45 protein-coding genes and 1 riboswitch are annotated in these 53,350 nt (G+C 43.7%); of the genes, 25 read left to right on the top strand and 20 right to left on the bottom strand.

Features of this window, described 5'->3' with window-relative positions; all coding sequences use genetic code 11:
- Window positions 1-71 precede the first annotated feature (71 nt).
- The 5 genes from NI469_RS07385 to NI469_RS07365 form a co-directional block, all read right to left on the bottom strand.
- Window positions 72-719: a hypothetical protein gene (locus NI469_RS07385; RefSeq protein ID WP_253174751.1), complete on the bottom strand. Its 648-nt coding sequence runs from the start codon at window positions 717-719 to the stop codon at window positions 72-74.
- Between the two features lie 87 nt (window positions 720-806).
- On the bottom strand, window positions 807-4,412 hold the full coding sequence (uca, locus tag NI469_RS07380) for an urea carboxylase (RefSeq protein ID WP_253174750.1): 3,606 nt from the start codon (window positions 4,410-4,412) through the stop codon (window positions 807-809).
- Between the two features lie 2 nt (window positions 4,413-4,414).
- Window positions 4,415-5,068 carry an urea amidolyase associated protein UAAP2 gene (locus NI469_RS07375; RefSeq protein ID WP_253174749.1) on the bottom strand — a complete coding sequence of 218 codons (654 nt, stop codon included), beginning with the start codon at window positions 5,066-5,068 and terminating at the stop codon, window positions 4,415-4,417.
- An 11-nt stretch (window positions 5,069-5,079) separates the two neighbouring features.
- Entirely contained in the window at window positions 5,080-5,817 is a 738-nt protein-coding gene (locus NI469_RS07370; protein ID WP_253174748.1) for an urea amidolyase associated protein UAAP1, read from the bottom strand.
- 29 nt (window positions 5,818-5,846) lie between these two features.
- Window positions 5,847-5,960, bottom strand: a riboswitch (guanidine-I (ykkC/yxkD leader).
- A 207-nt stretch (window positions 5,961-6,167) separates the two neighbouring features.
- A complete protein-coding gene (locus NI469_RS07365) occupies window positions 6,168-7,061 on the bottom strand; it encodes a LysR family transcriptional regulator (RefSeq protein WP_004647024.1) in 894 nt (297 codons plus the stop codon).
- A 292-nt stretch (window positions 7,062-7,353) separates the two neighbouring features.
- Here NI469_RS07365 and NI469_RS07360 point away from each other — a divergent pair, with 292 nt between their 5' ends.
- Complete coding sequence (locus tag NI469_RS07360) at window positions 7,354-8,064, top strand: HAD family hydrolase (RefSeq protein ID WP_253174747.1); 711 nt, start codon at window positions 7,354-7,356, stop codon at window positions 8,062-8,064.
- A gap of 82 nt (window positions 8,065-8,146) precedes the next feature.
- On the opposite strand, the gene NI469_RS07355 is transcribed toward NI469_RS07360, so the two are convergent.
- The 4 genes from NI469_RS07355 to NI469_RS07340 all read right to left on the bottom strand — a co-directional run bounded on the left by NI469_RS07355 (window position 8,147) and on the right by NI469_RS07340 (window position 12,919).
- Window positions 8,147-8,497, bottom strand: coding sequence for a hypothetical protein (locus NI469_RS07355; RefSeq protein ID WP_004280391.1), 351 nt, complete (start codon window positions 8,495-8,497; stop codon window positions 8,147-8,149).
- 254 nt (window positions 8,498-8,751) lie between these two features.
- Window positions 8,752-9,918, bottom strand: a complete 1,167-nt coding sequence (locus tag NI469_RS07350; RefSeq protein ID WP_004647028.1) for a fatty acid desaturase family protein — start codon at window positions 9,916-9,918, stop codon at window positions 8,752-8,754.
- 42 nt (window positions 9,919-9,960) lie between these two features.
- Entirely contained in the window at window positions 9,961-10,983 is a 1,023-nt protein-coding gene (locus NI469_RS07345) for a flavin reductase family protein (RefSeq protein WP_034439364.1), read from the bottom strand.
- Between the two features lie 298 nt (window positions 10,984-11,281).
- Window positions 11,282-12,919: a long-chain-fatty-acid--CoA ligase gene (locus tag NI469_RS07340; RefSeq protein WP_253174746.1), complete on the bottom strand. Its 1,638-nt coding sequence runs from the start codon at window positions 12,917-12,919 to the stop codon at window positions 11,282-11,284.
- 378 nt (window positions 12,920-13,297) lie between these two features.
- Between NI469_RS07340 and NI469_RS07335 the strand changes: the two genes are divergently transcribed.
- On the top strand, window positions 13,298-14,719 hold the full coding sequence (locus tag NI469_RS07335) for an aminotransferase-like domain-containing protein (protein WP_253174745.1): 1,422 nt from the start codon (window positions 13,298-13,300) through the stop codon (window positions 14,717-14,719).
- A gap of 48 nt (window positions 14,720-14,767) precedes the next feature.
- On the opposite strand, the gene NI469_RS07330 is transcribed toward NI469_RS07335, so the two are convergent.
- The 3 genes from NI469_RS07330 to NI469_RS07320 form a co-directional block, all read right to left on the bottom strand.
- Window positions 14,768-16,117, bottom strand: a complete 1,350-nt coding sequence (locus NI469_RS07330) for a DcaP family trimeric outer membrane transporter (RefSeq protein ID WP_184412974.1) — start codon at window positions 16,115-16,117, stop codon at window positions 14,768-14,770.
- A 108-nt stretch (window positions 16,118-16,225) separates the two neighbouring features.
- Entirely contained in the window at window positions 16,226-17,599 is a 1,374-nt protein-coding gene (locus NI469_RS07325; protein ID WP_253174744.1) for an MFS transporter, read from the bottom strand.
- A gap of 229 nt (window positions 17,600-17,828) precedes the next feature.
- Complete coding sequence (locus NI469_RS07320) at window positions 17,829-18,740, bottom strand: LysR family transcriptional regulator (protein ID WP_005100217.1); 912 nt, start codon at window positions 18,738-18,740, stop codon at window positions 17,829-17,831.
- Between the two features lie 115 nt (window positions 18,741-18,855).
- On the opposite strand from NI469_RS07320, the gene NI469_RS07315 reads away from it, so the two are divergent.
- The 12 genes from NI469_RS07315 to pcaD all read left to right on the top strand — a co-directional run bounded on the left by NI469_RS07315 (window position 18,856) and on the right by pcaD (window position 30,057).
- Window positions 18,856-19,965 carry a muconate/chloromuconate family cycloisomerase gene (locus tag NI469_RS07315; RefSeq protein ID WP_004647035.1) on the top strand — a complete coding sequence of 370 codons (1,110 nt, stop codon included), beginning with the start codon at window positions 18,856-18,858 and terminating at the stop codon, window positions 19,963-19,965.
- Between the two features lie 13 nt (window positions 19,966-19,978).
- Window positions 19,979-20,269: a muconolactone Delta-isomerase gene (catC, locus tag NI469_RS07310; protein WP_004647036.1), complete on the top strand. Its 291-nt coding sequence runs from the start codon at window positions 19,979-19,981 to the stop codon at window positions 20,267-20,269.
- A 154-nt stretch (window positions 20,270-20,423) separates the two neighbouring features.
- Window positions 20,424-21,344, top strand: a complete 921-nt coding sequence (gene catA / locus NI469_RS07305; RefSeq protein WP_253174743.1) for a catechol 1,2-dioxygenase — start codon at window positions 20,424-20,426, stop codon at window positions 21,342-21,344.
- A 74-nt stretch (window positions 21,345-21,418) separates the two neighbouring features.
- The gene (gene benA, locus NI469_RS07300; protein WP_253174742.1) at window positions 21,419-22,807 is read left to right on the top strand and encodes a benzoate 1,2-dioxygenase large subunit; all 1,389 of its coding nucleotides are present in this window, start codon (window positions 21,419-21,421) and stop codon (window positions 22,805-22,807) included.
- Entirely contained in the window at window positions 22,804-23,295 is a 492-nt protein-coding gene (benB, locus tag NI469_RS07295) for a benzoate 1,2-dioxygenase small subunit (RefSeq protein WP_004647040.1), read from the top strand. Before benA ends, benB begins: the two co-directional genes overlap by 4 nt.
- Before the next feature lie 90 nt (window positions 23,296-23,385).
- Entirely contained in the window at window positions 23,386-24,402 is a 1,017-nt protein-coding gene (benC, locus tag NI469_RS07290) for a benzoate 1,2-dioxygenase electron transfer component BenC (protein ID WP_086044945.1), read from the top strand.
- Window positions 24,403-24,419: 17 nt separating this feature from the next.
- Window positions 24,420-25,205 carry a benzoate diol dehydrogenase BenD gene (gene benD / locus NI469_RS07285; protein ID WP_004731107.1) on the top strand — a complete coding sequence of 262 codons (786 nt, stop codon included), beginning with the start codon at window positions 24,420-24,422 and terminating at the stop codon, window positions 25,203-25,205.
- Window positions 25,206-25,261: 56 nt separating this feature from the next.
- Window positions 25,262-26,482 (top strand): benzoate/H(+) symporter BenE, encoded by a 1,221-nt coding sequence (benE, locus tag NI469_RS07280; RefSeq protein ID WP_004894958.1) that lies wholly within the window; start codon window positions 25,262-25,264, stop codon window positions 26,480-26,482.
- Between the two features lie 37 nt (window positions 26,483-26,519).
- Window positions 26,520-27,191, top strand: a complete 672-nt coding sequence (locus NI469_RS07275) for a 3-oxoacid CoA-transferase subunit A (protein ID WP_253174741.1) — start codon at window positions 26,520-26,522, stop codon at window positions 27,189-27,191.
- 19 nt (window positions 27,192-27,210) lie between these two features.
- Window positions 27,211-27,867 (top strand): 3-oxoacid CoA-transferase subunit B, encoded by a 657-nt coding sequence (locus NI469_RS07270; RefSeq protein WP_253174740.1) that lies wholly within the window; start codon window positions 27,211-27,213, stop codon window positions 27,865-27,867.
- A 136-nt stretch (window positions 27,868-28,003) separates the two neighbouring features.
- Complete coding sequence (pcaF, locus tag NI469_RS07265; protein ID WP_004731114.1) at window positions 28,004-29,209, top strand: 3-oxoadipyl-CoA thiolase; 1,206 nt, start codon at window positions 28,004-28,006, stop codon at window positions 29,207-29,209.
- A gap of 68 nt (window positions 29,210-29,277) precedes the next feature.
- Window positions 29,278-30,057 carry a 3-oxoadipate enol-lactonase gene (gene pcaD / locus NI469_RS07260; RefSeq protein ID WP_247143752.1) on the top strand — a complete coding sequence of 260 codons (780 nt, stop codon included), beginning with the start codon at window positions 29,278-29,280 and terminating at the stop codon, window positions 30,055-30,057.
- Window positions 30,058-30,121: 64 nt separating this feature from the next.
- Here the strand turns inward: pcaD and NI469_RS07255 are convergent, their stop codons facing one another.
- Together NI469_RS07255 and NI469_RS07250 are read right to left on the bottom strand one after the other, a co-directional pair.
- The gene (locus NI469_RS07255; protein WP_253174739.1) at window positions 30,122-31,009 is read right to left on the bottom strand and encodes a DMT family transporter; all 888 of its coding nucleotides are present in this window, start codon (window positions 31,007-31,009) and stop codon (window positions 30,122-30,124) included.
- A gap of 477 nt (window positions 31,010-31,486) precedes the next feature.
- On the bottom strand, window positions 31,487-31,933 hold the full coding sequence (locus tag NI469_RS07250; RefSeq protein ID WP_004731121.1) for a GNAT family N-acetyltransferase: 447 nt from the start codon (window positions 31,931-31,933) through the stop codon (window positions 31,487-31,489).
- Window positions 31,934-32,339: 406 nt separating this feature from the next.
- Here NI469_RS07250 and NI469_RS07245 point away from each other — a divergent pair, with 406 nt between their 5' ends.
- Window positions 32,340-33,407, top strand: coding sequence for a zinc-binding metallopeptidase family protein (locus NI469_RS07245; RefSeq protein WP_004731123.1), 1,068 nt, complete (start codon window positions 32,340-32,342; stop codon window positions 33,405-33,407).
- Window positions 33,408-33,597: 190 nt separating this feature from the next.
- Here NI469_RS07245 and NI469_RS07240 read toward each other — a convergent pair whose 3' ends face one another.
- Window positions 33,598-34,767, bottom strand: coding sequence for a thiolase family protein (locus NI469_RS07240; RefSeq protein ID WP_253174738.1), 1,170 nt, complete (start codon window positions 34,765-34,767; stop codon window positions 33,598-33,600).
- A gap of 83 nt (window positions 34,768-34,850) precedes the next feature.
- Window positions 34,851-36,632, bottom strand: a complete 1,782-nt coding sequence (locus tag NI469_RS07235; RefSeq protein ID WP_253174737.1) for an acyl-CoA dehydrogenase C-terminal domain-containing protein — start codon at window positions 36,630-36,632, stop codon at window positions 34,851-34,853.
- 499 nt (window positions 36,633-37,131) lie between these two features.
- Here NI469_RS07235 and NI469_RS07230 point away from each other — a divergent pair, with 499 nt between their 5' ends.
- Complete coding sequence (locus tag NI469_RS07230; protein ID WP_004280405.1) at window positions 37,132-37,737, top strand: TetR/AcrR family transcriptional regulator; 606 nt, start codon at window positions 37,132-37,134, stop codon at window positions 37,735-37,737.
- Window positions 37,738-37,831: 94 nt separating this feature from the next.
- Here NI469_RS07230 and NI469_RS07225 read toward each other — a convergent pair whose 3' ends face one another.
- From NI469_RS07225 to cysK, 4 genes are all read right to left on the bottom strand, one after another.
- A complete protein-coding gene (locus NI469_RS07225) occupies window positions 37,832-38,026 on the bottom strand; it encodes a heavy-metal-associated domain-containing protein (protein WP_253174736.1) in 195 nt (64 codons plus the stop codon).
- 78 nt (window positions 38,027-38,104) lie between these two features.
- Window positions 38,105-38,512 carry a Cu(I)-responsive transcriptional regulator gene (gene cueR / locus NI469_RS07220; RefSeq protein ID WP_253174735.1) on the bottom strand — a complete coding sequence of 136 codons (408 nt, stop codon included), beginning with the start codon at window positions 38,510-38,512 and terminating at the stop codon, window positions 38,105-38,107.
- The gene (locus NI469_RS07215; RefSeq protein ID WP_253174734.1) at window positions 38,509-41,211 is read right to left on the bottom strand and encodes a heavy metal translocating P-type ATPase; all 2,703 of its coding nucleotides are present in this window, start codon (window positions 41,209-41,211) and stop codon (window positions 38,509-38,511) included. The genes cueR and NI469_RS07215 overlap by 4 nt, the downstream gene beginning before the upstream one ends.
- Window positions 41,212-41,396: 185 nt before the next feature.
- Window positions 41,397-42,395 carry a cysteine synthase A gene (gene cysK / locus NI469_RS07210; RefSeq protein WP_253174733.1) on the bottom strand — a complete coding sequence of 333 codons (999 nt, stop codon included), beginning with the start codon at window positions 42,393-42,395 and terminating at the stop codon, window positions 41,397-41,399.
- A gap of 281 nt (window positions 42,396-42,676) precedes the next feature.
- On the opposite strand from cysK, the gene NI469_RS07205 reads away from it, so the two are divergent.
- The 9 genes from NI469_RS07205 (at window position 42,677) to gcvH (ending at window position 53,207) form a co-directional block, all read left to right on the top strand.
- The gene (locus NI469_RS07205; protein WP_004280410.1) at window positions 42,677-42,994 is read left to right on the top strand and encodes an ArsR/SmtB family transcription factor; all 318 of its coding nucleotides are present in this window, start codon (window positions 42,677-42,679) and stop codon (window positions 42,992-42,994) included.
- A gap of 216 nt (window positions 42,995-43,210) precedes the next feature.
- Window positions 43,211-44,959, top strand: a complete 1,749-nt coding sequence (locus tag NI469_RS07200; RefSeq protein WP_216986062.1) for a SulP family inorganic anion transporter — start codon at window positions 43,211-43,213, stop codon at window positions 44,957-44,959.
- A 327-nt stretch (window positions 44,960-45,286) separates the two neighbouring features.
- Window positions 45,287-46,483, top strand: coding sequence for a serine/threonine transporter SstT (gene sstT / locus NI469_RS07195; RefSeq protein WP_253174732.1), 1,197 nt, complete (start codon window positions 45,287-45,289; stop codon window positions 46,481-46,483).
- 42 nt (window positions 46,484-46,525) lie between these two features.
- Entirely contained in the window at window positions 46,526-47,191 is a 666-nt protein-coding gene (locus NI469_RS07190; protein ID WP_216986064.1) for a YoaK family protein, read from the top strand.
- A gap of 24 nt (window positions 47,192-47,215) precedes the next feature.
- A complete protein-coding gene (locus tag NI469_RS07185) occupies window positions 47,216-47,752 on the top strand; it encodes a DUF2058 domain-containing protein (RefSeq protein ID WP_216986065.1) in 537 nt (178 codons plus the stop codon).
- Between the two features lie 186 nt (window positions 47,753-47,938).
- Window positions 47,939-49,192 (top strand): mechanosensitive ion channel family protein, encoded by a 1,254-nt coding sequence (locus tag NI469_RS07180; RefSeq protein WP_034619144.1) that lies wholly within the window; start codon window positions 47,939-47,941, stop codon window positions 49,190-49,192.
- Between the two features lie 226 nt (window positions 49,193-49,418).
- Window positions 49,419-51,272 carry an ABC transporter ATP-binding protein gene (locus tag NI469_RS07175; RefSeq protein ID WP_216986066.1) on the top strand — a complete coding sequence of 618 codons (1,854 nt, stop codon included), beginning with the start codon at window positions 49,419-49,421 and terminating at the stop codon, window positions 51,270-51,272.
- 449 nt (window positions 51,273-51,721) lie between these two features.
- Window positions 51,722-52,750: an AraC family transcriptional regulator gene (locus NI469_RS07170; protein WP_005246182.1), complete on the top strand. Its 1,029-nt coding sequence runs from the start codon at window positions 51,722-51,724 to the stop codon at window positions 52,748-52,750.
- Between the two features lie 82 nt (window positions 52,751-52,832).
- Window positions 52,833-53,207, top strand: a complete 375-nt coding sequence (gene gcvH, locus NI469_RS07165) for a glycine cleavage system protein GcvH (protein ID WP_044110812.1) — start codon at window positions 52,833-52,835, stop codon at window positions 53,205-53,207.
- Window positions 53,208-53,350: the final 143 nt, after the last annotated feature.

Genomic DNA, 53,350 nt, shown 5'->3' with positions numbered 1-53,350 from the left:
AGTACGTGCCATTGAAAATATAGAAATAAAAATAACTCAAAGGAGGATTTTAAGTATTTAAAACCAATTCTTCAAATGAGGACACGCCCTAATAACTGTTTTATCTCCTCTGTTTCTTCGATATAGCTTTCATAAAAGAAAACTCTAAAAGCATAACAATTTCTCATCCATAGAAAATTTCTTAAGTAGTCATTCCGCATAGTCCATTTTATATTTTTAGACTGGGTGAACTCATACTCACAACAGACATCTCCACTTGCAATATTTAACAATGGAGATGCCAAGTCATCATAAATAATCTGTTGATCCGTATTGCCAATTAAGCGAGGAGTTAAACCTAATGTCATCCATACTTTTTCAGCTAAGTTATAACTATATCTAGCTCCATCTCCCCATGATGCTATTATATAATCATGACCAGAGACATCTAATGCTATATAACCTAACCCACCTTTATTATTTACATGAGGTCTGCCTTCCCTAACCAGTCCATGTGCAGTTTCAGCAAAGACAGAAATATTTGATAAATCACTTTCTGGAATGCAAGCCATTAACATGTGAACATATTCATAACCTTCCTCATACTGATTTTTTACGAACCTTGTCGCAACTTCAACATCTGAGGCTGGATTATCAATAGTCTCTAGTTGTAATAATTTTTGAAGGCGTTCAGGTAACGAACTAATAAGTAAAGGAAAATCTTTTTGGTAATCAATCATATACTTATAATTACATCTAAATAAAATAATCATATATTTATAAATAAAAAAGAGAGTAGTTACTACTCCCTTTTTTAAAAAATCACTTTAAGCCACTGGCGCCAACGTAAACAACACTTGCCCCGTTTTAACCGTCTGACCTTTTTCAATGGTAATCGCATCTACACGCATACGCTCAGGCGCAATAATTGGAATCTCAATCTTCATCGCTTCAATCACGGCAAGCGTTGCGCCTTCTTCCACAATATCACCCGACTGACATTCAATTTTCCAAATTGAACCCGGCATGTGCGATTCCACTGCACAACCACCTTCAGGCACTTCAACGCCTTCACCATCATCCACCGTATCTAGGCTTTCAGAGACATATTCTGCAAGTCCTGCTTCATGCCAACGACGGCGCTCTGCATCAAAGTTAGCTTGTTGCACCGCTTTAAATGCCGAAATAGATTCTTGGTTTTCAGTTAAGAAGTCGTTGTATTCTTTTAGATTCAATACACCATCTTCAATGCGTAATTTTAAACGCCCTGCTTTAAAGTCCTCACGCATTTGCATGAGTTCCGCTTCAGACACTTCATAAAACTTAATTTGGTCAAAGAAGCGCAGTAACCACGGCATACCTTGCTCAAAATCAGGGTTTTTACGGTAGCGTGACCACATTTGCGAAGTACGACCGACAAACTGATAGCCACCCGGACCTTCCATACCGTAGACACACATATACGCACCGCCAATACCCACAGCATTTTCAGGTGTCCATGTCCGTGCAGGGTTATATTTGGTGGTGACCAAACGCTGGCGCGGATCAAGTGGCGTTGCCACAGGCGCACCCAAGTACACATCGCCCAAGCCCATGACCAAATAACTGGCGTTATAGACCACATCTTTCACAGCTTGTTTGTCTTTTAAGCCATTAATACGACGGATAAATTCGATATTGTCCGGACACCACGGCGCATCAGGGCGCACGGTTTGCATATAACGTTCGGTTGCGAGTTGGGTTTGTGAATCTTCCCAAGCTAGTGGTAAATACACGGTACGTGATGGCACTTGCATCTCGGTCACATCAGGCAGTTGCTCTTCCGCCACTTGTAGCATACGCAATAAATCAATCTGATCGAGCTGAGTCGAATCAAAATGAATTTGCAGTGAACGAATGCCCGGTGTCAGGTCGATAATACCTTGAATGTTTTGATCTTTGACCCATTGCATCAGCGCATGAATACGGAAACGCAGGTTTAAATCTAAAACCAACTCGCCATATTCAACGAGCATATAGTTATTGCCGGCAGGACGATACACCACATCAGGCGTACCATTTTGACCTTTTAAGGTGTCTAAAATGGCAGATTTTAAGGTGCTGATTTCAGAATAGAACGATTTATCAAAAGTAACCGCTTGTGTATCTTGGGCAGTTAATTGAACATGATATTTTTCATTCAGCAATTTCGCTTGATGGTAGCTCACAGGCACAAACTTCACTTTATCGCCTGCTTTCAGTTGACCGAGTTTCCACAGTTCAGAATTAATCACTACCGCAGGACACACGAAACCACCAAGGCTTGGACCATCTGGCCCCAAGATAATTGGCATATCCCCAGTAAAGTCGATGGCACCAATCGCATAAGCATTGTCGTGAATATTGGATGGATGCAGACCCGCTTCGCCACCGTCCTGACGAGCCCATTCTGGTTTTGGACCAATCAAACGAATTCCGGTACGGCTGGAGTTGAAGTGAATTTCAAACTCGTTGGCAAAGAAGGTATCAATGTCGTTTTTGGTAAAGAAATCAGGCGCACCATGTGGACCGTACATCACCGCAATTTCCCAAGAATTGGAAAATGTTGGGATTTGATCTTCTATTAAGGCTTTCACGTCATCAGATGTAAATGCCGTGATTGGAAGCATATCGCCAATCAGTAAATTACGCCCCGCATGACCGCCAAACTGACCCAAGGTAAAAGTCGCTTGTGAGCCTAAATATTCAGGCACATTCAGACCACCTTTAATCCCGATATAAGTACGGCAACCTGTGGCGATCTTGCCACATTTCAGCGTCTGACCTTTACGCACATTCACAGTTTGCCACATTGGGACAGCAACACCATCCAACGTCGATGGCATATCGCCACCTGCCAAGACAATTTGGCTATCGCAATGGAATTTTAAACTTGGTCCTTGGAGTGTACATTCTAGCCCTGCGGTATTCGGTGCATTGCCCAACAATTGGTTTGCGACATTCAAAGACAGCGGATCAATCGCACCTGATGGCGGAACACCAACATCCCAGTAACCTAAACGTCCTGTCACATCTTGCACGGCGGTTTGAATGCCCGCTTGTAGCACTTCAATTTTTTGAGTTTTCCACTCAAAGGTATTTAAAAAACGTGTGGTTTGCGTACCGGCTTTAAAGACATTGCAGTCGATAATGTTTTGTAGATATTCAAGGTTGGTTTCAATGCCCGCCACTTGGGTTTTAGCGAGCGTAACTGTCATGGCTTGAATTGCAGAATCACGATCATCCGCAGTCACAATAATTTTGGCAATCATCGGGTCATAGAAAGATGAGACGTTTGAACCTGTTTCTACCCAAGTTTCATTACGCGCGTTGGCATCGAACTCAACATGCGTCAAAAGTCCTGCACTTGGTTGGAAGTTTTTGATTGGATCTTCGGCATAAAGACGCACTTGAATTGAATGTCCTTGTGACTCAAGTTTTGATGTTGGTGCAACCCAATCGCCACTGCCTAAAGTCACCATCCATTCCACAAGATCGACACCAAAGACTTGTTCAGTAACGCCATGTTCCACTTGTAGACGGGTATTCACTTCCAAAAAGTAGAATTCTTGTGTGTCAGTATCCATCACAAATTCAACGGTACCTGCCGAACGGTAATTCACCGATTGCATCAATTGAATCGCGACATTTTGAATATAGGCACGTTGCGTATCGTTTAAATGTGGTGCAGGCGTTTCCTCAATCACTTTTTGGTTACGACGTTGCACCGAACAATCACGCTCGCCCAGTGCTAGAACTAAACCGTTGCCATCACCAAAGATTTGCACTTCGATATGACGAGCATTTTGTACGAATTTCTCGAGATATAAACCTGCATCTTTAAAGTTGGCTTGTGCTAAATAGGACACGGTTGTGTAAGCATCTTTCAGCTCTTCCGCATTCCACACCAAACGCATGCCGATACCACCACCGCCTGCAGTACTTTTCAGCATTACAGGATAGCCAATACGTTCCGCTTCAAGCAGTGCTTCGGCTTCGTCTGCCAACAACTGACTGCCCGGAAGTAATGGTACATTGGCTTGAATTGCTAATTCACGTGCAGTATGTTTGAGACCAAAAGCTTTCATTTGCTCGGCATTTGGCCCTAAGAACACAATGCCTTGCGCTTCACACAGATTACAGAATTCGGCATTTTCAGACAGGAAACCATAGCCCGGATGAATGGCTTCTGCCCCAGTTTGTTTTGCCACTTCTAAGATTTTATCGACATTCAAATAGCTTTGGCTCGCAGGTGCATCGCCAATAAAGACCGCTTCATCGGCTAAAGTCACATGTAAAGAATCACGATCCGCTTCTGAATACACCGCAACCGATTGAATGCCTAATTTTTTAAGGGTACGAATGACACGACACGCAATTGCACCACGGTTGGCGATGAGAACTTTATTAAACATGATTACGCTTCCTCGCCTTCACGGACAATCAGTTGAATTTTAGTTGGGTTATAAGCATTGCATGGGTTATTCAGTTGTGGGCAGTTTGAGATCAGTACAATCAAATCCATCTCGGCTTTGATTTCGACATATTTCCCCGGTGCAGAAATACCATCATCAAATTTTAAGTGACCCTCTGAAGTGACGGGAACATTCATAAAGAAGTTAATGTTTGGTCCAATGTGGCGCACGTTTAAACCATGCTTTTTGGCAATGGGATGTTGTGACAACGCAATCATGAAATTGTTACGGCAACTGTGCATTGGGTATTTGTCATGGGCATAACGGACCGTATTACTTTCACATGAACATGCACCGCCTAAAGTGTCATGGCGACCGCAATTGTCATCATTAATGGTGGCGATTTTATTGCCAAAGTTAGTATATAAAGTTGTGCCTTTTTCGAGATAAATTTGACGGTTCATCGCCAAAGTATCGGTTGCGCTATAACGCTCTTCAGGGTTATGTGCGGAAATAAATAAAGTATCAACCGCCTGGTTGCCTTCAAGGTCAACAATACGGAAATACTGGCCTTTTTTGACTTCACACATCCATGCTTCACCGGCAGGACAAACTTCGCTAAGTACTGATTTTTCTAGATTTACGAGTGCAGTCATGATCATTCCCCTTAAGCAGTTAAAGCGTAGTAGCGGTTATTATTTTGAAACGCACGCTGATTTTGCGGGCATGAGTCACGGCAGACATCGGTGTCGCCTAAAGGCAGTGCTTTAAAGAGTGAGAGCTGAATATCGGCTGGTGCATATTCATTAGAATTGTCGAGTGCATGTGGTGCGCTGGATAAAAACACCAAACAATCCATTTCAAAGCGTAGTTCAATTACTTGGTCGGTATTGTCAGACTTCACATAAGTTAAATTGCCATTGTCATCCGGTTGAACTTTTGAGAATAGATTTAAGGTATTACTCAGATTCGTCGCAGATAAACCAAATTTGGTCATCTCTAAAAGTAGGCTGTCTTTAGCATTGCGGTACATGTCGTTGCGGGCATCCTGGAAGGTCTTCGTGCCAAACTGTGCTCCAATTTGCGGTGCGGTACTTGGCGCACAAAAGGCATCGTTCCAACCGTGATCATCTTTCACAATGGATACCATCGCGCGTCCAAGGTCAGACGCTAAAATATGCCCTGTACTTAAAAATGCCGTGTGTTGTGCTTTTAAGCTGTCTGGCATGTTATAGGCTTCAAGCTTGTCTTCGCTATTTACACAAAACAGTGAAACATTGGCATTCGCGCCTAAAGATTTGAGTTGTAAAACTGCGCCACGCTGAATGCGTGCTGACCAGTGGTGTCCACCCGGTAAACGTTCAGTCCAGAGGACTTGATCTTCGTGATAAGTTATTGTGCTCATTTGCATCCATCCCAATCTTTTTACGGTTTACCTCCCGGGCTTTTATCCCTCCGTGTAGCTTGGGTTTGAACAAACCTAGCCGTGAACTCTCGGTCGCAGACCTACATGAATGTTCATGTATCGGAACCCTAGATCACTTTATGATGATGTAGATAGATGCAAAGGACGTGCCAAACTGGTAATACTATTTTTTATATTCGTAATACTTTTTTTTGAGATGGAACTGATCACTTCAGGTGCAAGGCTCTGAAAAAGGCATCAAGATGTACCAAAATAAAAAAATCCCGGCTTGTACCGGGAATTGTAAAATCTAGAGATGAGAACTCAATCAAACTATTTAAGCGGTAGAGTTATTTACTTAAAATCTCATGCAGCATATTACGTAACCATTGATGACTGGTTTTATGATGACAAGACATATGCCAATACTGCTTTACGGAATAGGTCGGGAAAGCAATCGGTGCCTCAAAAATCTTGAGATTGCCACGTGATAATAAAACTTCACTCAAATAATAAGGCACGGTCGCAATCGCATCGGTTTCCTGTACCACCAGTCCTACCCCGAGATAACTTGGCAGACGCATTAGAATGTCACGCTTGAGTTCCAGATTCAGCAATTCATTTTCAATATGGTAATGCCCCATCCCGGCATCAATATCAATATGGGTTTCACGTAAATACTCTTCTGTCGTGATGCTGTCACCGGTCAGGCGCGGATGGTCTTTCGCCGCGATCACCACATAATATTGTTCAAACAGTTTCTGCTGATAAAAGCCATTCTCCAGATTTGGCAAGAAGCCCAAAGCCAGATCAATCTCACCATTGGCCATTTGATAACTAGTTTCCGAGGTAATCGGACGCACATTCAGACGGATATGGGATGCATGCTGCTTCAGATACTGGGAAATTTTTGGCAATAACACCAGATGCGATACATCGGTCATCGCCAGTGTAAAGCGCTGCTGTGAAGTGACCTGATCAAAATTGATCGTAAAATTATTGATTGCTTCAACTTTGCTCAGTGCTTCGCTGACCAAGGGAAAGAGCTGTTTGGACAGGTCTGTCGGCAGCATTTCATTGCCAATACGTAAAAATAAAGGATCACCATAATGCTGGCGAATTTTATTCAGCAGATTGCTCACCGCAGGCTGGCTCATATCTAAATGATCGGCTGCCTGAGATACGTTTTTAAATTTATAGACATAATAAAAAATACTGAGCAATTTACAGTCAAGTTCAAACACAGAAATACATTTCCTTTAACTTTCTCATCATTCGGACAGGTCTTTCATCCGCATAAGTCTATTGAGGGTCAGATTAAAATATAACACTTCGCAACTATTTTCAGGATTAAACTCGCTGTAATTTTCCGAAAAAAATACTTTTGCCAGATGAATAAATCCATCAAAAAGTACCTCAACAAGTACCTCAACGCAAAATTTCCAGCCCGGTTTGCTCAGGTCAGTTAAACATTTAAATCGTATGCGATATACTCAGCCACACCCAATAAATGGTAAAAATACAGAGAAATCTTATATGTTTCAGGATAAAAAGCTGGTCTGTTTTGATCTGGATGGTACATTGATTGATTCTGTAGGCATCTGGAATCAGGTCGATGCAGCCCTGATTGATGAGCTCTCCAACAGAAAAGTCGATTTACATGAGATTCAGCAACAGCGCGATCTTCAACTTACCGCCTTGAGACATAAACCAGATCCTTATCTGGAATATTGTGGATTTTTAAAAGAACAATACGGTTTTGAACCAGCTAAAGAAGAAGTAAAAAATCGTCGTTATAGTATTTCCCGACATTTTCTGGATGATATCGTCGAGTTAAAACCTCAGGCAGACCTCCTGATTCAGGCTTTAAAACAGCAACAGATATCACTGGCTTTGACCACCACCACCAGTTTATTCAATGTACAGCGCTATCAGGATAACAATCGAAATATTAACTCTAAAATCAGCTTTGATGAGGACTTTTCCTTGATTCTCACCCGTGAAAATGTCCAGAACATTAAACCTCATCCCGAAGTTTATCTGAATGTTTTGCAAGCCTTTAACCTTCGACCTGAGGAATGTCTAATTATTGAAGACTCTCTAGTCGGTGTAGAAGCAGCAAATCATGCGGGCATCGAGGTAGTGGGAATTTATGACCAGCACTCCGCTCATGAAATAGATTTGATCAAAGCCAAAGCGAATTATTTTGTCGAGGATTTTGCTGAATTATTGAGTTTCATTCAATAAAAACATCCACTAAAAAAGATGCCATGAAATATCCTTATTCATGACATCTTGAATACTATTTGTGGCTTAAAAATCTTACTGCCTATTTGGCTTTTTTGTAGATTGAGCCAGAACCAACCAGATTTCCGGTTTTCTCATCGATTGCGAAATCGACCATACCTGCACCTGCATTCAACTGAAGCATGCCATTTTCGTTCACTGCAGCGGGCATTGGATTCTTTTTCTCGGTTTTACCGGTTTCCTTATCTTTGATCGTATTGGTAATCAGATAATTTTCACCGTTTTTAGAAATAACCAGAATATTTTCAAGTTTTGGATTTTCCACGGTGTTTTTCCAATTGCCCTGATAATCTGGTGCTGGCGCTTCAGTGGTATTACAAGCAGTTAAAAGTACTAATAATGGAATTGCTGAAAAATATTTAAGATGTTTCAAAACTGAGACCTTGAGTGTAACGACGCGGCCATTATAGAGAGAAGCCCTTAGAGCTGAAGCAGGTTGTTGTAGGCAAAGCGTTTCAGCAGTACCGGATCTGTTTTGCTTTCGTCATTTTTTGAAATCTGTATCCATATTTTATTCATAAACAGGAGGATTTTAATGATATTGAATCTGATAAAGAAAAAAATCCTCAATAGACCATCCAAATCTATTGAGGAGTACCAAAATGGTGAATAAGTAAAGCTTAAAAATTATGACAATAGTTTCGCTTTAAAGTAGTTGAATACAGATTTGGCAGCATGGGTTTTTTCAACCACCTGCTCAGTCCAGTGATTCGGTAGAGAACATTTAGCCAGACCTACCCACACTGTAGAAAACTGTTTCATGAAGCTGGCTTCGTTATAGTGAATACCATATTCTGCACAGAGCGCTTTGATTTTTGGCGCAACCTGCGCATAGCGATTGGCGGGCATGTCCGGGAATAGATGATGCTCAATCTGATGACTCAAATTACCACTCAAGATATGTAGCCAAGTTGTTCCACTAAAATTGCTCGAACCGCGAATCTGGCGTAAATACCACTCGGCACGGGTTTCATTGTCGGTATTGTCCATCTCAAAAGTTTCAGCATCTTCAGTGAAATGACCGTTAAAAATGACAGCCGAAGCCCATAGACTGCGAATCACATTGGCCACCGCATTTCCGGTAAATACCGGAATGGCATTAGGTCCTGCAATGATCGGGAAAAATACATAATCTTTTAACACCTGACGGCGCATTTTTTGGCGCAAAGGTGCTGCTTCTTCCCAGACTTCTTTCCAGGTCTTGGTTTTATATGCAATCACGTCTTCCAGATGCAGGCGTTGCAGACCAACATACCATTCGAAAAACACCATTAACTGAATGCCCAGTGGAATATTGAACAGAAAGCGTGGTTCCCACTTTTGCGATTCACTGACCCGAATCAAGCCATAACCGACATCATGATCCATTCCGACAATATTGGTATAAGTATGGTGAATATAGTTGTGCGTGTATTTCCAGTCATCGCCGGTTGAAATCGTATCCCAGTCATAGGTCGCACCGTTCAGACTCGGATCATTCATCCAGTCGAACTGGCCATGCATGACATTGTGACCGAGTTCCATATTTTCCACGATTTTGGAAAGACCGAGCAGACCTGTCCCCGCCAGCCATACCGGTGGCAACCAACCGGCAAACATCAGCATGCCACGTGAGGCAATTTCGCTATAGCGGACAAAGTTGCGGATTTTATAAATATATTCGGCGTCTTTTTCCCCCAGATCATCCATGACCTCGCGGCGGATCGCATCGACTTTGGCACCGAATTCCTCAATCTGTTCAGGACTAAGAAATTGGCTTTTGCTATGTCGTTTAAAATCAATTTGCATATTCATGGGAGCACCTTCTTATAGTTTAATTAATGGCTTATCAATAGTTTATAAATTAATCACCACAGGACTCACTGCCTGAGAAATGCACAGTTTGATCTGGGTATTATTACCATGATCAATTTCACCGGTCAGGACATTTCGTACCGAACCACTGACTTTGGTACAGGAACAGGTATTGCAGATACCCATTCGGCAGCCATGCGCTGGTCTCAAGCCGGATTTTTCGGCACTTTCCAGTAAGTTGGACTGGGCTTGAAATTCCTGCTGCGATCTTAAAAACCGTACCGGCTGTGCTTTAATTTTTTCATCGACCACAATCTGGAAATATTCCCAATGAAAATTGGATTTCAATTCCAGTTTATCAACGATGCGAAGTGCGGCCTTCATCATCCCGGCGGAGCCACAAGCATAAATTTTTCGTTCTGCAAAGTCTGGCACCAGCTTTTGTAATAAGCTCTGCGTCAGATGCTGCTGGTGTTCCACGGTATTGAAATGGTGATATTTCAAGTTTGGATGCATAAGAGCCAATGTTTTCAGTTCAGCATGAAAGGCATCATCTCGAGTGAAATAAATCAGGTCGATCTGTTCCAGAGACTGAATGACTGCTTTTTGCAGCAAGGAGTAAATGGCGGTAATACCACTACCTGAAGCCAGGAATAAAATCGGCTGGGTGGATTTTTGCAATGTGAACTCACCTTGGGGCTGAGATATTTCAACCACCGCACCAATTTGCATCAGACTTAAGGCACGTGACACTTTACCCTGCTGTTTAACCGCAATGATCAGATCACCATTTTTCAATACCGTCACCACAGAATAATGTCGCTGATGTCGTATGCCATCGAGTCTAACAGTCACTGCAATATTTTGGCCGGCCTGAAATGACTTGGCTTTAAAATTATGATTTGGACGTAAGTGAATTTTGAAAAAGTCAGGGCTGATGGCTTGAATGCCCATAACGGCAGCCTTAACTTTTTTAATTGCCCAGGTTGGATGGATTTTTTCACCAATAAAATCAATGAAATCTTCCCGGATCCAATGCGGCTGATAGGTTGGCATGCTTGTCATTTTTATCCCCTTATCCGCAGACAGTTTTATTAATGTACAACTGTCTAATTATTATATTGCTCAGGATAAAGAATTCTCACATTCAGACCATGTCAATACAGGTCAAATTATGTGCCTAAGCCATATAATATGACTTTTTGTCGGACAATATCATCTAAAAGTATCGATCAAGGCGATATGGATTGAGAAAAAGCATTTTTAAACAGACAACGCTGCTTAGCCTGTACATAAAAAAACTGATCTCTATTCGAGATCAGTTTTTTGACTTCATGTAGGAATTTTCAGATTAAATGACGCTTTAACCTGCTGCCTGCTCCAAAAGAATAGTCCCATATAATTCACGCAGATCTTTTTTCAGCATTTTACCAGTACCACTGAGTGGAATCGCATCAACAAATACGACTCGGTCTGGAATCTGCCATTTGGCTACCTTGTCTGCATAATATTCCAGCAGATCAATCTCACTTAGCTGGCTGTCCGGCTTTTTAATGGCAATCAATACCGGGCGCTCATCCCATTTAGGATGTTGGGCGGCAATTACGGCAGCCATCGCAATTTCCGGATGTCCCATGGCAATATTCTCCAGTTCCACCGATGAAATCCATTCTCCGCCAGACTTGATTAAATCTTTAGAACGGTCACTGAGTTTCATAAAACCATCCTGATCCAGCGTAGCAATATCGCCGGTATCAAACCAGCCATCTGCAGTTAGTGCTGATTCTTCCTTGCCGAAATAATGGCTGATGACCCAATGCCCTTTGACCTGTAAATTTCCTGTGGTCTGTCCATCACGTTCAATTTCATGCGTCCCTTTTTCTGCATCGGTCAAACGTAGGTCAACCCCGAACGGAGGACGACCTTGGGACAGACGAATCTGCAATTTTTCTTCATCAGACAGATGCAAATGTTTGGTCTTGAGCTGATTCGCTGTACCCAGTGGACTGATTTCCGTCATGCCCCAGGCATGGATCGTTTCACAATTAAACTGTTCTTTGAAAGCTCTTAGCATGGCCGGTGGACATGCCGATCCACCTACTACATTCCGTTTTAGGCTTTCCAGTTTGGAGCCTGACTGGTTTGCGGCGGCAATCAAACCCTGCCAGATGGTCGGCACACCAAGTGCTACCGAAACCTGATAATTATCAATCAGGTTGACCAGACTGGCGCCATCCAGGCCCGGTCCAGGAAGGACCAAAGTGCATCCCACCATCGCAGCGGCATACGGTGTGCCCCACGCATTCACATGGAACATCGGCACCACAGGCAACATAATGTCGGCAGCCGAGACATTTAAGGAATCAGGTAAAATGATGGCATAGCTATGTAATACCGTAGAGCGATGGCTAAACAGCACACCTTTGGGATTGCCCGTGGTTCCTGATGTATAACACAGAGAGCTTGCCGAGTTTTCATCAAGTGTTGGCCACTCAAAATCTGCATTTTGGCCGGCAATCAGATCATCATAAAATTGTACTTCTGGTATCGCTTCTCTAACTGCCGGATCAGCTGCATCCAGACAGATAAAATGCTCGACTGAGCTCAACAGCGCTTTCACGGCTTTAATTAAAGGGACAAATGTTTTATCGAACAGCACCACGCGATCCGCAGCATCATTCATAATAAAAATCAGCTGTTCCGGAAATAAGCGCGGGTTAATGGTATGACAGACCAGGCCACTGCCAGAAATGGCATACCAGGACTCTAAATGGCGATGATTATTCCAGGCAATAGTCGCGACCCGATCTCCCTGCGCTAAGCCGAGTTGTTGTAATGCATTGGCAAAACGTTTCGAGTTTTGGTGAATTTCTCCCCAATTGGTCACTGTAATACTGGTATCGGTATTTTTGGAAATTACCTCGGTATCGGCATGATAGCGTCCTGCATGTTCAATCATGCTGCTGATCAGTAAAGGCTGAAACATCATATTTCCGAGCATTCTCCACTCCTTTGTGCTTGTTATTGGTCCGTATTTGCGTATCGTTGTTATAGTTGCATGATGGCTCGGTCTGAAACCGTAACTTACTTTTTATCATCATGTGGATTGAATTTAGCAAGGAAATCTAACTTTGTAAGTATCGAATTGTGACAAATTAAGCCAAGTGACTGAGGCGTATAAAAATGGGAATATGATTTATCTAGAGATAAAATTTCCACAGAAAATTTGAGACCTGATTTTCACTTTAATTGTCTTGCATCAAGACTCAAGCTTAAAAATAGAATGTCAATAATCCTATTCCTCCCTTTTGTTATATTAAGCATCCTAAAATATGCTATAAATCAAAATAATTAGAACAGTTTTAGTTCAAGAAAGTATATGTATAAGTCTGAAAAACTGGCACAAAATATTCGTCAGATGATTGAAAATGGCGTATGGAAGGCACATGAAAAATTACCTTCACTTCGCGAACAGACCCAATTATCTGGTTATAGCCTGATGACTGTACTCAATGCTTATCAGGAACTTGAAGCGCAAGGGCTGCTCTATGCCAAAGACAAATCGGGCTATTACGTTGCAGAACACACTCAAGCTCTGCTCAATAGCAAACAGTCCGCCCAGATTGGTTTAAATCCTAAAATTCAAATCAATTCGGTGGTATTTAATTATTTAAAATCGACTCAGTCAGCAGAGATTGTGCCTTTTGGTTCTGCCTTTCCCAATGCAGAGCTGTTATATAACGCTAAATTTATGCAGATTCTGGCGCAGCAGGCCAAAAGAAAAAGCAGTTATAACAATCAGAACCATATGCCGCCTGGTAATCAGGACTTGCGGCAACTGATTGCCAACCGTTATCAATTGCAAGGGATTACCTGCAATCCAGATGACATTGTCATTACGTCCGGCGCACTAGAAGCACTGAATCTGTCTTTACAGGCCTTAACCCAACCCGGTGATTTTATTCTGCTACAGCAAACCATATTTTATGGTGCCTGGCAGGCAGCCGAGCGTCTGGGATTACAGGTGATTACGATTCAGGAACATCCACAGTTGGGCTTTGATCTGGAATCATTTGAACAGGCTTTAAAACAGTATCCGATCAAGGTGTGCTGGCTGATGCTGAATGCCCATAATCCGATTGGTTTTAGCGTCAGTTCTGAAATTAAACAGAGAATTGCGGAACTCTTGTATGAATATCAGGTGTATTTAATCGAAGATGATGTTTATCAGGAATTAAATTATGGTGCAGCCAAGCCGTTACCCGTTAAATATTTTGATCAACATCAGATGGTTTTGCACTGCGCCTCATTTTCGAAAACGCTGGGGATGGGTGCACGCGTCGGCTGGGTGTACGCCGGCCCATTTTCCGATGCCATTCAGCACTTACAGCTCATGAGCACTTTAACGGTCAGCCCCTTACTGCAAAATGCGCTGGTCGAATTTATTTCACATCATCATTATGAAAAACATTTGCGGCATTTAAGGCAGCATCTGGAAAAATATAAAAAAAAATTTTATCAGGAACTCAAAGCGCGTTTGGGAAGCATCTGTGAAATTTACTATTATTCCAGTGGTTATTTTCTCTGGATTGAGTTGCCTAAAGAAGTCGATGCCCAGCAGCTCTATGAACAATTACTTCAACAACATATTTCAATTGCCCCTGCACTGCTGTTTAAGCCTGAGCCTGCAAGCCAACATTATATTCGCCTGAATTGTTCGTTTGAATGGACAGCCAAGATTGAAGATGCAGTCAATCTGCTGGCAGAAACCATTCTTCAAAATAGTAAAAGCGCGGATTAATTCATCCACGCTTCTGTTACAGATCAGACTCTCTCATTGAAAGAAGTCTTAGAAGTTGTAAATAGCCACCGCATTAATACGGTTATCTTCACCTTTAGTGCTGCCATTCGTGGCTGCACCTAATGCCTCACGTTCACCATATACATATTCCAGACCGAAACTTAAAGGCTTGGTTGGGCTATAGAACACGTTAGCCCAAGCTTGCCATAAGTCTTTATTAGCCTTGGTCGCATTAGATTGTGTCGCATCCGCAGGAGTTGAGGCGATTAGTGCATTAACATAGTCTTGATCATTACTAAAATTCATATAGCCATAACCCAATGTACCGCGCAATTTGTCATTAAACTGCTGGGTTAGGCCAACTGAAATTGAATCAAATTCGCTTTGTAATAAATCGCCATTTGCAGCGGTAATCACACCCGTATTTGCATAAGACACAAAGCTGCTATCGCCTTTAACATGGTAATAGTCAGCTTTGAGCGTTGTACCCGGTAAAACATCATACTTGGCACCTAAACCTACACCCCATGCCATTTTTTCATCTTCATTGACACGCTTTTCATTCCCCATCGCACGGGCACTGACTGTAAGATTATCAGCAAATTTATGATTTAAACGTGCTGTTAAAGCAGGTAGACGTTGTTTAATACCAGTAATAGTTGCATCTTTAGGATCTTCTACTGCAAATACCAGATTGGTTTCAGGACTGATTGTGCTGGTATAACGAACTTGTGGCGTCCGTTTAATTGAACCGCCAGCGTAAACCAATGCATCTACAGTTTCTGGAATATAATCTGGCACCGCAAAGTTCGACCAGGTTTGACCGATCAACCAGTTGGCATAACTGATATAAGCATGACGGATGCGCAAGTTATCAAAGCTTGCGCCGCCCAGAAAATCCACTTCAACTTTACCGCTTAAAGCTTTATCTCCAGCACCGACTGGTGCTTTAAAATCCATGCCTAAACGGGTTGCAGCCAGAGTAGATTTAAATTCATCACTACGCTCACCGACACCTTCTAAAGGTACAGCATTAATCTGGTTATACATACGTGCTGCTGAACCACCTTCAGCCTGATAAGAGGCATCGGCACGAATATTTCCATAAAGATTAAATTCGGCACCACTGGCAATTTTCATGACAGGTTTGCTTGCTGGAGCAGGTGTTGCTGCAACATGTGCAGTGACCACAGCCGTTTGTCTTTGCTGTTGCTCAACCAGTGCGCGTAGAGCCTGAACTTCTTGGCGCAATTGTTCAATTTCCTGCTGATTCGACTGAGCTGAGGTTTGTGCTTGAGTCGACAAGCTGATGCCCCCTAAACTCATTGCCATCATGCTCATCAAAACTGTGCGTTTGAATGTGATTGTTGGTTGATTAAATAATTGTGTCGTGTTCATCCTAAACTCGCTTTTTATTATGCGTTTCGATTCTAGCAACAGATCACCACCCGTTACGATGGCGATCTATATCATTGGGAATATTATCTTTATTGATTGAAATCTAACTTAATGTGTCGCTTCTTTTACCATTGGGTTTGGTTCTACACTAGACGTTGCAAGGGCTTGGCCATCTACCGAGGTTTTTAAATTCACTAAGAAAATTGCCAGCGCCGCGATGACACCAGGAATCGCAATTGCAAAGAAGTTCATTTGATGCGGTAAATTCATGGTCAATAAAGCACCAGTGAGTACCGGCCCAACAATTGCACCAATACGTCCAATACCAGATGCCCAGCCCATACCGGTAGAACGTACCGTCGATGGATAATACTGCGCCACAAAGGTATAAAGCAGGATTTGAGAGCCAATCGTTGCAGCACCTGCCACAGCAATCAAGGTATACAGTACGAATTGCGGACTGTTAAAGCCAAGCAGAATCAAGGCAATGGCACCGCAGAAGAACATGATGGTCAGCACTTTTTTGATATGGAATTTATCTGCGAGATATCCCCCACCAATGGCACCTACCATTCCACCAATATTCAGTGCGAACAGGAAGATCATACTGGCACCTAGCGAGTAACCTGCCTGAATCATCAGTTTTGGCAACCAGCTACCCAATGCGTAGACCATCAACAGGCACATAAAGAATGCCAGCCAGAACATGAAGGTACTAAAACTACGGCCTTGTTGGAACAGGGCTTTTAATGGCGCTTCATCACCCTTTTGCACTTCATTCAGGACAAGCTGGGTATCACTGGTAATGACCTGTGTCGGAGAAATTTTCTGAATAATCGTGTGTGCTTGAGCCGTCTGTTGCTTGTTGGTCAGGTACATCAGGGATTCTGGCAGATATTTCCATAGAATCGGCAAGATGAGCAATGGAATGCCGGCAAGCAGGAACATGATTTTCCAGCCAAATTGCGGCACCAACCATGCACCGAGTAGCGCAGAAGTCATCCCGCCAATGGCATAACCACTAAACATCAACGCAACCAAGGTGCTGCGGATACGTTTAGGTGCATACTCGGTCATCAAAGCGACCACGTTAGGCATGACCCCGCCAATACCCAAACCAGCCAAGAAGCGCAAGATTCCAAATTCGATTGGTGATGTGGCAAAGGCACCAATGAATGTGAAGCCGCTAAAAATAGCCACACAGATCATGATGGTTTTTTTACGGCCGAGTTTATCGGACAATGTACCGAAACTCATGGCACCAAACATCATTCCGAATAAGGCAGTACTAGCCAGCATTCCAGCTTGCACTGCACTTAACGACCATTCTTGCATCAGCAGCGGCAATGCCACCCCATAGATGACCAGGTCATAACCGTCAAAAATAATGATCAGCAAACACCAGATCAAAACACCCCAATGAAAAGGTGTGAACTTTGCTTCATCGATCAGCGTATTTATATTCACTTTATTTGTAGACATCTTCACCTCCTAATTGTGAAGTTCAATTTATGAGATTCACAATGCAGAAGATGTCCATAAATGTCCAAAACTGAATAGGCATACTTCTATACCTATAAAGTCTGCCTTCAAGAAAAGGCTTTATTTACTATGCCTTAATGATATTCATCCAAATAAAACGACTTTAATTCAGTCATTAAATAATAATTTCACCTATTTTATATAGCATCTAAAAAGTTTTTAATCTTGTTTAAAACACCGCACGATCATATTTAATCGCCTCAAGATCATAGACCTGATAGACCGCATCAAACAGATAACGAATATATTCACTTTCATCCATGTTACGAATCGCCATAAAGACCGGACTGACCGCAAATTCATCTAATAAAGGGATAAAGTTTAAATGTGCCAGACGAATATTCTGGGCACTTTCCGGCACGATACAAACACCCTCTCCAGCAGCCACAAAACCCAGCGCCAGTTGCAATTCACTGACTGCACGGATATTTTTCGGCTCTAGTCCATACTCGGAAAATATACCGCGCACCTGGGTCGAAAAATTTGCCTTACCATTATTCGGGTATAAAAAGAGTGGCTGATCCACCAGTTCAGCTAGGTTCACGCCATCTCGTTGCGAGAGAAAATGGCTGGAATGCGCAGCGACCATGAGTCTTTCTTCACGCAGCAACACCCGTTTCACTGCTGGATCTGAAATTCTCAAGCGTCCAAAACCGACATCAATCCGCCCTTCCTTAAGTGCCTGAATCTGCTCTGAAGTATTCATTTCAACCATCTCAATTTTGAGCTGGGGATGTTGCTGCTTAAATAAAAACACAATACGCGATAGCAAACCGAACAATAACGAGCCAACAAAACCAATACTAATGGTGCGATCCGCGATACCAATCCGTTTGGTCATCGATTTTATTTCTTCCGCATTAGACAAAAGTTTAACCGCATGCTGGTAGAAGAATTGACCGGCTTCGGTGGTCTTAAGCGGTCGGCTACCTCTTTCAAAGAGCTGAATATCCAGTTCCTGTTCCAGATTTTGTATTTGTCTGCTTAAAGGTGGTTGAGCAATAAACAGTTTTTCTGCCGCCTTGGTAAAACTTTGTTCTTCGACGACTGCGACAAAGTAACGCAAATGCCTGAGTTCCATATTCCTGCATACCTTTAAAGTATAAAAAAATGCTAAATCGATCTTAGACCAATCAAAATTATTCTTTTAAGGTATATCAAGTCAAAACATTAAAGCAAGAATGTGAACCCGTATTATGTATAAGTCAGTTGAAACCTTGCTGGTAGAAATTCCAACCATTCGCCCTCACAAGATGGCAGTGGCGACGATGCAAACCCAGACCCTGGTCTTAGTTAAAATCACCACTGAAGATGGTTACATCGGTTGGGGTGAAGCAACAACTATCGGTGGCTTAGGTTATGGTGATGAAAGCCCGGAAAGCGTAAAAGTTAATATTGAAACTTATTTTGCGCCTCTTTTAAAAACATTATCCGGTTTAAATGTTGCACAGACATTACAAGCAATCAAAAAGAATATTAATGGTAACCGTTTTGCCAAATGTGCGATTCAGACTGCACTTTTAGACATTCAGGCACAACGTTTAGGTTTGCCATTAAGCGAAGTCCTCGGTGGCCGCTTACGTGACAGTATTCCAGTTCTTTGGGTATTGGCTTCTGGCAATACCGAAAAAGATATTGCGGAAGCAGAGAAAATGGTTGCGGCAAAACGTCACAACATTTTCAAACTCAAAATCGGTTCGCGTCCGGTAGAAGAAGATGTTGAACATGTGCTGGCAATTAAGAAAGCCTTAGGCAAAGACGTTTCAATCCGTGTGGATGTGAACCGTGCCTGGTCAGAACTGGAAGCGATTAAAGGCATTCAGTTATTGCAAGATGGCGGTGTTGATCTGATTGAACAGCCATGTGCAATTGATAACCTGGATGCCATGCGCCGTCTGACCCGACGTTTTGATGTTGCCATCATGGCAGACGAATCGTTAATGGGCCCGCACTCAGCGTATGAGATTGCCAAACAAAACGGTTCATCTGTTTTTGCAGTCAAAGTTGCCCAGTCGGGTGGCCTGATTGAAGGTTGTGAAGTAGGCAAGATTGCCAAACTTGCAGGTATTGACCTGTATGGCGGCACCATGCTGGAAGGCCCTGTGGGCACGATTGCTTCGGCACATGTGTTCTCTACTTTTGAAAGTCTGGCGTTCGGTACCGAGCTGTTTGGTCCTCTACTGCTGACTGAAGATATTTTGAAAACCCCGCTCAACTATCAAAACTTTGAACTTGAGATTCCGAAAGGGCCAGGTCTGGGGATTGAGTTGGATGAAAACAAGATTGACAACTTGCGTCGTCAGTAATTAGGAGAAACCCATGCTTTTTCACGTACGTATGGATGTAAACATTCCACGTGATCTGCCAGTTGAACAGGCAAACGAAATTAAGGCTGTTGAAAAGGCTTATTCACAGGAATTGCAGCGTCAAGGCAAATGGCGTCATATCTGGCGCATCACGGGCCAGTACTCAAACATCAGTATTTTTGATGTTGAAAGCAATGAAGAGTTGCACAACTTGCTACAAGGCTTGCCTCTCTATCCTTATATGAACATTGAAGTGATGGCATTAAACCGTCACCCATCTTCAGTTCGAGATGACGACAGTTGATTAAATGAGCGGATTGGGAGTCACCGGATTCCCCTTCCGAATCGAAAACAGAGGGTACCTCAACAAGGATTGTGGCCAGCCAGATTTAGCCAGCCAATGAAAGCTAAAAAAGTGCGCCACTAAAAGATGAAAGACATACTTTAGGAGCAATAGTATGAATCGCCAAGAAATTGATGCATTAGTTAAGCAAATGAACGTTGATACAGCGACAGGACCAGTAGATGAGCGTGTCCAGCAAATCGTTGTGCGCCTGCTAGGTGACCTTTTCCAGGCGATCGAAGATCTTGATATTTCTCAGTCAGAACTGTGGAAAGGTCTGGAATACTTTACCGATGCCGGTCAAGCCAATGAATTAGGCCTACTGGCTGCAGGCTTGGGTCTGGAACACTACTTAGACTTACGTGCTGATGAAGCAGATGCTAAAGCAGGCATTACGGGCGGTACGCCACGTACAATTGAAGGTCCGTTATATGTGGCGGGTGCTCCTGAATCTGTCGGCTTTGCCCGTATGGATGATGGCTCTGAAGAAGGCAAAATTCCGACACTGATCATTGAAGGTACAGTTAAAGATACTGACGGCAATATCATTGAAGGTGCCAAAGTTGAAGTTTGGCATGCCAACAGCCTGGGCAACTACTCATTCTTTGACAAGTCACAGTCTGACTTTAACCTGCGCCGTTCTATTTTCAGCGACCAGGATGGTAAATATGTAGCTTTAACCACTATGCCAGTAGGTTATGGCTGTCCTCCAGAGGGCACGACTCAATTCGTACTGGACAAATTAGGCCGTCATGGTAACCGTCCATCACACGTGCATTACTTCGTTTCTGCACCGGGTTACCGCAAGCTGACAACTCAATTCAACATTGAAGGCGACCAGTACCTGTGGGATGACTTTGCATTTGCGACTCGTGAAGGCCTGGTGGCAACTGCGGTTGATGTAACTGATGAAGCTGAAATTGCAAAACGTGGTTTGAAAGGTCCTTTCAAACATATTCAATTTGATATTGAACTTGTGAAAGAAAAAGCAGACGTACCTTCTACTGAAGTTGATCGCCGCCGCGCAAGCGCTTAATGCAAAATGGATTCGGGGTGTTGCTCCAAGCACATCCCGATGACTTCCCCTCCTTGGAAAGTCGGAGAACGGACATGCCTCGTATTCCTGTAATTAACACCAGTCATCTTGATCGTATTGATGAGCTTCTAGTTGACGATTTTGAATCTGGTGAATTTAAACTTCACCGGTCTGTATTCACAGACCAAGCCCTGTTTGACCTGGAGATGAAATACATCTTTGAAGGCAACTGGGTTTATCTGGCACATGAAAGCCAGATTCCAAACAACAACGATTTCTATACGACCTATATGGGTCGTCAGCCAATCATCATTGCGCGTAACCGTCAAGGTGAACTGAATGCAATGATCAATGCTTGTTCGCATCGCGGTGCACAATTATGCCGTAACAAGAAAGGCAACAAAGCAACTTACACCTGCCCATTCCATGGCTGGACCTTCAATAACTCAGGTAAGTTATTAAAAGTAAAAGACCCGGCTGAAGCGGGTTATTCAGACTGCTTTAACAAAGACGGTTCACATGACCTGAAAAAGGTTGCCCGTTTTGAAAACTATAAAGGTTTCCTGTTCGGCAGCTTGAATCCGGATGTTCCTTCTCTGGAAGAATACCTGGGCGAAGCGACCAAAATCATTGACATGATCGTGGATCAGTCTGAACAAGGTCTGGAAGTTTTACGTGGTTCTTCGACTTATACCTATGAAGGTAACTGGAAGTTGACTGCTGAAAACGGTGCTGATGGTTATCACGTGTCTGCTGTACACTGGAACTATGCTGCAACGACTCAGCAACGTAAAGAAAAAGAAGCTGGTGACAACATCCGTGCGATGAGCGCAGGTGCATGGGGCAAACAAGGTGGTGGTTCTTACGGCTTTGAACATGGTCATATGCTTCTTTGGACGCAATGGGCAAACCCGGAAGACCGTCCTAACTTTGCCAAGAAAGATGAATACACTGCGCAATATGGCGAAGCCATGGCGAAGTGGATGATCGAACGTTCACGTAACCTGTGTATCTATCCAAACGTTTACTTCATGGATCAGTTTGGTTCACAAATCCGTGTCCTACGCCCGATTTCTGTCGATAAGACTGAAGTGACGATCTACTGTATCGCACCTGTAGGTGAAGAACCAGAAGCACGTACCCGTCGTATCCGTCAGTATGAAGATTTCTTTAACGCTTCAGGTATGGCGACACCAGACGATCTTGAAGAATTCCGTGCTTGTCAGGCAGGTTATGCCGGTATCGCGCTGGAATGGAACGACATGTGCCGTGGTTCTAAACATTGGATTCAAGGTCCGGATGATGCTGCCAATGAAATCGGTTTAAAACCAAAACTGTCTGGTATTAAAACTGAAGATGAAGGTTTATACCTGTCTCAGCACCAGTACTGGTTAGAATTGATCAAAAAAGGTATTGCGACTGAGAAAGAAATTGCAGCATCCACTGAAGGAGAAAACGCATGAGCGACATCACTTTAGAAAATATTGCTCAGTTCCTGTATCAAGAAGCCCGCTTTTTAGATGATGAACAATGGGATGACTGGCTAACTTGTTATGCCCCTACTGCGTCTTTCTGGATGCCAGCTTGGGATGATGATGACAAACTGACCACAGATCCACAGTCTGAAATCTCATTGATTTACTATCCAGACCGTCAAGGTTTAGAAGACCGCGTGTTCCGGATCAAGACTGAACGTTCATCTGCAACTATGCCGGACACACGTACCTGCCATAACATCAGCAATATTGAAATTGTTGAACGTGATGGCGACAAAGTGACTGTACGTTTTAACTGGAATACTTTGAGCTTCCGTTACAAAACAAGTTACAGCTACTTCGGTATGTCTCGTTATGAAATTGATTTCTCAGGCGATAAACCACAAATTTTAAGCAAATACGTGGTACTGAAAAACGATTACATCAACCAGGTTATCGACATTTATCACCTCTAAGACTGTTTAAACAGCCAGGTTATGCCTTTCGGTCAGATGGAAAATTGGCTGAAAGGCTCAGTTACAAAGATTTATATAGGATATTCAGCCATGTCAAACCACAATGTTGCACTTCAATTTGAAGATGGCGTTACACGTTTTATTTCTGTTTCAGATGGTGAAACACTGTCAGATGCAGCCTACCGTCAAAAGATCAATATTCCTTTGGACTGCCGTGATGGTGCTTGTGGAACGTGTCGTGCGTTTTGTGAATCAGGTTCTTATGACATGCCTGAAGAAACTTATATTGAAGATGCTTTAACACCTGAAGAAGCCGCTGAAGGCTTTATTCTGGCTTGTCAGTGTAAACCAACTTCAGATGCAGTGTTCCAGATTCAGGCATCTTCAGAAGTCTGCAAAACTGAAATTCATGAATTCCAGGGTACTTTGGCTCGTGTCGAAAACCTGTCTGACTCGACTATTACTTTTGACATCCAGTTAGATGAAGGTCAACCGGACATTCACTTCCTGGCTGGTCAATATGTGAATGTAGGAATTCCGGGCACGACCGAAACCCGTTCATATTCATTCAGCTCAAAACCGAGTGACCGTTTGACCGGTTTCGTAGTACGTAATGTACCGAACGGCAAAATGAGTGAATTCTTAAGTAAAAATGCCAAAGCTGGCGACAAGATGACTTTTACCGGTCCATTTGGTAGCTTCTACCTGCGCCCTGTGACCCGTCCTGTCTTGATGCTGGCGGGTGGTACAGGTATTGCACCATTCATGTCAATGCTGCAAGTGCTGGAAGAAAAAGGTTCAGAACATCCAGTGCGTTTAGTATTTGGTGTGACCAATGATTTCGACTTGGTTGCCATTGAAAAACTGAACGAACTGCAAGACAAATTCCCGTGGTTCGAATACCGCACTGTAGTAGCAAATCCAGAATCTGCACATGAGCGTAAAGGCTATGTGACCGGTCATATTGAGAACGAATGGCTAAATGGCGGTGATGTAGATGTTTACCTGTGTGGCCCTGTACCAATGGTTGAAGCAGTTCGCGGCTGGCTGGATGCTGAAGGTGTGAAACCTGCAAGCTTCCTGTTTGAAAAATTCTCTGCCAATTAATAGAGGGAATTTGTTCAATGTCTAACCGTCAAAGATTTGAAAATAAAGTTGTAATCGTGACGGGTGCCGCGCAAGGCATCGGTCGCGGTGTCGCGCTGCAAGTGGCGAGCGAAGGTGCCCAAGTCGTCATGGCTGACCTTTCCCCTTATGTAGAAGAAGTTCTGGCTGAAATTGAAGCGACTGGCGGTGATGCGATTACGGTCAAAGCCAATCTGGAAACGTTTGCTGGTGCTCAATCAGTCGTTGAAAAAGCGCTAGAAACGTATGGTCGTGTCGATGTGCTCATCAACAACGTCGGTGGCGCGATTTGGATGAAACCTTTCGAGGAATTTTCTGAAGAGGAAATTATCAAGGAAGTGAACCGTTCATTGTTCCCGACCTTGTGGTGCTGCCGTGCAGTACTTCCGGAAATGATTAAAAATCAGAAAGGTACCATTGTAAACGTGTCTTCTATTGCGACACGCGGCATTAACCGTGTGCCATATTCGGCATCGAAAGGTGGTGTGAACGGCCTGACCGCTTCCCTTGCCTTTGAACATGCTAAAGACGGAATCCGTGTCAATGCAATCGCGACAGGTGGTACTGAAGCACCACCACGTAAAGTACCGCGCAATGCCAATCCACTGACTGAATCTGAAAAACAATGGATGCAGCAAGTGGTTGATCAGACCATTGACCGTACTTTCATGGGACGCTACGGTACGATTCAGGAGCAAGTGAATGCAATTGTATTCCTGGCTTCGGATGAATCATCTTATATGACAGGTACAGTGGTACCGGTCGGTGGTGGTGATCAGGGCTAATCCTGATCATCACGATTTTTAACAGGCTCATGGTTACGCAAGGAGGCACATCACCAATGAATACCCTGTTTCAGACATTAAAAAATGATTGGTCAATTTCAGCAACTGTTGCAGGATTTTTAGCAGTGCTGATTTCCTATTCAGGGCCACTGATCATTTTTTTCCAGGCGGCGCAGCAAGCTCAAGTTTCCCCGGACATGATGATTTCATGGATTTGGGGAATTTCTATTGGTGCTGCACTCGCAGGTATCTTTTTATCAATTAAATACAAAATACCTGTCGTCACCGCCTGGTCTGCACCCGGAACGGCTTTATTAGTTACGCTGTTTCCCGATATTTCGCTCAATGAAGCGGTTGCTGCCTATATCACCTCTGCCGTGGTGATTTTTTTCATTGGGATCACCGGTTATTTTGATAAATTGCTGTCCTGGATTCCTCAGGAAGTCGCTGCCGGAATGATGGCAGGGATCTTATTGCAGTTTGGTTTAGGGCTGTTTACCGCGACCGATACCATGCCCTATATCGTCTTTGGCATGCTGGCGGTATTTTTGCTGGCCAAGCGTTTCAGTCCACGCTATGCCATGGTCTGGGTACTGGTTGCCGGTGTGGTTTTAAGTATGTTACTGGGCAAGATTAACCCGGTCACGGCAGATTTTAGTCTGGCAATTCCGCAATTTATTGCACCGGAATGGACCTGGAGTTCAACCCTGAATCTGGCCCTCCCCCTGATTCTGGTCAGCCTGTCTGGCCAGTTTTTACCGGGAATGGCGATTATCAAACTCAGTGGTTATGACATGCCAGCCAAGCCAATTATTAGTGCAACCAGTATTGCCTCGCTTGCAGTGGCCTGTGTGGGGGGTATTACCATCGTATTGGCATCTATCACAGCTGCTTTGTGTCTGGGGAAAGATGCCCACGAGCTGAAAGAAAAGCGTTATATCGCTGGTGTGGCGAATGGGCTTTTTTATATTTTAGGCGGCTTATTTGCCGGCAGCATCGTCATGCTGTTTAGCCTGATGCCAAAAGAATTAATTGCGGCTTTGGCAGGACTGGCATTGCTCGGTGCGATTGCCACCAACATTTCCGTGGCCATGGGTAAAGAGTCGCAACGTGATGCAGCACTGATCACCTTTTTAGCGACTGCTTCCGGCATGCATTTCTTGGGACTGAGTTCAGTCTTTTGGGGAATTTGCATTGGCCTGGTAGCACATTTTCTGCTGTCACAGAAAAACCGTAACGCAGTTCCGGTTACAGCATCAGATTCAAAACGAGTTTAAAGACATCCATCAGTTTAGGATATGTAAGGACCAGATTATGATAGATAAAAGTTCATTATCATTGAAAGAAGCACTCTCCCAGATCAAGGACGGTTCTACCATTATGATCGGTGGTTTCGGTACAGCGGGTCAGCCTGCTGAACTGATTGATGGTCTGATCGAATTGGGTATTAAAGACCTGATTATTGTCAACAACAATGCCGGTAATGGCGATTATGGTCTGGCGAAACTGCTTAAAGCTGGCGCTGTGCGTAAAATTATCTGTTCTTTCCCGCGTCAGTCTGATTCCTGGGTATTTGACGAGTTATATCGTGCTGGAAAAATTGAACTGGAACTGGTGCCGCAAGGTAATCTGGCTTGCCGTATTCAGGCAGCAGGTATGGGCTTAGGTCCAATCTACACGCCTACCGGTTTTGGTACCTTGCTGGCGGAAGGCAAACCGACCATGAACTACGAAGGCAAAGACTACGTTTTAGAAAATCCAATTAAAGCTGACTTTGCTTTAATTAAAGCTTCTAAAGGCGATCGTTGGGGCAACCTGGTTTACCGTAAATCTGCCCGTAACTTCGGCCCGATTATGGCAATGGCAGCAGATGTGACCATCGCTCAAGTTTCTGAAGTGGTTGAACTGGGTGCACTGGATCCGGAACACATCATCACCCCGGGAATTTTTGTTCAACACGTTGTTCAAGTTAAATCTGCACAATAATTGGCATCGGAGAGAAATAATGAGCTATAGCAAACTGACCCGTGACCAGATCGCTGAACGTGTGGCACAAGACATTCCTGATGGTGCCTATGTAAACCTGGGTATCGGTTTACCGACCAAGATTTCAAGCTACCTGCCAAGCGATAAAGACGTCTTCCTGCATTCTGAAAATGGCCTGTTGGCTTTCGGTCCTCCTCCTGCTGAAGAAGACCGTGATCCTGAACTGATCAATGCCGGTAAAGAATTCGTAACCTTACTCGAAGGCGGTTCATTCTTCCATCATGGTGATTCATTCGCAATGATGCGTGGCGGTCATTTAGACATCGCCGTATTGGGTGCTTTCCAGGTCGCTGAAAATGGTGACTTGGCTAACTGGCATACTGGTGCTCCAGATGCAATTCCAGCAGTCGGCGGTGCAATGGATCTGGCTGTTGGCGCGAAAAAAGTCTTTATTACGACTGATCACGTGACCAAAAAAGGCGAGCCCAAAATCGTGGCTGAACTGTCTTATCCGGCGACTGGCCTGAAATGTGTCGACCGTATCTATACCGACCTTTGCGTGATTGATGTCACGTCTGAAGGGATGAAAGTGATTGAGAAAGTTGAAGGTCTGTCATTTGAAGAATTGCAGTCATTGACCGGTGCCAAACTAATTGATGCGACTCAATCAAATTAAGGGGAAGTCCCTCCTTTATTAAAGGAGGGATTTAGGGAGGATTTTTTGAAGAATAAAATTACTTCATTAAATCCCTCCCAACCTCCCTTTAAAAAGGGAGGAGTTTTCTTCTTTTAAATATGTGAGCAAATACACAATGAAAAACGCATATATTATCGATGCCATCCGTACTCCATTCGGTCGTTATGCCGGTGGCCTCGCGCCTGTCCGTGCAGATGACTTAGGTGCGCTGCCAATTAAAGCGTTGATGGAGCGCAATCCAAGTGTGAACTGGGAACAGGTCGATGACGTGATCTATGGCTGTGCCAATCAGGCCGGTGAAGACAACCGTAACGTCGGTCGTATGTCTTCTCTGCTTGCAGGCTTACCTTATCAGGTGCCAGCGACGACCGTGAACCGCCTGTGTGGTTCATCGATGGATGCCATCGCAATGGCAGCACGTGCGATTAAAGCCGGTGAAGCGAATCTGATTATTGCTGGTGGTGTAGAAAGCATGTCACGCGCCCCATTCGTGATGGGTAAGTCAGAAACGGCGTATGGCCGTAGCCAGAAGATTGAAGACACCACCATGGGATGGCGTTTTATCAATCCGAAACTGAAAGAAATGTACGGCGTAGAAACCATGCCGCAAACGGCTGAAAATCTGGCGGAACAGTTCAACATCAACCGTGAAGACCAGGACAAGTTTGCCTTGACCAGCCAGCAACGTACTGCAGCAGCACAGGCCAAAGGTTTCTATAAAAATGAAATTATTCCTGTAGTGATTCCACAGCGTAAAGGCGATCCGGTGGTTGTCGATACTGATGAACATCCGCGTGCATCTACCACTGCAGAAGCTCTGGCAAAACTGAAGCCTGTGGTGAAAGCAGAGGGGACGGTAACGGCGGGTAATGCTTCAGGGATTAACGATGGTGCAGCTGCCCTGTTGATCGCGTCTGATGAAGCAATTGCTCAACATGGCTTAAAACCGCGTGCCAAAATTATTGGCTCAACGGTTGTGGGTGTTGAACCACGTATCATGGGCTTTGGTCCTGCACCTGCTATCAAGAAATTACTGGCGCAAACCGGTCTTACTTTAGAGCAGATGGATGTGATCGAGCTGAATGAAGCTTTTGCAGCACAAGCTTTGGCTTGTACTCGTGACCTTGGCATTGAAGATGGTTCAGAGAAAGTCAATCCGAATGGTGGTGCAATTGCTTTGGGTCATCCACTCGGTGCATCTGGTGCACGTCTTGTAACTACAGCACTGAACCAGCTGGAACAAACCGGTGGTAAATATGGTCTTTGTTCAATGTGTATTGGTGTCGGTCAAGGCATCGCTTTGATTATTGAACGTGTTTAATTATTAAATGCTCTTTCTTCCCTCCTTTCCCAAAGGAGGGATCGAGGGAGGATTAAGGATTTTAAAAAATGCCAACATTTACATCCAACGATGCCCAGATCAATTACCAGACCTTTGGTGATGCCAGTAAACCTGCCCTGGTTTTTTCTAACTCACTAGGCACCAAATTCAGCATGTGGCAACCACAAATTAAATTTTTCCAGCAAGATTATTTTGTTGTGTGTTATGACACTCGTGGTCATGGGGCTTCATCTGCACCGCAAGGTCCGTATAGCTTGGAACAGTTAGGTCAGGATGTTGTAAACTTACTTGATCATTTAAAAATTGAAAAAGCTGCATTCTGTGGTATTTCAATGGGTGGTTTAACCGGTCAATGGTTAGCAATCAACAAGCCCGAACGTTTTAGCCACGTGATTATCTGCAATACTGCTGCCAAGATCGGTCAGGAACAGGCCTGGCTGGAACGTGCCGCACTGGTACGTGAACAAGGTCTGGCGCCGATTGCATCTACTGCAGCATCACGCTGGTTTACCGATCCCTTTATCCAAAGCAATGCAGCAATTGTTGCAGAACTTTCAAACGACCTTGGAGCTGGCAGCCCGGAAGGTTATGCGAGTTGTTGTGAAGCTTTGGCTAAGGCGGATTTACGCGAACAGATCAAAACCATTTCAGTGCCGGTACTGATTGTGGCCGGTCAGCAAGACCCCGTAACGACGGTTGCAGATGGTCAAGCCATGCAAGCTGAAATTGCACAAAGCCAGTTGTTTGAAATCAATGCCTCGCACATTTCCAACATCGAGCAACCTGAAGCATTTAATCAGGCAGTTCAGAAATTTATTGCCGCTTAAACAGATGCAAAGAAAAAGCCACTTTTTGAAGTGGCTTTTTTTATCTTCTCAATATTCGTTCAGATTAGGCCCAGATCACTAGAATCGCCGCAATCACTACCAAGCCTAGTCCCCAATGCTCCGCACGTGCCAGTTTATCTTTAAAGAAATATGCCGAAATCAGCATACTAAACAGAATCTCAATTTGTCCTAAGGTTTTCACGACCGGCACACTCATCATGCTCATGGCAGTAAACCAGCCGAGTGATGCCATAAAACTGCACACACTCACCTTAAAAGTTAAGCCCAGACGCTGCCACATGGCCACTAAAGTCTGGCGACTGAATAGGCTGAGGTAAAGCAGCATACTCAGGCACTGAAAACTGATCACCATTAACAGCACCCAGGCCGCACGATGCAAGGTTGGTAAAGTGGTTAATTCTAAACTGGCTTCGCGTACCAGTAGTGAGGTAATGGCAAAACTTAAACCGCTTCCGATGCCAATAGCCAGTGTTCTGGTTGAAAACCCGCTGACCTGTTGGCCTTTACTCAATAAAAATACCGCATATCCGCCCAGCGCCACACCAATCCAGGCCAAAAATGACAAATGATCTGCTAATAAGGTCACACCAATAATGGCGGCTAAAATGGCTTCACTTTTCGCCAGCCCCACCCCAACGGCATAATTTTTTTGCTTGAACAGTTGCACCATCAGTGCCGTAGCTAAAATCTGACTGCAACCCGCAATCACCACATAGACCCAGAACTTGGGCGTGAAGTGAATCACACTTTCAACTGGCTTGAAATAATACAGGCTGCTCAGGTAAAGCGCAGCGAATGGCAAACCGAAAATAAAGCGTGCCAGGGTGACTCCCCACACATCGACCGTGGTGCTGAGCTGTTTTTGAAAGGCGTTACGCCAAGCCTGCATAAATGCAGCAATTAAAGTGAAAAAAATCCAGCTGAATGCCATCTACTGATCGCTATTACTACAAAAGTGAATTAATTCTATGTCTTAACAAAAGGACTGACTAATTAAAAATAGGATGCTGGCCAATAGCAGAAAGTTTGGCTTAATTTGGAAAGATTCCAGCTGAAAAAATGCAATGTGATCTGCCAGTCATTTTAAAACGTGAAAATGGTACTAATTTTGCTTAGTCAAACCTTCCTAGGCTGATGTGTACAGTGTGTATTTATTCTATATGTTTAAAGTATGTAATTAGACCTGAAGTGTAATTGAACTCTTTTCTACTTGGCTCCAATATGAAATGCAATAACAACAAGTATTCATCAGTGAAGACGAATACCCCTGTACCAGATCGCCGGATGCTATCTCAAGTAATGGCACATTGTTATAGGTGAAATCACCTATAAAACAGTCAGAAAATGACCATTTTTTTGGAAAATTTTGGAATATAAAATTGTGCCTAACAGTTTTTTTAATTTTCTTTTAAAAATCTGGATAATCCTTTCGCATCGGGATAAAACGGATTCCATGTTCTTCCGTGTATTTTCCCGTTTCCACAAAACCAAAGCGCTTGTAAATATCCAAGGCATAAAGACTGGATTTTACCGTAATAATTGAATGGCCTTGACGGCGGATCTCGCTTTCTAAAAAGTGCCACATTTGCCGGCGGCCATAACCCTGCCCCTGATAGACTTGGTTCAGGAAAAAATGCATGAAGTGTGCAGGTTCCATATAAGCCACGACGCCTATCACCTGATGATCGATTTCTGCCACAAAATAATGAATGTCCGGACGCTCGAAAATGGTCTGGATCATCTCAGGCTGAAAGCGCTGGCGACCTTCTTCCGAACTGATCACGGCATCGACAAAGGGTGCAATCACATCGACAATGGCACGAGTATCCTGAAGATTGGCTTTTCTAATTTTCATGTTTTTTTTAATTCCTCTTTATTAGCTTGCTCACATTAAAAATTTTTTATTCTTAAAAGTTAGCTGTTCTTGAATGGACTTCCCCCAAATTTAAAAACCGGTCGAAATATTTGGTAATATCCTTCAATACGCCTTGTCCGTGTTTTTAAGATGGCAACTCACTCTATTTAAAAATCTATTTATTTAAAAGCTTGTTTAACTATACTTTTTTATTAAAACAAAGATTCAATTGATGTTTCATTTAATATCAAGCAGCCTATATTTACAATTCATCCATATAGAATTTTCAATGAAATTTTTATGATGTTTCTTTATCAGGAAGAAGATTAGGTAGGCATTCTGAACCTTTTTTCGTGTTCATCATCGATAAACATTTTAGGTCGTTCGCTTCCCTACAGGGAGTTTAATGAAACATTTTGAATGTGCCGTCTGCAAGCAACAGCTGTTTTTTTACAAATCAGTTTGTGATCACTGTCTGTCACCGATCGGTTATATCGCTTCGGAAAAAGAGCTATGCGCATTCGAAAAACAGAGTGCTGAGCGATGGGTTCCAATCGCCAAGAACTACCAACATGCCAGTTATAAACCCTGTCACAATTATGTAAATTATCAGGTATGCAACTGGATGATCCCCAGCGATGAAGACGAGGAATTTTGTGAATCCTGTCAGTTGACCCATGTCATTCCTGATCTGGAAAATTCCGAGAACCTGATTTACTGGTTTCGACTGGAAGAAGCCAAACGCCGTTTCCTGTATTTGGCCCAGCGCATGAACATGATGCCACGCCCTAAAAAGTCTGAAGATGATCCATTTGGTCTGCGATTTGATTTTCTCCTGCCCCAAGAAGATAAGCCTGTTTTAATTGGTCATGCCAATGGGGTCATTACCCTAAATGCAATTGAAGCCGATGTAGTTTATCGGGAAACTACACGTGTAAATATGGGTGAAAACTACCGGACTTTATTAGGTCATTTTCGCCATGAAAGCGGCCATTATTATTTTGCGCTCATGCAACATATGCATCCGGAATTGCTAGATGAATTCCGTCAGTATTTTGGCGATGAGCGGCAAGACTACAGCAAGGCACTTGAACGCCATTATAACGAAGGCGCACCAATCAACTGGCAGGAAAAGTATATCAGTGCTTATGCCACCGCCCATCCCTGGGAAGACTGGGCAGAAACCTGGGCACATTATCTGCATATGATGGAAACACTGGAAACTGCCTACTATGGTGGTATGCGTGTTGAAGGAAATGGCAGCTATCTGGCCAGCATGGATTTTAAAGAATGCCCGATTGGTGGACAGGATTTTGAACATATTCTGGAAAACTGGGTTACCTTGACCTTTAATCTGAATGCCTTAAACCGTTGTATGGGCCTGGAAGATGCCTACCCGTTCAAGCTGAGCGAAGCGGTTAAAGACAAGTTACGATTTATTCACCGGCATGTGCTGGAAAAAGTTTTTAAATAATTTAAAAAGTAATTTTTATAGTAAAACTATTGATGGAATGGGATCAGCAAAGTCTGAAAATATGGATTTTATTGTGTATTTTAAAAATTAATATGATTTAAAAAATCCCTGCTCCTGGCGAACCAAGAGCAGCAACTTTTGAATGAATCAGTATTTAGTTTGCTACCTGAATATACGATTTAAGATGGGCTTAAATTAGTTCCACAGCAATCGCAGTCGCTTCACCACCACCGATACATAAGGATGCAATCCCTTTCTTGCCGCCAGTACGTTTTAAGGCATGAATCAAGGTCACAATAATACGAGAGCCAGAAGAACCCAATGGATGACCAAGTGCACAGGCACCACCATTAATGTTCACTTTTGCTGGATCAAGTTTAAAGCCATCAATGGCTAACATAGTGACCATGGCGAACGCTTCGTTGATTTCCCAAAGGTCAACCTCCTGAGCATCCCAACCCGTTTTTTTCAGGACTTTTTCAATCGCACCCACTGGTGCAATGGTGAATTCTGAAGGATGCTGCGAATGGCTGGCATAGGCCACAATATTAGCCAGCGGCTTTAAGTTGCGCTGTGCAGCAATTTCACTAGAAGTCACGACTAGTGCCGAAGCACCATCAGAAATGGAGCTGGCATTTGCCGCAGTAATGGTGCCGTCTTTTTTGAAGGCTGGACGTAAAGTTGGAATTTTGTCAGCCTTGGCATTTAAAGGCTGTTCATCCTGCTCCACCACCACATCGCTTTTACGGCTGCTGACAGTGACCGGTACGATTTCATCTTTAAAGAAACCTTGCTGGACGGCGGTCACGGCTTTATTTAATGAGCCAATCGCATAGTCATCCTGCTGCTCACGCGTATAGCCTTTTTTATCCGCCATTTCCTGAGCCAAAATCCCCATCGACAGACCTGTTTCAGCATCTTCCAGACCTTCCTGGAACATGTGATCAATGACTTTTCCATGCCCCATACGGAATCCGGCCCGTGCCTTGTCCATTAAATAGGGTGCGTTTGACATCGATTCCATGCCGCCTGCAACTACAATCTCTGCTGAACCGGCCTTGATCGCATCTGCTGCCTGCATCACGGCTTTCATACCAGAACCACAAATTTTATTAATCGTGGTCGCACCAGTTGAATCCGGTAAACCTGCCTGACGCATGGCCTGACGTGCCGGACCCTGTTTTAAACCGGCTGGCAGTACGCAGCCCATGATCACTTCATCAATATCATTGGCCGACAGACCTGCACGTGCCACCACTTCTTTAATTGCCACAGCACCCAAATCCGGCGCGGTACAGCTTGAAAGTGAACCTTGAAAACCGCCCATCGCGGTACGTACTGCATCTACAATTACGATCATTTTAGTTTCATCCTTTTTCATCATTGTTATCAACCCTACATAGCTAAAGCGCTGTAGGGCTGGTCCTTCGCAATCATTGCGGGTTAAGCCTGTGTGGTAAAATAGTCTTCAGGCAACTGCATCACCAGTTCCGCACCGGCCTGAATACGCTGAATTCGTGCACTTAAATCCGGAAGTACTTTGGCCACATAGTAATTGGCCAGTACCAGTTTGTTCTGGAAGTAGCTGTCGTCTTTGGCTGCAGCGGCTTTGCTAATCCGCGCATACATATAGACAAAGCTGAGCAGCCCAACTGCATGTAAATAATCGACAGCAATCGCGTTGGCAAAGTCAGGATTCAGTTTAGACTGCTCGACGATGAATCTGGTGATGTCTTCAAGTTGCTGACAGGTTTCCAAGGTGGCGGATTTAATTGCTAAAGCATCATCCAGGCCTTGGGAAAATTCACGGATTTCAGCAATATATTCAGCGATATAAGCACCATTACATTTGGTGGTTTTACGCCCAATCAGGTCAATCGCCTGAACGCCATTGGTGCCTTCATAAATCTGTGAAATACGCAGGTCACGAATACACTGTTCCATGCTCCATTCACGGATATAACCATGACCGCCGAAGCACATTTGCGCTTCCAGTGCAGAATCCAGTGCTTTGTCCGTTAAGTAAGCTTTGGCGATTGGGGTTAACAGGGCCACACGGTCAGTTGCTTTACGCACCGCTTCAGGATCGGTTGAGTATTTAGTAATATCCAGCTGTTGACCCACATACACCGCGAAAGCACGTGAAGCTTCATTATTAGCACGTACATTGAGCAGCATACGGCGTACATCGCCATGGACCAGAATTGAATCGGCTGGTTTTTCTGGAGATTTTGCACCCGTTGATGCACGGCCCTGTAAACGGTCCGTCGCATATTGTGCCGCATTCTGGTAGGCAAATTCTGCTGCACCAATACCCTGAATTCCCATCGACAGGCGTTCATAGTTCATCATCACGAACATGCCCGCCAGACCTTCATTTTCGTTACCGACCATATAGCCTTTGGCACCGTCAAAGTTCATGACGCAGGTCGCCGAGCCTTTAATTCCCATTTTATGTTCGATTGAACCGGCAGATACTGCATTACGCTCACCCAGTGATCCATCTGCATTGACCAGAAATTTCGGCACAATAAATAATGAAATACCACGTGAACCTGCTGGTGCATTCGGAGTTTTTGCCAGTACCAAATGAATGATATTTTCACTCAAGTCATGCTCACCGCTGGTAATAAAAATTTTAGTGCCGGTAATATTGTACGAACCATCTTCATTCGGTTCAGCTTTGGTCTTGATCATGCCAAGATCTGTACCTGAATGTGGTTCAGTCAGACACATGGTGCCTGACCATTCACCCGTATAGAATTTTGGTAGATAGGTTTCTTTCTGTTCCTGTGAAGCACGATCATTGATCGCCATGCCCGCACCCACGGTTAATAGCGGGTAAAGCATAAACGATGGATTAGTACTCCAGATCATTTCATCGGCCAGAACGGTGAGCATTTTTGGCATGTTTTGCCCGCCCCATTCTTCACTGGCACCTAGACCTACCCAGCCACCTTCAGCGAACTGTTTGAAGGCTTCCTTAAAGCCAGCCGGCGTTGTCACTTCACCATTGTTAAACTGAGCACCACCGTCTTCATCTGCAGGACGATTCAGGTCTAGAATGACATTCTTGGAAAATTTGGCCATCTCTTCCAGAATTGCATTTGCCGTTGCCATATCTAAATGTGCAAGATTTTCATTACTTTGCCAAAATTGTTCAGCATGAAATACATCATTTAAAATAAATTCCATGTCTTTTAACGGCGCATTATAAATCGGCATTTTTAAATTCCTTAAAGGGTGATACTCAATCCTGTTGCCAAATATTGTCTAATTTTCATTAGAATCCAGACAGGCTATTTTAAAATCGTGATATCCAATTCCTGCAGTATTAAATCTATATCTAGATTCATAAAGTTGCCTTGAAAATCACGTCTTCATGTTCAGTATAAGTGACTGAATATGCCAGCTTAATATTGATCTAATTTGTGTATTAAACTCTGATGAATATGGGCTTAAAACAGTCAAAGGATTTAGCTTCGTGCGCTGAAACAATAAAATAATTATACTGAAAATGGAATTTTATTTAGCAAAGTTGATCTCTAGGGTTCAGTTTTCTTGACAATATTTCTGGCTGCTCAGCATCGCTATTTTTATTTGTCACCAGTTGCTGCATAAATATACAAAATGAGATAAATATCACGACCTTAGTTTTATAGCCATCGCGTGCAAAATTGCATATTCTTGAAAGGTTCTTTTTCGAAAAGTATGGACCAAGAAGATGACGACTGTAAGACAGCAGAACTTCCTTCTTCGTAAAGAGAAGATCCTCAGCATGGCGGAAAGCCTGCTACTGGATAATAATCAGGACATTACCCTGAGTGAGCTGGCCAGTGAACTGGACATCGCAAAAGGAACCATCTACAAACATTTTAAAAGCAAGAACCAGTTATATTTAGAACTGATTATTCTGAATGAAAAAAGAATTCTAGAAATATCAAAAAAGCATAATAACGATATTAAAAATTATGTTTCACAATATATGCTCTATCACATGCTCAATTCAAACCGAACCATCCTGTTGCATGTGATTGAAGAGCGTTTAACCAATAACGAAAAAAATCTGAAAGAGTTATTTCAGGAGCTTTATCGTATTCGTGAAGAACGGATTATCCGGATTAAAGACATCACCCATGATTATCTGGTGGCTTTAGAAAGTGCCATGTCGATTCGGGATTATTTGTCCTATATCTGGACAGTCACCTATGGCGCTTCGCTGTTATTAAATTCGACCAATTACCAAAAAGCGATTGGGTCACGTGAACGTCTGATTAAGCTGTATATTAATCAGGCGCTGATGACGCCAGATAAAATCTCATCGGTATAATCACTGTAATAAAAAAATGCCTGATTCAATCAGGCATTTTTATTTGTTTCTATGATTTCATACAATCATTTTGTGCTGCCTCATTGGAGTAAGATCAGGCTGCAACAGGCGGGAAACCATCTTCGGTCAAAGCCGCGACAATCTCGGACTCACTGGCTGTCGATTCAACGTCGACCAGCTTAGTTGCCACATCAATACTCACAGTGGCATTTTCATCCAGATCTTTAATCGTAGCCGTGACACTGCGCGCGCAGCCACCACAGGTCATGTTTTCAATACGGAATTTCATGTTTAGCTCCATAGGTTCGGTTTAAAGTTGATATGATTCAGCAGACTATATTTAACCTGAGTTGAATTGCAGATCTGGTCAGTGCTGTTCAGGGACGACACCCTGTTCAATCTGTTTTAAAATCTGGCAATCGGACTGTTCATTGTCGGCACACTGCTCAACCGATTGCTCTAATATCATCAGCATATGCTGCATATCGGCAATTTTCTGTTGTAAAAACTGGATATGTTTTTGTGCCAGCTGTTTCACCTCGCTACTCTGACGTGAGCTGTTCAGCCACAGGCCGAGTAATTCTTTCATCTGCTCTGAAGAAAAGCCGAGTTCGCGTGCATGCTGAATAAAACTTAAGGTTTTAATATCCGCATCAGTATAAACCCGATAGCCTGCATCGCTTCGTTTCGGAGTGGGCAACAAACCAATGTCCTCATAATAGCGAATCATTTTTGCAGAGATGCCGGACCGTTTGGCCGCCTGACCAATATTCATTGAACTGACTCCTTAAATTGTACCGGTTGATAGGCTTTTAACCTTAAGGCATTGCTGACGACAAACACGGAGGACAATGCCATCGCACCTGCGGCAAACATTGGCGATAACAAGATGCCCCAGAATGGATAGAGCACCCCGGCAGCAATCGGGATTAAAGCAATATTATAGACAAAGGCCCAGAACAGGTTCTGCCGGATATTGCGCATAGTGGCCTGACTCAAGCCGATGCCTGTAGCCACATGCTGTAAATTGCCTGACATCAATACGACATCGGCTGCTTCAATCGCGACATCAGTGCCGGTACCAATCGCCATGCCAACATCGGCCTGTGCCAATGCCGGAGCATCATTGATTCCGTCCCCGACAAAAGTGAGCACACCGTATTGCTGCTGGAGTTGACGTACTGCATCGACTTTTTCATGTGGCAAAACTTGCGCAATCACCTGATCAATTTTCAGCTGTCTGGCAATGGCCTGCGCGGTATGCTGGTGATCCCCGGTAATCATTGCCACTTTGAGGCCTTGGTCATGTAAGGCCTGAATCGCGCTATAAGTAGTCGGTTTAATCGGGTCAGCGACAGCAATAATCGCAGCCAGCTTTTGATTAATCGCCACATATAAAGGACTGCGGCCTTGATCACCGAGCTTTTGTGCAGTGGCTCTAAACAGATTGACATTTAGACCCAAGTCTTGCATCAGACGTTCTGCACCGATATGCAATTGCTGCCCAGCAACCTTTGCTTTGACCCCTGCACCCGTAATTGAATCAAAATCCGTCACTTCACTCAGTTCCAGTTCTTGCTCACGGGCAGCCTGAACAATGGCGTGGGCAATCGGATGTTCAGATTTAGCCTCCACCGAAGCCACTAGCTGCAATACAGTCTGCTGATTAAAATCTGCCGTAACTTCAAAGTCGGTCAGCAGCGGTTTTCCTTCAGTTAAGGTTCCAGTTTTATCCAAAGCGACAACTTTAGTTTGTTGCAGTAACTGTAAAGCTTCACCCTTACGAAATAGCACGCCCAGTTCTGCTGCACGGCCAGTTCCGACCATAATCGAGGTAGGGGTCGCCAGTCCCATTGCACATGGACAGGCAATAATCAGTACGGCGACTGCATTTACCAAGGCGTAGGTCAGATTCGGCTCAGGCCCAAACAGGAACCAGACCATAAAGGTCAAGGCCGCCAATGCCATAACAGCCGGCACAAACCATAAAGTCACTTTATCGACCACGGCCTGAATTGGCAGTTTTGAGCCTTGTGCCTGTTCCACCATCTGAATAATCTGCGCCAGTACCGAATCCTGACCGACCGCAGTAGCCTTGATTTGCAAGGTTCCGTTCTGGTTTACCGTACCGCCGACCACCTGATCGCCAGCCTGTTTGGCCACAGGTAAAGGCTCACCGCTAATCATCGCTTCATCAATATAACTTTGCCCGGCAACCACTTCACCATCGACGGCGACTTTTTCACCCGGACGGATTTCAATCAGCATGCCTTGTTGTACATCGGCAATTGCCAGATCAATCCAGTGATCATTCTGTTGTACTCGAGCTGTTTTCGGTTGCAAGCCGACCAGATACTGAATCGCTTCCGAGGTTTTACCTTTGGCTTTGGCTTCCAGATAACGCCCCAGTAAAATCAGCGCGACAATAACGGCGGCCGCTTCAAAGTACACATGTACGGTGGACTGGGGTAACAACTGCGGAAAAAAGGTCGCAATACAGGAAAAGCCATAGGCGGCAATGGTCCCAACGGCCACCAGCGAGTTCATATCTGGTGCCAGACGCAATAAAGCTGGAATACCATGCTGATAAAAACGCCGCCCCGGAATAATCAGCACCAAAGTGGTCAGCACAAACTGCAGATACCAGCTGTTCTGGGTTCCCAGCGTATGGGAAATAAAATGATGAAACGCCGGAATCAGGTGCGAGCCCATTTCCAGAATAAATACAGGCGCTGTCAGAATGACTGCAAGCCATAAATCGCGTTTCAGCTGTGCCGTTTCATTGGCTTTCTTTTCCTGAAAAGCAACATGATTCTCTGCTGAGAGATCGGTACCGGATTTTAGGGTGGCTTTATAACCGGCTTTCTCCACAGCAGCAATCAAGGCCGGAAGCTGGGCATGCGAAGCTTTCAACCAGGCAGTTTCGGTGGCTAGATTGACCTGTGCTTCGCTGACACCTTCTACTTTCAATAAAGCTTTTTCAACCCGTGCCACACATGAAGCGCAAGTCATACCTTCAATTGCCAACTCAATCCGATTGCTCTGAATATCAAAACCGGCTTTTTGCACTGCCTGAGTTAGTTTGGACAATGGTACAGAGTTGATCGCACTCACATGCGCCTTTTCAGTGGCCAGATTCACTTGTGCATCCAGCACGCCTTCCACTTTTTTTAGGGCTTTTTCTACGCGAGCCACACAGGATGCACAGGTCATGCCTTCAATATTTAAATCAAACTGTTGCGTCGGTACATCAAAACCGGATTTTTCAATTGCTTGAACCAGCGCAGCGGCAGCAATTGGCTGCTGGCTTTTAATAAAAGCTTTTTCAGTCGATAGATTGACAGATGCCTCGACCACGCCTTCAATTTTTTTCAAGGCTTTTTCTACCCGAGCTACACAGGAGGCGCAGGTCATACCGCCAATCTGCACCTGCTGTTCATATAAGCGGTTGCTATCTTGTTCTGCCATGCCCATCTCCATGCTTCAACTCACTGTTGAGCTTATAGCTTAAACATTCCCATCATGGTAAGGTCAAGTCTTTCATCTGACTATTTTAAAAATAATGCAGCGTCCTGCTGCGATTTAAAACCACCCAATAAAAAGCCCGAAGATGACTTCGGGCTTGTATGGCAGTATTTAAAATATAAAATGCATCAATGTTATTCGGCAGAAATATTTTCAAATAAGATCGAAGACAGGTAACGTTCACCACCGTCTGGCAAAATCACCACAATATTTTTACCGGCATTTTCAGGGCGAGCCGCCAATTGTGCCGCTGCTGCCATAGCCGCGCCACTTGAAATGCCGACCAGGATACCTTCCTGAGCTGCCGTTTTACGTGCCCACTCGACTGCATCTGTGCTATTAATGGCAATCACTTCATCAACGAGGTCTAGGTCCAGATTGCCCGGAATGAAGTTGGCACCAATCCCCTGAATTTTGTGTGGTCCAGGTGTAATGTCTTCACCGCGTTTGGCCTGACCAATAATCGCAGACTCAGCGGGTTCCACCGCCACTGAATATAAAGGCTTATTTTTTACTTTTTCAAAGTAACGTGAAATACCGGTAATAGTTCCACCCGTTCCGACACCTGCGACCAGAATATCGACATTGCCCGCAGTCGCTTCCCAGATTTCTGGGCCTGTAGTTTCTTCATGAATTTTAGGATTGGCCGGATTTTCAAACTGTTGTGGCAGGTAGTATAGTTCAGGATTTTCATTGACTAGACGTTGTGCTTCTTCAATCGCGCCCTTCATGCCTTTGGCCGGATCAGTCAAAACCAGATTGGCACCCAATGCTTTCACCACCTTACGGCGTTCGATACTCATACTTGAAGGCATGGTCAAAGTAATGTCATAACCTTTGGCTGCCGCAACAAAAGCCAATGCAATACCGGTATTGCCGCTGGTTGGCTCGACAATATGCATGCCGGGTTTGAGCTTGCCAGATTTTTCTGCATCGTTAATTAATGCTGCACCAATACGACATTTGACTGAAAAGGCCGGATTACGGCTTTCAATTTTCGCAAGTACAGTGGCTGGACCGGAAATCACACGATTAATACGAACAAGCGGTGTATTTCCAATCGCGTCTGCATTATTACTATAAACCGCTATACCTAAATTATTCGGTGTTGGAAAAGCTGAATCTGTACTCATGATGATATCCCTAATGTTATTGGTTCAAGTCGCTTAAACATCATACAAGCATTTTTTTGCTTTGTAGATGTTTGATGAAACTTGCACTTCATTGCACGAATGTGAACTAAAATACTTTCTACACTATGCAATAAATTTATCTTATCTATCAATATTTAAAATATAATTTTAATTGATAATTCAATTCATTAAAAACCATAAAACTTAACTGTTTTTAGCAAGGTATTACGGGCTAAGACCCGTATAATTAGCGGGCTGTAACTTTATAATGGACATATTGAATGAAAACCGATTTTGAAATCACGACTATGCGCGATTCAGCAGAACAGGTCGTCGGCATTTTAAAATCTCTGGCCAATACCGACCGTCTTCTTATTTTATGTCATCTGTCTCAAGCGGAACTGAATGTTTCAGAAATTGAGGAAATAACTGAGATTAAACAGCCGACACTTTCCCAACAGCTCATGATGTTGCGCAAAAGCGATGTGGTAGATACCCGGCGCGACGGCAAACAGATTTATTATTCAATTAAAGATCAAAATTTGATTGTGGTCTTAAATACCCTTTATCAATTGTATTGTGGCAATCCAGCTAAATAAAGAATCTTTCTTTTTTCAGTGATCAAGATAAGTTTCTTTAAACTCTTATTGAGGTCGTTCTACACCACTAAGATCTCGATCATAGAGTTTTTTAAATGATCTGCGACTGACCCAGATGTTTCATTTTAAACATGATTCATCAAGAATCTAGATCAGCTAAGACTTCTTAGCAGAATTTGTGCATAATATATCTATATTTGTGATTTAGACCTTTTTATGCAAAATTCCAAGTCTAAACTTCTGCATAGACTGCCTGCCTGGGCATGGTTAAGCCACTACACGCCGGTCAAATTTAAGTCTGATGTGCTGGCTGCCCTGATTGTGGTGGCGATGCTGGTGCCTCAAGGGATGGCCTATGCCATGCTGGCAGGATTGCCGCCGATCATGGGCTTATATGCCAGCATCCTGCCGATGATCATTTATGCCCTGCTCGGTGGGAGTTCGACTTTATCGATTGGCCCCGTGGCCATCATTTCCATGATGACTTTTGCTACGCTCAATCCACTTTTTGAAGTCGGCTCACCGGTCTATATCGAAGCTGCGACCCTATTGGCACTGATGGTCGGCATTATTTCCCTGCTTTTGGGATTATTTCGTTTTGGTTTTATGATCCAGTTGATTAGTCATCCGGTGATCCAAAGCTTTATTATTGCCTCTGCCTTATTGATTGCTTTTGGACAGTTAAAGTTTTTGGTCGATCTTCCCTTAAAAGCCAATAACATTCCGGAGTTCGCCAGCAGTCTGCTGCAATATTTCCCGCTACTGCACGTGCCGAGCCTGATTTTCGGCCTGCTCTCTATCGGTCTACTGATCTATCTGCCCCAGTTATTAAAATCTCAGGCTGTACAAAGCCGGATCGGCTCTACAGATTTTTTAGTCCGTGCGGTGCCCCTGATTCTGGTGTGTCTCGGCATTGCAGCAATTGTATTTCTGGATTTAAAGCTTCAGGGCATTAAAACGGTCGGTGCAATCCCATCCGGTTTCCCGCCCTTGTCCTTTCCTCACTGGAACTGGGAACTGGTCATGACCTTGTTACCGGGTGCCAGCATGATCGCCATGATCAGCTTTGTGGAATCCTTGTCGATTGCTCAAGCGACAGCCTTACAGCAACGCAGTCATTTAAACAGTAATCAGGAGCTGATCGCACTCGGTCTGGCCAATATCAGTGCAGGCGTGAGTTCAGCTTTTCCTGTCACGGGCAGCCTGTCACGGACTGTAGTAAACGCCGATGCCGGTGCCAAATCACCTATGGCCGGTGTTTTATCCTCGATTCTGATTATTTTCGTGAGTCTGTTCTTTACCGGATTTTTTGAAGATCTGCCGCTGACCATTCTGGCCGCGACGATTATTGTTTCCATCTGGAAGCTGGTTAATCTCCAGCCATTTTTTGATGCCTGGCGCTATTCCAAGGCAGATGGCCTTGCCATGTGGATTACTTTTCTGGGCGTGGTCCTGATTGATATTTCCACCGGTTTGATTATTGGAATCGTCTCGACCTTTGTGCTGATGTTATGGCGAATCAGCCGTCCGCATATTGCAGTTGTCGGTCTGGTCGAAGGAACCCAGCATTTTCGTAATATTCAGCGGCATCAGGTCAGTACCTCCGACCGGGTGCTGTCACTACGGATTGATGAGAATCTGACGTTTCTGAATGCCAATAGCTTCAAAGGTTATCTGATCAATGAGATCAGCCTGAATGACCAGCTACAACATGTGATTATCAACTGTTCCAGCATCAGTGCGATTGATCTGAGTGCCCTGGAAATGCTGGAAGATTTAAATGCGGAACTGGCCAAACTGGATATTCGTCTGCATTTTGCCGAAGTCAAAGGTCCGGTCATAGACAAGCTGCAAGCTTCTAAATTGATGACGCATTTGAGCGGGCGCATTTATCTGACCCATTTTCAGGCGATTCAGGACCTGGCGCCAGAGATCTTTGAGCAGCATAAAGATTATACAATTTAAGACAGCAGATACTTGAACTTATGGCCGGAAATTCCAACCTGTCATAAGTTCTAACTTCTTAAATTTTCAAATATAATTTGAATTTATCTATTTAACTTTGATATTTATTTCATGAATACAATTTTAAAAGTGGTGATTTATTCATCATTTTAAGAAGTTTTTCTTCAATATAAGCAATGTTTTAAAGCAATTAATTTTAGAATAAATCAATAATATCAATATCTTGGTTTTTATATAAAAATATATTTTAAGCCTTGTTTAAATTAAGTATAAAATAGCGCAACTTTTTCCCAAATTTAGCCCTCGTAATTTTCACAAGGCAACCTTATGTTTTCTGCCCTTATGCGCATGAGCTTAGTCTCTCGAATCATCATCGCCATTATTTTAGGTGTGGGTGTGGCTGTGGTATTTCCCGAAGCTACTCCCTCATTAAGCCTATTGGGCGACCTGTTTATTAAAGCCTTGAAGTCTGTTGCACCGATTCTGGTTTTCATTTTAGTGTTAGCTTCTATCGCGAATTTTAAGGTGGGTCAATCCAACACCCCCATCAAACCGATTATGATCATGTATGCAGTGGGTATGTTCCTTGCTGCACTGAGCGCCGTGGTTGCGAGTATCTTATTTCCAAGTACGCTGTTTCTGGATATCGCTGCACAAGCTGACTTACAGCCACCTGGCAGTCTGGTAGAAATCCTGAAGAATTTACTGCTCAGTTTTGTTACCAATCCGGTCGTTGCGATTGCTGAAGCAAACTTTATTGGTATTCTGGCTTGGGCAGTGGCATTAGGCATCGCTTTCCGTCATGCATCGGATAGCACCAAGACGCTTTTGAATGATGCAGCCTTTGCAGTGAACTATGTGATTCGTTTAGTGATCAGCTTTGCACCTTTGGGTATTTTTGGTCTGGTTGCAGTGACTTTTGCTGAATCTGGTCTGGATACGCTGACCAGTTACGTACATTTACTTGCTGTGTTGCTCGGAACGATGGTTTTCGTTGCACTGGTAATTAATCCGCTTCTGGTTGCCTTAATGACACGCAACAACCCGTATCCACTGGTATTCACTTGCTTGCGCGAAAGTGGCATTACCGCTTTCTTTACCCGTAGTTCGGCAGCCAATATTCCAGTCAATCTGGACTTGGCAAAACGTCTGGGCGTCAAGGAATCAACTTCAAGTATCGCAATTCCTTTGGGTGCTACGATCAACATGGCAGGTGCTTCTGTGACCATTACTGTATTGTCATTGGCGGCTGTAAATACTTTGGGGATTAGCGTCGATTTCAGCACTATGCTCATTCTTTCTGTGGTGGCAACCGTTTCGGCATGTGGCGCTTCAGGTGTTGCAGGCGGTTCATTACTATTGATTCCAGTTGCATGTGGCCTGTTTGGTATTTCTTCGGATATCGCCATGCAAGTGGTCGCCATTGGTATGGTCATCAGCGTATTGCAGGATTCTACTGAAACCGCGCTAAACTCATCGACTGATGTTTTATTTACTGCAGCAGTAGACCGCGCATCAAATTGATTTTATATTGATTAATCAATATGTTTAGCCAATGATGTTGTTATGCCATTACAGCGTTTACCTACCTGGGTACAATTAGGGGCGTTTTTTCTTGCGGTCAATGCCGGCATGATTAACGTCTTGGGTCTGGTGACGGTACTGCACCAGTCTGTTTCACATATGACCGGCAATGTCAGCATGCTGGCTATGGCCCTGCTGAACTGGCAACCAGAACAGATGTTGTATCTCTTTTTGGTCACACTCTGCTATGTCATTGGTTCATCCTATAGCGGGCTCATTCTTGGAAATAGTCACTTTCGCCTGGGGCAGCTTTATGGTTACCCTTTAAGCCTGGTGGCTATTTTTATTTTGATCTGCTGGTTATTATTGCCCTATTTCCCGCGCTACGCCTTGTTATGGGCCTGTGTTGCCATGGGTGTGCAAAATGCCATGGTTAGCCACTATAAAGGTGCCATCATTCGCACCACGCATTTATCTGGCGTACTGACCGACCTCGGCTTGGCAATGGGTTACCGTTTGCGCGGTTTAGAGGTAGAATCACGGCGCGTGGTTCTGCATCTGCTTATTTTGCTCGGTTTTTTAAGCGGTGGCATTCTTGCCAGCTGGCTATATCCTTATTTAAAATTAAATGCATTCCTGATCCCGGCAGTACTGAGTCTGGTTCTCAGTCTCATCTATTGGGTGATTTATTTACGTTATCGACATTAACACGACTAATATCTGGACATTCTCATGGTTAAAAATGCATTGCAGGCACAATTGTTAAAGGCAGGATTGGTCGATAATAAAAAAGCCAAAAAACTGTCTAAACAGGCTGTGCATGAAAAACGCACCGGTGACAGCACTGAGGCTCAAATCAAGGCCAAGATTGAACAAGACAAACAGCAAAAAATGGCCAAAGACCAGGCCATTGAGCAAGAGAAAAAAGCCCAGTTGCAGGAAAAAGAGCTGAAAGCTGCAATTATGCAAATGATCAATCAGCACAAAATCCGTGATACTGATGGCGATGCGGTGTATCAGTTTATTGATGACAGTAAAATCAAGAAAGTCTATTTAAATCAGCAAATCTATAATGCGCTGGTGGCAGGCAGTCTGGTGATTGCCCGTGAAAATGACAGCTATGCTTTCTTGCCTAAAGCTCTGGCAGATCGTATCAATGCGAAAATGCAGGGCTTTATTATTGTGAATAATTCAGAGAAAAATGAAGAAACCACCGATGAAGAAGATCCATATGCTGCTTATGTTATTCCTGATGATTTGATGTGGTAAGCATCGCGATATCATTACTGAAATCTTGAAGATCAGAAACCGGCGAATTCGCCGGTTTTTTAGTTGTAGGCACTTTTATTGAACGATTTGCACCAATAGATATGTTTTAAAAAGTTATCCAATATTAAAAAATCTGATCCAAACCTATAAACTTGATCTAAATTTTTGATTGAAGAGAAAGATCGTTTGGAACAGTTTAATTTTATTCGGAATATTCAAGAATGGGCAAATCAGTACCCATGGCTGGAAATGCTATCTTCACTGAGTATTGTGATTTTACTGGCGATTCTTGCCAATCTATTTGCCAAACAGATTGTGGTACGCGGAATACGTCAACTGATTTCCAGAATGCCTTTTGCCAATAATCAGATTTTTGCTGAGCATAGCGTGATTCGCCGGATTGCCAATATTGTTCCGGCAGTAGTGATCATGAACGGGATTACCACAGTACCGCATTTATCTGACAAGGTTGAGTCCTTTGTGCAAATGGGGGCACAGGCTTTTATTTTCCTGACGATTGCCTTAGCTCTTGGTGAATTACTGAATATTTTTAACCTGGTCTATCAGCGTAATCCCAAGTCACGTAACAAACCGATTAAAGGTTATTTGCAGCTGGTCAAGCTGATTATCTTTATTGTCTGTGGCCTGATGATTCTCGGCACTTTCCTGAAAAAGGATGTCTTTACCTTGCTGGCTGGCTTCGGTGCCATGGCCGCGGTGTTGATGCTGGTCTTTCAAAATACCATTTTGTCGCTGGTGGCGTCGGTTCAGATTTCATCCTATGACATGGTGCGTATTGGCGACTGGATCGAAATGCCCTCGCTGAACGCGGATGGCGATGTCATTGATATGTCATTACATACCATTACGGTACAGAACTTTGATAAAACAGTGACCACGATTCCGACCAATAAACTGGTGACGGATACCTTTAAAAACTGGCGTGGTATGCAGGAAGCCGGTGCGCGCCGGATCAAGCGCTCGATTCATATTGATCAAAGCAGCGTACATTTTATGTCGGCTGAAGAACAGAATAAGCTGAAAAATTTTATTTTGCTGGATCAATACCTGAATACCAAATCAGAGGAACTGGAACAATTTAACCTGCAACTGAGCCATCATTCGCAATATAACCAGCGCCGTCTTACCAATTTAGGAACCTTTCGTGCTTATGTAGAGTTTTATCTGCAACAGCATTCGGGCATTAGTAAAAATCATTCCCTGATGGTGCGCCAATTGCAGCCAACCAGTGAGGGTTTACCGCTAGAGATTTATGCCTTTACCAATACCACCGCCTGGGTGGAGTATGAAAATATCCAGTCGGATATCATGGATCATCTGCTGGCGATTATTCCGGAATTTGGTTTAAAGGTGTATCAAGCGCCTTCAGGTCTTGATTTAAAGGAAGCATTTACTCAACCGTCTTCCATTATTACTTAAACACAAGTCATCCAATCTCAAGCCTGAAATGCTGCTGCATTTCAGGCTTTTTTATTTCATCATCTGTTTAAATCCTGACTGGCATAAATCTGGCTTTAGTTTAATTTTTATAATCTAAGTTTTAATTGAGTGAATCATTTTGTGGCAATTTCACCCAATTACGGGCTTAAAAAAACAGAATCCTTTATAATTCCCGAAAAGCAAAATGCATGATAAGAGTACGATAATGTTTCGATGGCTTGAAAGACTGGTTGACCCCTATCCCACCAAAAACCTAAATCAACCTTTACCGACCAAGTTTTTTCCATTTGTCTGGCAGGCAGCCTATGGCGTCCGCCGTTATTTACTGATTCTGGTGCTGTGTACCGCCGGTGCTGCCAGCTTCGAAGCTTTTCTGTATTCAAAAATTGGTGAGCTGGTGAACTGGCTCAGTAAAAGCCAGCCCGATACTTTTCTGGAACAGCATGCCAGTAATTTAACCTTACTGAGTATTGTTCTTCTGGCCAATATTTTTTTCGCCAGCGCCCAATCCCTGATCAAGCATCAGATTCTGTATAGCAACTTTCCCATGCGTTTACGCTGGCGCTTTCATAATCTGCTGATGAAACAAAGCCTGGATTTTTTCCACAATGATTTTGCCGGACGATTATCGGCCAAAGTCATGCAAACCGCTCTGGCAGTACGCGAATTCTGGGTGATTCTGGGTGACATGCTGGCTTATGTGCTGATTTATTTCATCACCATCAATATTGTTTTGGGTGCAATTTCACCCTTGCTGATCATTCCATTGATGGTCTGGCTAGCCTTGTTCATCTGTGCAGCTTGTTACTTTATTCCTCGTTTGAGCAAAATTTCCAATGCTCAGGCAGATGCCCGTGCGGTCATGACCGGGCGTATCACAGATGCCTATACCAATATCCAGACCGTGAAGCTGTTTGCCCATGCTGGTCGTGAAAGCCAGTATGCCAAAACTTCGATGCAGGAATTTATGGTAACGGTATATAAACAGATGCGTCTGGGTGCGCAATACGAAATCAGTATTTTACTGCTGAGTGTAGTGTTATATGGCGGCGTACTGGGTACCGCGATCTGGTTGTGGATGGAAGGACAGGCCGAGCTGGGCATTATTGCCGCAACTACGGCAATGGTGCTGAAACTGAACAGTATTGCCGAATTTATGATGTGGCAGACCTCTGCCCTGTTTGAAAATGTCGGTACCATTCAGGATGGTATGAAAACTTTAGGCCGAAAAATTGCCATTGAAGATAAACCGGGTGCCAAAGAGCTACAGCTCAATCATGGTGAAATCAAATTCGAAAATGTCAGCTTTGCCTATAATGATAAAAACGTGATTGATCAGTTTAATCTGACCATTCGCCCAGGCGAAAAGATTGGTATTGTCGGCCGTTCAGGTGCCGGGAAATCTACCTTGATTCAACTGTTGCTGCATTTTTATCATATCAATCAGGGTCGTATCTTAATCGATGGTCAGGATATTGATGAGGTCACTCAGGACAGTTTGCGCAAGAACATTGCATTAGTGACTCAAGATACCTCGCTGCTACATCGCACGGTCGCGGAAAACATTAAATATGGTCGTCCGGATGCGACTGATGAAGAGATGTTTGAAGCTGTGCGTAAAGCCAAAGCGGAAGAGTTTATTCCCAATCTGACGGATTTGCGTGGCAAAAAAGGCTATGAAGCCTATGTCGGTGAACGTGGCGTGAAACTTTCCGGCGGACAGCGTCAGCGAATTGCAATTGCACGTGTATTCCTGAAAGATGCGCCGATTCTGATTCTGGATGAAGCGACCAGTGCGCTGGATTCTGAAGTCGAAGCCGCCATTCAGAACAGTCTGGACGACTTAATGCAAGGTAAAACCGTGATTGCCATTGCGCATCGCCTGTCGACCATTGCCCAGATGGATCGTCTGATTGTGCTGGATCAAGGTCGAATCGCCGAGCAAGGCACGCATGATGAACTGGTGGCATTAAATGGCATCTATGCCCAACTTTGGCAGCGTCAAACTGGTGGCATGCTGATTCAGCAACAGGTCAAAGCATCAAAAGATCATGAATAATATGATCTGTAGAAGATTTCAAAACTTCTGATCATTTGCTCGTCCTTAATATTGAACAGGTCTGGAAAAAGGAAAACTTTGCCAGACCTCTCTTTTTAAAATTTTCTCTACAGATGAACAGCAAGTTGCCATCTATCTGGTATTTTAATGAAATGACATAACTCTCTAGTTCTGAAAGCTCTCTGAAGAAGTCCTATTCAATGCTTAAGCAATTTCCTTGTCCTTAGTCAGCCAATGCAGAGATGTGTCCGGTTCAATAAAATAATTTTAATTTCATCAATAAAATTATGTGGTTTAAATTGATTTTAATGCTGAATTCAGGCTAATCTGCCAGTGGCAGAGTCACAATCGCCAAAATTTTGTCCAACAATTTTAATGAAAAATTTGGCGGCTTCATGCCAATATCTATTTATAAATAAAAAAATTTGAATGAGTGCAACGGATCGCGCATGAAAACAATTGCTCCACGCCAAGACCAAGGAATTCCAGGTGTTTACGGTCTCCTGCTTCTCGATGTCATTTCCCGCTGGGGTTATAATAATGAGTCGCTTTTCCAACCTTTTGGCCTGACTAGTGAACAGTTGGCAGATCCTGATTTTCGTATTCCAACTCCTGTCGCCAATGAACTGGTCAAATATGCCCTGAAACTGACCGGAGAGCCGACCTTAGGTTATCATCTTGGCACACAGATGCGGATCTCGATTCATGGCTTTATTGGCTATGCCATTATGACGGCGAATAATATTACCGATGCGCTGGTACTGGCGAACCGATTTATTCAACTCCGTTTACCCTTCCTGCAACTATTTTTCTCGACTTTTGGTGCCAAAGCCACGGTACAGTTGCAAACCGATATTCAGCTTGAACCTCTGCGCACCGAAATTTCCATTGCCTTGATGATCGGTCTGATCAGTATGGCCAAAGCGATTACAGGCGTTACTGATGCGACAGGAGAAATCGACTTCGATTTCAAAAAGCCGGAAGATTTTGAACGCTTTATGGCGAAGTTCCCCACCCATCAGTTCCGTTTTGAACAACCGCATTTAATTCTGAGCTTTGATAAAAGCTACCTGATGAACAAGCTGGTGCATGCCGATCCGATTGCCAGCCAGATTGCGATTAACCAGTGTGAAACGGAACTTTCTGCCTTGGGTGAACGGCATCGGATTGCCATGCGTGTCCGGGATATATTGACCCATGCTGAGCAACACTATCTCAGTATTGAAAGTGTGGCGGATCGCTTGCACATGTCTGACCGCACCTTAAAACGTCAACTCGCCGCCGAAGGCACCTCCTTTTCTACCCTGGTCGATGAAGTGCGTTACCGGCATGCCACCTCGTTATTATCCCGGACAGATTTCACTCTGGAACAGATTGCCGATGAACTGGGTTATAGTGATGTCGCCAATTTTAGCAGGGCATTTAAACGCTGGAGTGGTCGCAGCCCGAGCAACTGGCGCAAAGATCCTTATTTATAAGGAAGTATAAGCCTTTTGTTTTGCTTAAAAAGAATGTATAAAACATGTCAAAAATGATCTTAAGATTTTTAAGGAGTTATCAATGAATCATCCTGCAGAATTAAAGTACGCAAGTACACATGAATGGGTGCGCATTGAGGGTGATCTTGTTGTGACCGGTATTTCCGACCATGCACAGGATGCGTTAGGCGATTTAGTCTATGTAGAAGCACCAGATCTTGATTCACATATTACTGCGGGCGAACAAGCTGGCGTGGTTGAATCAGTAAAAACAGCTTCCGATATTCATGCACCAGTGTCTGGTGTAGTGGTTGAAATCAATCCTGATCTTGAAGATGATCCAGATTTCATTAATGATGACCCATATGGCAAAGGCTGGATCTATAAAATCAAGCCGGACAATGTGGCCGATGTCGAAAAACTACTTTCAAATACAGAGTATGAAGCCGGGCTTTAATTTTGATTTTGGATAAAAAAATCAGCCTGAGGGCTGATTTTTTTGTTTTATCTAGGGCGTGTCCTCATTTGAAGAATTGGTTTTAAATACTTAAAATCCTCCTTTGAGTTATTTTTATTTCTATATTTTCAATGGCACGTACT

This window comes from Acinetobacter lwoffii (genome assembly GCF_024129735.1).
GTDB classification, from domain to species: domain Bacteria; phylum Pseudomonadota; class Gammaproteobacteria; order Pseudomonadales; family Moraxellaceae; genus Acinetobacter; species Acinetobacter lwoffii_H.
The sequence above is the reverse complement of the archived record's forward strand: the minus strand, read 5'-3'. Positions and strand labels throughout refer to the sequence as shown.

Excerpts from the sequence above, each read along its gene's own strand:
- NI469_RS07385 (WP_253174751.1), bottom strand. The coding sequence starts at position 719 with ATGATTGATTACCAAAAAGATTTTCCTTTACTTATTAGTTCGTTACCT.
- uca (WP_253174750.1), bottom strand. The coding sequence starts at position 4,412 with ATGTTTAATAAAGTTCTCATCGCCAACCGTGGTGCAATTGCGTGTCGT.
- NI469_RS07375 (WP_253174749.1), bottom strand. The coding sequence starts at position 5,068 with ATGACTGCACTCGTAAATCTAGAAAAATCAGTACTTAGCGAAGTTTGT.
- NI469_RS07370 (WP_253174748.1), bottom strand. The coding sequence starts at position 5,817 with ATGAGCACAATAACTTATCACGAAGATCAAGTCCTCTGGACTGAACGT.
- NI469_RS07360 (WP_253174747.1), top strand. The coding sequence starts at position 7,354 with ATGTTTCAGGATAAAAAGCTGGTCTGTTTTGATCTGGATGGTACATTG.
- NI469_RS07350 (WP_004647028.1), bottom strand. The coding sequence starts at position 9,918 with ATGAATATGCAAATTGATTTTAAACGACATAGCAAAAGCCAATTTCTT.
- NI469_RS07345 (WP_034439364.1), bottom strand. The coding sequence starts at position 10,983 with ATGACAAGCATGCCAACCTATCAGCCGCATTGGATCCGGGAAGATTTC.
- NI469_RS07340 (WP_253174746.1), bottom strand. The coding sequence starts at position 12,919 with ATGCTCGGAAATATGATGTTTCAGCCTTTACTGATCAGCAGCATGATT.
- NI469_RS07335 (WP_253174745.1), top strand. The coding sequence starts at position 13,298 with ATGTATAAGTCTGAAAAACTGGCACAAAATATTCGTCAGATGATTGAA.
- NI469_RS07330 (WP_184412974.1), bottom strand. The coding sequence starts at position 16,117 with ATGAACACGACACAATTATTTAATCAACCAACAATCACATTCAAACGC.
- NI469_RS07325 (WP_253174744.1), bottom strand. The coding sequence starts at position 17,599 with ATGTCTACAAATAAAGTGAATATAAATACGCTGATCGATGAAGCAAAG.
- NI469_RS07320 (WP_005100217.1), bottom strand. The coding sequence starts at position 18,740 with ATGGAACTCAGGCATTTGCGTTACTTTGTCGCAGTCGTCGAAGAACAA.
- NI469_RS07315 (WP_004647035.1), top strand. The coding sequence starts at position 18,856 with ATGTATAAGTCAGTTGAAACCTTGCTGGTAGAAATTCCAACCATTCGC.
- catC (WP_004647036.1), top strand. The coding sequence starts at position 19,979 with ATGCTTTTTCACGTACGTATGGATGTAAACATTCCACGTGATCTGCCA.
- catA (WP_253174743.1), top strand. The coding sequence starts at position 20,424 with ATGAATCGCCAAGAAATTGATGCATTAGTTAAGCAAATGAACGTTGAT.
- benA (WP_253174742.1), top strand. The coding sequence starts at position 21,419 with ATGCCTCGTATTCCTGTAATTAACACCAGTCATCTTGATCGTATTGAT.
- benB (WP_004647040.1), top strand. The coding sequence starts at position 22,804 with ATGAGCGACATCACTTTAGAAAATATTGCTCAGTTCCTGTATCAAGAA.
- benC (WP_086044945.1), top strand. The coding sequence starts at position 23,386 with ATGTCAAACCACAATGTTGCACTTCAATTTGAAGATGGCGTTACACGT.
- benD (WP_004731107.1), top strand. The coding sequence starts at position 24,420 with ATGTCTAACCGTCAAAGATTTGAAAATAAAGTTGTAATCGTGACGGGT.
- benE (WP_004894958.1), top strand. The coding sequence starts at position 25,262 with ATGAATACCCTGTTTCAGACATTAAAAAATGATTGGTCAATTTCAGCA.
- NI469_RS07275 (WP_253174741.1), top strand. The coding sequence starts at position 26,520 with ATGATAGATAAAAGTTCATTATCATTGAAAGAAGCACTCTCCCAGATC.
- NI469_RS07270 (WP_253174740.1), top strand. The coding sequence starts at position 27,211 with ATGAGCTATAGCAAACTGACCCGTGACCAGATCGCTGAACGTGTGGCA.
- pcaF (WP_004731114.1), top strand. The coding sequence starts at position 28,004 with ATGAAAAACGCATATATTATCGATGCCATCCGTACTCCATTCGGTCGT.
- pcaD (WP_247143752.1), top strand. The coding sequence starts at position 29,278 with ATGCCAACATTTACATCCAACGATGCCCAGATCAATTACCAGACCTTT.
- NI469_RS07255 (WP_253174739.1), bottom strand. The coding sequence starts at position 31,009 with ATGGCATTCAGCTGGATTTTTTTCACTTTAATTGCTGCATTTATGCAG.
- NI469_RS07250 (WP_004731121.1), bottom strand. The coding sequence starts at position 31,933 with ATGAAAATTAGAAAAGCCAATCTTCAGGATACTCGTGCCATTGTCGAT.
- NI469_RS07245 (WP_004731123.1), top strand. The coding sequence starts at position 32,340 with ATGAAACATTTTGAATGTGCCGTCTGCAAGCAACAGCTGTTTTTTTAC.
- NI469_RS07240 (WP_253174738.1), bottom strand. The coding sequence starts at position 34,767 with ATGATCGTAATTGTAGATGCAGTACGTACCGCGATGGGCGGTTTTCAA.
- NI469_RS07235 (WP_253174737.1), bottom strand. The coding sequence starts at position 36,632 with ATGCCGATTTATAATGCGCCGTTAAAAGACATGGAATTTATTTTAAAT.
- NI469_RS07230 (WP_004280405.1), top strand. The coding sequence starts at position 37,132 with ATGACGACTGTAAGACAGCAGAACTTCCTTCTTCGTAAAGAGAAGATC.
- NI469_RS07225 (WP_253174736.1), bottom strand. The coding sequence starts at position 38,026 with ATGAAATTCCGTATTGAAAACATGACCTGTGGTGGCTGCGCGCGCAGT.
- cueR (WP_253174735.1), bottom strand. The coding sequence starts at position 38,512 with ATGAATATTGGTCAGGCGGCCAAACGGTCCGGCATCTCTGCAAAAATG.
- NI469_RS07215 (WP_253174734.1), bottom strand. The coding sequence starts at position 41,211 with ATGGGCATGGCAGAACAAGATAGCAACCGCTTATATGAACAGCAGGTG.
- cysK (WP_253174733.1), bottom strand. The coding sequence starts at position 42,395 with ATGAGTACAGATTCAGCTTTTCCAACACCGAATAATTTAGGTATAGCG.
- NI469_RS07205 (WP_004280410.1), top strand. The coding sequence starts at position 42,677 with ATGAAAACCGATTTTGAAATCACGACTATGCGCGATTCAGCAGAACAG.
- NI469_RS07200 (WP_216986062.1), top strand. The coding sequence starts at position 43,211 with ATGCAAAATTCCAAGTCTAAACTTCTGCATAGACTGCCTGCCTGGGCA.
- sstT (WP_253174732.1), top strand. The coding sequence starts at position 45,287 with ATGTTTTCTGCCCTTATGCGCATGAGCTTAGTCTCTCGAATCATCATC.
- NI469_RS07190 (WP_216986064.1), top strand. The coding sequence starts at position 46,526 with ATGCCATTACAGCGTTTACCTACCTGGGTACAATTAGGGGCGTTTTTT.
- NI469_RS07185 (WP_216986065.1), top strand. The coding sequence starts at position 47,216 with ATGGTTAAAAATGCATTGCAGGCACAATTGTTAAAGGCAGGATTGGTC.
- NI469_RS07175 (WP_216986066.1), top strand. The coding sequence starts at position 49,419 with ATGTTTCGATGGCTTGAAAGACTGGTTGACCCCTATCCCACCAAAAAC.
- NI469_RS07170 (WP_005246182.1), top strand. The coding sequence starts at position 51,722 with ATGAAAACAATTGCTCCACGCCAAGACCAAGGAATTCCAGGTGTTTAC.
- gcvH (WP_044110812.1), top strand. The coding sequence starts at position 52,833 with ATGAATCATCCTGCAGAATTAAAGTACGCAAGTACACATGAATGGGTG.